Source organism: Georgenia wangjunii, from assembly GCF_036421975.1.
Lineage (GTDB): Bacteria > Actinomycetota > Actinomycetes > Actinomycetales > Actinomycetaceae > Georgenia_A > Georgenia_A wangjunii.
Map to the genome: position 1 here is coordinate 1 of NZ_JAZGON010000011.1, position 56,402 is coordinate 56,402.

Here is a 56,402-nt window from a genome sequence, read left to right on the forward strand (position 1 = left end):
CCCCGAAGGGAACCCAGCCTCGATCTGGCACGACACCCACCCCAGGACGGGGCCCGAGATGAGCATCAACCAAAAACAAAACATAAGCCCCGACGCACCCGAACCACCCACCCGAAGGGCAAGCAGACCCAAGCAACGCCAGGACATTTGGCATCAAAAACTTGGCACACTGTTGAGTTCTCAAGGAACAGACGCACACCGCCCAGACCCAGCACAACCGCGCCAGACCCGATCCGGGGCAACTTCTCTACCTTACCTGTCCCGCTCGGCCGGAGTCAAATCCGCAGTTTCTCGCGGATCTTCCTCCCAGGCTCGCGGTCCGGGCTCCCGGCACACCGATCAGCCGGCGTTCTCACGCCGTCATCTGGGTGTCGGGGCCACTCCCGGGAACCGGCCATCCGCTCTTGCGAGCTCCTGTCCGTGTCTCCCTGTTGGGGCGGCGAGGTGAAACATTACGGGGCCCGGCTCACCTCGTCAAACCCGCGGCAGCGTGCCGGTGCCGGCGGTCGAACCCACCCCTGACCTGGGGTTTTACGTCCTAGCGGCGCCGGAGGCCCGGCGCGGCGCCGCCGTGACCTCGTTCACACGTCGGGCAGCGCGGCGTCGACGACGGCGAGGTTGCGGCGCCCGCGCCGGAGCAGCGCCCATCGGCCGGCGAGGAGGTCCTCCGCGCGCAGGACGTGGTCCTCCTCCGTCACCTTGACGTTGTTGAGGTACGCACCGCCCTCGGCGATGGTCCGCCGTGCGGCCGAGCGCCCCGCCGCGAGGCCGGTGGCGATGAGGAGGTCGACGACGGTGTCGGTGCCGACCTGCCCCGTCCCACGGGGCAGCTCCGCGACGGCGTCACCGAGCGTGCCGCCGTCCAGCGCGTCGAGGTCGTCCCGGCCGAAGAGCGCGCGCGAGGCCCGCTCGACCCGCTGCGTCGCCTCCCCGCCGTGGACGAGGGTGGTCACGTCGGCGGCGAGGACGCGCTGCGCCTCACGCGCCTGCGGCCGGTCCGCCACGGCCGCGGCCAGCTCCTCGATCTCCTCCCGCGTGCGGAAGGTGAATACCTTGAGGTAGCGCACGACGTCGGCGTCGTCCGTGTTGAGCCAGAACTGGTAGAAGGCGTACGGACTCATCATATCCGGGGCGAGCCACACGGCCCCGCCCTCGGTCTTGCCGAACTTCGTGCCGTCCGCCTTCGTGATGAGGGGCGTCGTCATGACGTGGACGACCCTGCCCTCCGCCTTGCGGATGAGCTCCGCGCCCGAGAGCAGGTTGCCCCACTGGTCGTTGCCGCCGGTCTGCAGGGTGCAGCCGTAGCGGCGGTTGAGCTCGAGGTAGTCCATGCCCTGGAGGATCTGGTAGCTGAACTCCGTGAACGAGATGCCCTCGTCGCTCGCGAGGCGCCGCGCCACGGTGTCCTTGGCGAGCATCGTCCCGAGCCGGTAGTGCTTGCCGACGTCCCGGAGGAAGTCGATCGCGCTGAGCGGCGCCGTCCACTCGAGGTTGTTGACCATCCGCGCCGGGTTCGACCCCTCGAAGTCGAGGAAGCGCGAGATCTGGGCGTGGAGCCGGTCGGTCCACCCGGCGACCGTGTCCCGGTCGTTGAGGGTGCGCTCACCGGACATGCGCGGGTCCCCGATGAGGCCGGTCGCCCCGCCCACGAGCGCCAGGGCGTGGTGGCCGGCGAGCTGGAGGTGGCGCAGGAGCACGAGCTGGACGAGGTGGCCGTGGTGCAGGCTCGGCCCGGTGGGGTCGAAGCCGCAGTAGTACGTGAGCGGCCCCTGAGCCATCGCCGCGCGCACCGCGTCGCGGTCGGTGGACTGGGCGAGGAGCCCGCGCCACTCCAGCTCGTCAAGGATGTCGTTGCTCACGCCTGTGCCTCTCGCTCGGGGAACGGTGTCCGGGGACCAGTGTGCCGCGTCCGCGTCCGCGGCTGCGCCGCCCGGTACGTCGAGACGCTCGGCTCACCCGCGAGCCAGAAGCGCCACGGGTACTGCCCGGCGTCCCCACCCGGTCCCGCGACGCCGACGCGCGGCCCCTGACGGACGGTGCCTGGGTCCGGCGGGGGCGCCAGGGCGATCTCGGCCCGACCGCCCGGGGTGAGGACGACGTCGTTGTCGTCCCGGGCGAGGCCGAGGGCCTGGGCGAGCCGCGCCGGGCCACGGGCGAGGTCGAGGTCGCGGCGTGCCGCGACGCGCCGCTCCCGGGCGAGGTCGCGCCCCGCGACCACCTCCCCCGCACGCAGCAGGACCGCCGACGCGGTCCCCTCCGGCCCGCACACGACGTTCGCGCACCAGTGCATGCCGTACGTGAAGTACACGTACAGCCGCCCGCCGGCGCCGAACATCGGCGCCGTCCGGGCGGAGCGCCCCCGGTAGGCGTGCGAGCCGGGGTCCCCCTCCCCCTCGTACGCCTCGACCTCCGTCAGCCGGACGGTCACCGCGCCCCGCTCGGGGTCGCGGACCGTGACGAGCGCCCCGAGGAGCGTCGGGGCGACCTCGAGCGCCCGGCGCTCGAACGGCCCGTTCACTCGTCCGCGGGTGCCGCCGGGCTCGCCCACGCGCGCAGCTCCGCGCACCGCTGACCGGCGCGCGCAAGCTGCTCGGCGACGCGCACCGGCGCGGTCCCGCCCTGACCGTCACGCGAGGCGATCGACCCCTCGACCGTGAGCACCTCCCGCACGCGCGGGGTGAGGTGGCCCGAGATCGCGGCGAGCTCCGGGTCGGTGAGGTCCCACAGCTCCTTGCCGGCGCCCTCGCAGGTGCGCACGCAGGCCCCGGCGATCTCGTGGGCGTCGCGGAACGGCACGCCCTCGCGCACGAGCCACTCGGCGATGTCCGTCGCGAGGGAGAACCCCTGCGGCGCGAGCTCGGCCATCCGCGCCGTGTGGAACGTCAGCGTCGCGACCATGCCGGCGACGGCCGGCAGGAGCACCTCGAGGGTGTCGACCCCGTCGAACACCGGCTCCTTGTCCTCCTGGAGGTCGCGGTTGTAGGCCAGCGGCAGCCCCTTGAGGGTGGCGAGCAGCCCGGTGAGGTTGCCGAGCAGCCGGCCGGCCTTGCCGCGCGCGAGCTCGGCGACGTCGGGGTTCTTCTTCTGCGGCATGATGCTCGAGCCGGTCGAGAACGCGTCGTCGAGGGTGACGAAGCCGAACTCCTTCGTCGCCCACAGGATGATCTCCTCGCTCATGCGCGAGAGGTCCACCCCCGTCATGGCGACGACGAACGCGAACTCCGCGACGACGTCGCGCGCGGCGGTGCCGTCGATCGAGTTCTCCACGGCGCCGTTGAAGCCGAGGTCCGCGGCCACGGCCGACGGGTCGAGCCCGAGCGAGGACCCGGCGAGCGCGCCGGAGCCGTAGGGCGAGATCGCGGCCCGGGAGTCCCAGTCCGCCCACCGCTCGACGTCGCGCAGCAGCGGCCACGCGTGGGCGAGGAGGTGGTGCCCGAGGAGCACGGGCTGGGCGTGCTGGAGGTGGGTGCGCCCGGGCATGACGGCGTCCGGGTGGGCGCCGGCCTGGTCGAGGAGCGCCTCGACGACGTCGAGCACCCCGCCGGCGAGCAGCCGCGCCTGCTCCCGCAGGTACATCCGCACGAGCGTGGCGATCTGGTCGTTGCGCGAGCGGCCCGCCCGCAGCTTGCCGCCCAGCTCGCCGCCGGCGCGCTCGATGAGGCCCCGCTCGAGGGCCGTGTGGACGTCCTCGTCGCCGGGCTCGGGCGCGAACGCGCCGGAGACGACGTCACGCTCGAGCGCGTCGAGCGCGTCGAGCATGCCCGCGAGCTCGGGCCCGTCGAGGAGCCCGGCGCCCCAGAGCGCCCGGGCGTGGGCGCGCGAGCCGGCGATGTCGTGGCGAGCGAGGCGCCAGTCGAAGTGCGTCGAGCGGGACAGCTCGGCGAGCGCGTCCGCCGGTCCCCCGGCGAACCGCCCTCCCCACAGGCTCAGGGGCTCGCTCACTGGCCGCCGCCGAGGGTGCCCTGGCCGAGATCGACGCCCGCGCCGAAGCGCTCGTCGCGCGCCGCCGCCAGCTTCGTCGTCATGCCGTAGATCTCGATGAAGCCCTTGGCCTGGGACTGGTCGTAGGCGTCGCCCGCGTCGTACGTGGCGAGGTTGAAGTCGTAGAGGCTCGTCTCGCTCCGGCGCCCGGTGACGACGGCGCGGCCCCCGTGGAGGAGCAGGCGGACGTCGCCCGAGACGTAGCGCTGCGTGTCCTCGATGAAGACGTCGAGGGAGCGCTTGAGCGGGGAGAACCACTGGCCGTCGTAGACGAGCTCGCCCCAGCGCTGGTCGACCGTCTTCTTGAAGCGGGCCTGCTCGCGCTCGACGGTGACGTTCTCGAGCTCGGCATGGGCCGTGATGAGGGCGATGGCGCCGGGCGCCTCGTAGACCTCGCGGGACTTGATGCCGACGAGGCGGTCCTCGACGATGTCGATGCGCCCCACGCCCTGGGCGCCGGCACGGCGGTTGAGCTCGGTGATCGCCTGGAGGGGCGTGACGGGCACGCCGTCGAGCGCGACGGGGATGCCCTGCGCGAACGTGATGACGACCTCGTCCGCGACGGGCGGGAACGTCGGGTCGTCGGTGTAGGAGTAGACGTCCTTCGTCGGGGCGTTCCAGATGTCCTCGAGGAAGCCCGTCTCGATCGCGCGGCCCCAGACGTTCTGGTCGATCGAGAAGGGGTTGTGCTTCGTCGTCTCGATCGGCAGGTCGTGCCTCGTCGCGTACTCGATGGCGACGTCGCGGGTGAGGGCGAGGTCGCGCACGGGGGCGATGCAGCGCAGGTCAGGCGCGAGGGAGGTGATGCCGACCTCGAAGCGCACCTGGTCGTTGCCCTTGCCGGTGCAGCCGTGGGCGACGGTCGTCGCGCCGAACTGCCGCGCAGCCCGGACGAGGTGCTTGACGATGACGGGCCGGGACAGGGCCGAGACGAGCGGGTAGCGGTCCTGGTAGAGGGCGTTGGCCCGCAGCGCCGGCATGCAGTACTCGGCGGCGAACTCGTCGCGGGCGTCCGCGACGTAGGCCTCGACAGCGCCGCAGTCGAGCGCGCGCTGGCGGATGACCTCGAGGTCCTCCCCGCCCTGGCCGACGTCGACGGCGACGGCGACGACCTCGGCTCCGGTCTGCTCCCCGATCCAGCCGATGGCCACCGACGTGTCGAGCCCGCCCGAGTAGGCGAGGACGACGCGCTCCTTGCCGGACGTCGGTGCTGCGGTGGACGTGCTCTGCTCAGTCATTCTGTCGTGTCTCCAGTGCGTTGTGCGGAAAGGTCTGCGGCGCTCCCACCGGGAGCCGCGAGGTCGAGGAGGTGCGTGGCCATCGCCGTGGCCGCCGAGGCGTCCCGGGTGATGACGAGGACGGTGTCGTCCCCGGCGATCGTGCCCAGGACGGTCTCGAGGACCTGCTGGTCGAGCGCGGAGGCGAGGAACTGCGCGGCACCCGCCGGCGTGCGCAGGACGAGGAGCGGTCCGGAGGTCTCGGCGGTGACGAGGAGCTCGTTGCACCACCGGGCGAGCCGGGACGAGCGCTGGTGCGGGTCCGGTGCCGTCGGGGCGGCGAGGGCCCCGGCGACGCCCTCCAGCGGCAGCGCGTAGACGTGCGAGCCGTCGGCGGAGCGCACCTTGAGGGCGCGCAGCTCGAGGAGGTCGCGCGAGAGCGTGGCCTGGGTCGCGTGGACGCCGTGGTCGGCGAGCTCGGCGCTCAGCTCCGCCTGCGACCGCACGCGCGAGTGCGTGAGGATCCGCTCGATGAGCGCGTGCCGGGCGGCCTTCGTCGCCGGGATGCTCGGGCTGCTCACGGCAGGTCCTGCGCGAGGAGGTGGACGAGGAGCGCCTTCTGGGCGTGGAGCCGGTTCTCGGCCTCGTCCCACACGACGGAGGCGGGGCCGTCGATGACGTCGGCGCTGACCTCGGCGCCCCGGTAGGCGGGCAGGCAGTGGAGGAAGATCCCGTCGGCCGTGCCTGCCATGACGCGGGCGTCGACCTGGTAGGGCACGAACGGCGCCTCCCGGTCGGCCGCCTCGCCCTCCTGGCCCATCGAGACCCACGTGTCCGTCGCGACGGCGTCCACCCCCGCCACGGCGGCGTCGACGTCCCGCGTCACCGTGACGCTCCCGCCGGTGGCGGCGGCGATCTCCCGCGCCCGGGCGACGACGTCGGGTCGCGGCTCGTACCCGGCCGGGCAGCCGATACGCACGTCGAGGCCGGCCGTCGCGCCGCCGAGGAGGTAGGAGTGCGCCATGTTGTTGGCCCCGTCGCCGAGGTAGGCGAGGGAGCGGCCGGCCAGCGCGGGGCCGGAGGCGGCGAGCCCGCCCCGGTGCTCGGCGAGCGTCTGGAGGTCGGCGAGGATCTGGCACGGGTGCAGGTCGTCGGTGAGGGCGTTGACGACCGGGACCCGGGAGACGGCGGCGGCGCGCTCGAGGTTGGTCTGGGCGAACGTGCGCCACACGATCGCGGCGACCTGGCGGTCGAGCACGCGGACGGTGTCCTCGACCGGCTCGCCGCGGCCCACCTGCGTGCCCTGGGCGTCGAGGACGAGCGGGACGCCGCCGAGCTCGGTGATGCCGACGGAGAAGGAGACGCGCGTCCGGGTCGAGGCCTTGTCGAACAGGACGGCGACGCTGCGCCCGGCGAGTGGGCGGACCACCTCGCCGGCCTTGAGGCGCAGAGCCGTCGCGAGGACCGCGCGCTGCGCGTCGACGCCGAGGTCGTCGTCGCGGAGGAAGTGGCGCATCAGGGCTCCTGGTTCTCGGAGTCGGCCGCCGCCGCGGCGGCGTCGAGCACCGCGGGCAGCGCCGCGAGGAAGGACTCCGCCTGCTCGGCGGAGAGGATGAGGGGCGGTGCGAGCCGGACGGCGTCCGGGGCGACCGCGTTGACGATGAAGCCCGCCTCGAGCGCGGCGGCGACGACGTGCGAGGCCAACGGCCGCGCCAGCTCGACGGCGACGAGGAGCCCCTCGCCGCGGGCGCCGGCGAGGAGCGGGTGCTCGATGGCCCGCGCGCCGCCGACGAGCTGGGCGCCGCGCTCACGGGCCGCGGCGAGGAGCCCGTCGCGCTCGATGACGTGGATGGTGGCGAGCGCGGCGGCGGACGCGACGGGGTTCCCGCCGAACGTCGAGCCGTGCTGGCCGGGCCCGAGGAGGTTCGCGGCCTCGGTGCCGAGGGCGACGAGCGCGCCGATCGGCAGGCCGCCGGCGAGCCCCTTGGCGAGCGCGACGGCGTCCGGGACCACCCCGCCGCCGATGTGGTCGTGGTGGTGCGCCATCCACGCGCCCGTGCGCCCCATGCCGGTCTGCACCTCGTCGAGGACGAGGAGCGCGCCGTGGCGCCGGGTGAGGTCGCGGGCGGCCGCGACGTAGCCGGGCGGCAGCACCCGCACGCCGGCCTCGCCCTGGACGGGCTCGAGGAACAGGGCGGCGACGTCGTCGCCCATGGCGGCCTCGAGCGCGGCGAGGTCGCCGAAGGGGACGTGCTCGACGCCTCCCGGGAGCGGCTCGAACGGCTCCCGGTAGGCGGGCTTGTGCGTGAGGGCGAGCGCCCCCATCGTCCGGCCGTGGAACGCCCCCTCGAGCGCGAGGACCCGGGGGCGGGCGGCGCCGCCGTGGCGGCGCACCAGCTTGAACGCGGCCTCGATCGCCTCGGCGCCCGAGTTGGCGAGGAACACCCGCGACCCCGTCGGGACGCTGCCGCCGGAGACGAGCTCGAGCAGCCGCTCGGCGAGGTGGACCTGGGCGGGCGTGGCGAAGAAGTTCGACACGTGGCCGAGCGTCCCGAGCTGCGCCGAGACGGCGGAGACGAGGGTCGGGTGGGCGTGGCCGAGGGCGTTGACGGCGATGCCGGCGAGGAGGTCGAGGTAGCGGCGCCCGTCGGCGTCCCACACGTACGCGCCCTCGCCGCGCACGAGGACGCGCTGCGGGGCGCCGAACGTGTTCATGAGGGCGGCGGAGTACCGCTCGGACCACCCCGCGGAGCCGAGCTCGCCGGCGCTCGTCGTGGCAAGGGCGTCGTTCACGGGGCCTCCTCGGCCTGGTCCGGCATGACGAGCGTGCCCACGCCCTCGTCGGTGAAGACCTCGAGGAGCATGGAGTGCGGCTGGCGGCCGTCGATGATGTGCGCCTGCGGCACGCCGCCGCGCACGGCCCGCAGGGCCGCCTCCATCTTCGGCACCATCCCGGCCTGGAGGTCCGGGAGCATGAGCGAGAGCTCGCTCACGGTGATCCGCCGGACGAGGGAGTCGCGGTCCGGCCATGCCCGGTACAGGCCCTCGACGTCGGTGAGGACGATGAGCTTGCGCGCACCGAGCGCCGTGGCCAGCGCCGCCGCGGCGGTGTCGGCGTTGACGTTGAGGACCTGGCCGGCGTCGTCGACGTCGGGCGCGATCGTCGAGACGACGGGGATGCGGCCGGCGGCGAGGAGGTCCTCGACGGCTCGCGCGTCGACCTCGACGACGTCCCCGACGAGCCCGACGTCGACGGGCTCGCCGTCGACGCTCGCGAAGCGGCGCTCGGCGCGGAAGAGGCCGCCGTCCTCGCCCGAGAGCCCGACGGCGTGGGGCACGCGCGCGTTGAGCAGCGAGACGAGGTCGCGCTGCACCTGCCCGGTGAGCACCATGCGGACGACCTCCATGACCTCCGGGGTCGTCACGCGCAGGCCGCCGCGGAACTCGCTCTCGAGCCCGAGCCGGTCGAGCATGGACGAGATCTGGGGGCCGCCGCCGTGGACGACGACGGGCTGGAGGCCCACCTGGTGGAGGAAGAGGATGTCCTGCGCGAAGGCGTGCTTGAGCTCGTCGTCGACCATGGCGTTGCCGCCGTACTTGACGACGACGCGCGTGCCGGAGAACTGCTCGAGCCAGGGCAGCGCCTGGATGAGGACCTCCGCCTTCTGGTAGGCGAAGAGGTCCGTCTCGGTGTTGAAGTAGAACTCGTCGTTCCCGCTCGTGGCGCTCATGTCGAGTACGCGCTGTTCTCGTGGACGTAGTCGTGCGTGAGGTCGTTCGTCCACACGGTGACGTCCGGTGCGGTGCCGGCGTGGAGGTCGATGTCGATGCGGACCTCGCGGTCCGACGCCATGTCGACCCGCGTCCGGTCCTCGCCCACGCCGCCGCCCCGGCACACCTGGACGCCGTTGATCGCCACGTCGAGCGCGTCCGCCTCGAACGGCGCGACGGCGGCCGGGACGGTCCCGACGGAGGCGATGATCCGGCCCCAGTTGGGGTCGTTGCCGAAGATCGCGGCCTTGACGAGGTTGGAGCGGGTGACGGCGCGGGCCACAGCGAGGGCGGCGTCCTCGCTCGTCGCGCCGCGGACGGTGACCGCGACGTCATGGCTCGCGCCCTCGGCGTCGGCGATGAGCGCGCGGGCGAGCTGCCCGCACGTTGCGGTGAGTGCCTCGACGAGCTCGGCGTGGGCGACGCGCACGCCGCTCGCGCCCGAGGCGAGGAGGACGACCGTGTCGTTCGTCGACATGCAGCCGTCGGAGTCGATGCGGTCGAGGGTCGCCCCGGTCGCCTCCCGCAGCGCCGTGCGCGCGGTCTCGGCGTCGACGACGGCGTCGGTCGTGAGGACGCACAGCATCGTCGCGAGCGCCGGGGCGAGCATGCCCGCGCCCTTGGCCATCCCGCCGACGGACCATGCCCCGTCGTCGGCGGTGCGCTCGACGAGCACCTCCTTCGCATGCGTGTCCGTCGTCATGATCGCGCTCGCCGCGTCGTGGCCGCCGTCGTCGCTCAGGACCGCGGCCGCGGCGTCGACCCCGCCGAGGAGGGCGGGCATGTCGAGCCGCTCGCCGATGAGCCCGGTCGAGCACACGACGACGTCCCCCGCGGAGACGTCGAGCCGGGCGGCGACGTGCTCGGCCGTGCGGTGGGTGTCACCGAAGCCGTCCGGGCCCGTGCAGGCGTTGGCCCCGCCGGAGTTGAGGACGACGGCGTGGGCGACGCCGTCCCCGACGACGGCCCGCGACCACACGACGGGCGCCGCGACGACGCGGTTGGCGGTGAAGACCGCGGCGACGACGTGGTCGGGACCGTCGTTGACGACGAGGGCGACGTCGGGGTTGCCGGAGGACTTGAGGCCGGCGGCGACCCCGGCGGCTCGGAACCCGCTGGGTGCGGTGATGCTCACGGTGCGACTCCAGTCGTCGGGAGGCCGAGGGTCTCGGGCAGACCGAGCGCGATGTTCATCGACTGGACGGCGGCGCCGCCGGTGCCCTTGCCGAGGTTGTCGAGGGCGCAGACGACGACGACGCGCCCGGCGCGCTCGTCGAGGGTCACCTGGACGAAGGCGTGGTTGGAGCCGGTCGTCGCGGCCGTCGTCGGCCACCGGCCCGCGGGCAGGAGGTGGACGAACGGCTCGTCGGCGTAGGCGGTCTCCCACGCGGCGCGGACGCGGTCGGCGGCCCCGGGCCCGGCGGCGGACGCGGCGAGCGGGGCGCTCACCGTCGCGAGGATCCCCCGGGACATCGGCACGAGCGTCGGGGTGAAGGACAGCCGGACGCGCGGGGCGCCGGCGACGGCGAGGTTCTGCTCGATCTCCGGGACGTGCCGGTGCCCGCCGCCCACGGCGTAGGGCACGGCCGAGCCGAGCCCCTCGCTCGCGAGGAGGTGCGCCTTGGCCGACTTCCCGGCCCCGGAGTACCCGTTGGCGAGGACGGCGACGACGTCGGCGGCGTCGACGACGCCCGCGGCGACGCCGGGCTGGAGCCCGAGGGTGACGGCGGTGACGTTGCAGCCGGGGACGGCGATGCGGCGCGCCCCGCGCAGCACCTCGCGCTGGGCGGTGGCGACACGCTCGCCGGCGTGCAGCAGCTCGGGCATGCCGTACGGCCATGCGCCGACGTAGTCACCGCCGTAGAAGGCCTCCCACGCGCCCGCGTCGACGAGGCGGTGGTCGGCGCCGCAGTCGAGGATGAGCGTGCCGGTCCCGGCCGCCTCGATGGCCGCCCCCACCTCCCCCGACGTCCCGTGCGGCAGCGCGAGCACGACGACGTCGTGCTCGGCGAGCCCGGCGGCGTCCGTCTCGGTGAAGACGCGGCCGGCGAGCGGCAGGAGGTGCGGGTGGTGGTCCCCGACGGGCTCACCGACGCTCGAGCGCGCGGTGAGGGCTCCGATCTCGACCTCGGGGTGGGCGAGGAGCAGCCGCAGGACCTCTCCCCCGGCGTACCCGCTCGCTCCCGCGACGGCAACAGTGACAGCCATGTGCATAACAATACACGAGACTGCATGAATGGTGCGGAACCGCCGCGAGGCGCGCGGTCAGAAGTCGACGACCCGCAGGCGGCGCGCCGGCGACGCCGGGTCCGGGTCGGGCCGCCGCGCCCGCAGCTCGTCCGCGGTGTCCGTGCCGGCCCGCAGGTAACGACCGGACAGGTGGTCGAGGTCGCCGCCCGCGAGGGCGACGACGATGTCGACGACCTCGGCGAGGTCCGTCCAGCTGGTGCGGCCCTCGTGCATGACCATGCCGTCGGTCATGTCCGTGCGCACGACGCCCGGGGCGAGCTCGAAGGCGCGCAGCCCCCGGTCGTACCCGGCCTCGTGGAGGCTGCCGCCGATGCGGAAGAGCGCGGTCTTGGAGACGTTGTAGGCCGTGGCCACGTCCATGTCGCGCGTGCCGGAGCCGGAGTTGAGGTCGATGACGCGCCCGCCCCCGCGCGCGAGCATCCCCGGCACGACGGCGCGGGCGAGGAGGAACGGCCCGCGCACGTTCGTCTCGACGACCGACCACCACTCCTCGGTGTCGGCCTCCCACAGCGGGACCTCGGCGTCGATGCGGCCGGCATTGTTGACGAGGAGGTCGAGCGAGCCGAGCGCCTCCTCGGCCGTCGCCACGGCGCGGGCGACGGCGCCGGGGTCGGCGACGTCGGCCGTCACGGCGACGGCGCGGCGCCCGAGCGCCTCGATCTCGGCCGCGACCTCGGCGAGCCTGCCGCCGTCGCGGGCGAGGACGGCGACGTCGAGCCCCGCGGCGGCGAGGCCGAGCGCGAGGCCGCGCCCGATGCCGCGCGAGGCGCCGGTGACGAGGGCCGTGCGGGCGGGCGGCACCGCGGCGGGAAGGTCCGGGCGCACCTGCGTCTCAGCCACGGAGCACCGCCCCGGTCCGCGCGGCGGCGAGGTCGACGACGCGCGTGCGCACGGCGGCGGTCTCCTCGGCGGTGAGCGTGCGGTCCGGTGCGCGCAGGCGCAGCGCGAACGCGAGGGACTTCTTGCCCTCACCGACCTGGCCGCCGGTGAAGACGTCGAAGAGGCGGACGTCCTCGGCGAGGTCGCCGGCGCCGTCGAGCACCGCGGCGAGGACGTCCGCGGCCGGGACCCCGGCGTCGACGACGAGCGCGATGTCCTCCTTGCTCGGCGGGTACGTCGAGACGGGCACCGGCGTCACCGGAGAGTCCGTCGCGGCGGCCGTGAGCGCGTCGAGGTCCACCTCGAACGCGACGGCGCCCGCGGGGAGGTCGAAGGCCGCGACGACGCGCGGGTGGAGCTCGCCGGCGTGGCCGACGACCTGCCCGCCGGCGTGCACGGCAGCGCACCGCCCGGGGTGCCACGGCGCCCGCTCGGCGGCCTCGACGGTGAGCGGGACGCCGACCGCCGAACCGACGGCGCGGACCGCGTCGAGCGCGTCCGCCCAGTCGGCGGCGCGGCCGGGGCCCCACACGCCGTCGGGGACGAGTCGGCCGGTGAGCACTCCGGCGACGTGCCGGGGCTGGTGCGGGACCGCCGCGTCGAGCGCGGCGATCTCGGCGTCCGTGGGGCGGGCGCCGACGCCGGGCGCGCCCGCCGCGGTGACGCCGGCCGGGCGCGTGACGAGCCCGCGCTCGAAGAGGCGGGTGTCGCTCAGCCCGCGGCTGACGTTGCGGCGGGCGACTGCGAGGAGGCTGTCGAGCAGCGACGTCCGCAGCCACGGCGCGTCGTCGGCCATGGGGTTGGCCAGGCGCAGCGCGAGGCGCCGCTCGTCGTCGGCGGGCAGGCCCTGGCGGTCGTGGGCGTCACCGACGAACGGGTAGGAGAGCACCTCGACGAGCCCGAGGTCGGCGAGCGCCCGCGCGACGTCGCGGCGCCGGCGCTGGCCGGTGGTGAGGCCGCGGCCGGCGGGCGCCGTCGGCAGGATCGAGGGGATGGCGTCGTACCCGGCGAGCCGGGCGACCTCCTCGACGAGGTGGGCGGGGCCGACGAGGTCCGGGCGCCACGTCGGCGGGGTCACGGTGACGACCCCGTCGTCCCCGGTGGGGCTCACGCTCGCACCGATCTCCTCGAGGAGGGCGACGACCTGCTCGCGCGGGTAGTCCACGCCGGTGAGCCGGCGGGGCTCGTCGAGCGGGAAGCGGACGGGGGTCGGGCTCGCGGCGCGGTCGAGGTCGCTCACGGCCGGGTCCGCGCTGCCGCCGCCGTGCGCGACGAGGAGGTCGACGACGCGCTGCGCGGCGACGGCGGGCAGCCGGGGGTCGACGCCGCGCTCGAAGCGCTTGGCCGCCTCGCTCGGGAGCTTGTGCCGGCGGGCGGTGCGCGCGACGGAGACCGGGTCGAAGTGCGCGGCCTCGACGAGGACGTCGCGCGTGCCGGGCCCGACCTCGGTCTCGGCCCCGCCCATGACGCCAGCAAGCCCGAGGATGCGCGCACCGCGCTCCCCGTCGGGCGAGTCGGTGATGAGGAGGTCCTCGGCATCGAGGGTGCGCTCCACGTCGTCGAGCGTCGTCAGCCGCTCGCCGGCGCGGGCGCGGCGCACGACGACGGGCGCGGCGAGGCTCGCGAGGTCGTAGGCGTGGAGCGGCTGGCCGAGGTCGAGCATGACGTAGTTCGTCACGTCGACCGGCAGCGAGATGGGACGCATGCCCGCCTGGGCGAGGCGCTCCTTCATCCACGCCGGGGTGGGCGCCGCGGGGTCGAGGTCGCGCACGACGCGCGTGACGAACCGGTCGCAGCCGGCGTTTCCGGCGACGAGGGCGTCGTCGTCGACCTCGACGGCGAAGCCGTCCGCCGTCGCCGGGGGCGGCGGGCCACCGGGCAGGTTCTCCGGCAGGCCCGGGTCGGTGAAGGCCGCGCCGGTGGAGTGGGCGTACTCGCGGGCGACGCCGCGCATGGCGAAGCAGTACCCGCGGTCCGGGGTGACGTTGATCTCGAGGACCTCCGCACCCAGACCGAGGAGCGCGACGGCGTCCGCGCCGGGCTCGGGCACGGCGTCCGCCCCGAGCATCTCCTCGAGCACGATGATCCCGGCAGCTGCAGCAGGGCCCTCGCCGATCCCCAGTTCCGTGGCCGAGCAGATCATCCCGTCGGAGACGTGGCCGTACGTCTTGCGGGCGGCGATGTGGAAGTCCCCGGGCAGCGTCGTGCCGGGCAGGGCCACGACGACGCGGTCACCGACGGCGAAGTTGTGCGCGCCGCAGACGATGCCGCGGGAGGGCACGTCGGCGGGCTCGCTGCCCGTGCCGGGGGCGTCGTTGTGCGCACCGACGTCGACGCGGCAGTAGTTGATCGTCTTGCCGTTCTTGTGCTCCTCGGCCACGAGCGAGAGGACCCGCCCGACGACGAGCGGGCCCGTGACGGCGGCGGGGACGATGTCCTCCTCCTCGAGGCCGACGCGGACGAGGGCGGCGGCGAGGTCGGCGGCGGTCGTTCCCGGCGCGACGGTGACGTGCTCGGCGAGCCAGGACAGCGGGACGTACGGCATGTCAGTTCCCCTTTCCGGTGGTGCCGAACTGGCTCGAGAAGCGCATGTCGCCCTCGACGATGTCGTGCATGTCGGAGATGCCGTGGCGGAGCATGAGCGTGCGCTCGATCCCCATGCCGAAGGCGAAGCCGGTGTAGACGTCGGGGTCGATGCCGGCGGAGCGCAGGACGGTGGGGTTGACCATGCCGCAGCCGCCCCACTCGATCCAGCCCGGTCCGCCCTTCTTCTGCGGGAACCACAGGTCCATCTCGGCGCTCGGCTCGGTGAACGGGAAGAACGAGGGCCGCAGGCGGGTGCGGGCCTCGGGCCCGAACATCGCGCGGGCGAAGTGGTCGAGGGTGCCCTTGAGGTGCGCCATCGTCAGCCCCCTGTCGACGGCGAGCCCCTCGACCTGGTGGAAGACCGGCGTGTGGGTGGCGTCGAGGGCGTCGTTGCGGAAGACCTTGCCGGGGCACGCGATGTAGATGGGCAGGTCGCGCGTGAGCATGGTGCGGGCCTGGACCGGCGAGGTGTGCGTGCGCAGGACGAGGCCCGGCGTCGCCGCCTCCGCGGTGCCCTCGACGTAGAGGGTGTCCGCCATCTGCCGGGCCGGGTGGTCAGGCCCGTGGTTGAGGGCGTCGAAGTTGAGCCACTCGTGCTCGACCTCGGGGCCCTCGGCGATCTCCCAGCCCATGGCGACGAAGAAGTCGCCGATGTCCTCGGCCAGGAGCTCGAGCGGGTGGCGCGCCCCGGCCGGGCGCCGGTCGGTCGGCAGCGTGACGTCGACAGTCTCGGTGCGCAGTGCCCGGGCCTCGTGCTCGGCCTCGAGCTCGGCCTGCCGCGCGGCGACGGCCTTGGTGAGGCGGCCGCGGGCCTGGCCGAGGATCTTGCCGGCGCGCGCCTTGTCCGCCGGGTCGAGGCGGCCGATCTCACGGTTGGCGAGGGTGAGGGGGCTGCGGTCGCCGGTGTGGGCGAGGCGCGCCTCCTTGAGCCCGGCGAGGTCGGTGGCCGCCGCGAGGGCCGCGAGGGCCGCGTCGACCGCCGCGTCGACCGCCGAGGCGTCGAGCGGGGACAGGGGGGTGGGATCGGGGGTGGTCATCCGTACCTTCCGGGCGCGTGTGCATGGACGAGGTCCAGCCGAGGACTCTAGTCGTCGTGCCCGCCCCCGCCGAGCGGCACCCGCTCGAGGACGTCGTGCAGCGGGCCTCCCCCGCGGCCCTTGCCGAGCTCGGAGGCGACGAGCTCGATCTCGGTCGCCGTCCACGCGGGTCCGACGTACACCGACAGCGCGTGGACGACCGCACCGAGGTCGACGTCGCGCGAGCGGGCGCTCACCCGGGCGAGCGTGAGGTGGGCACGGCGCCGGTCCCGGGGCGCGTGGGTGGTGGCCGCCGCGGGACCGCGCAGGCCGACCCCGGCCGCCTCGCACGCGGCCATGAGGTCGACGAGCGCCGCCGGGTCGGTACCCCCGGCGGCGCGGACCCCGGCCCACAGCGTCCGGCGCGTGAAGGACCCGGCCCCCGCGAGCTCGAGCCTGAGGGGCGGGACGCCGGCCGCGACGTCGGCGAGGTCAGCGGCGAGCGAGGCGAGCACCCCGTCCGGGACGTCGCCGTAGAACGCGAGGGTGACGTGACGCTGCTCCGGCGCCGTCCAGCGCAGGGCGGGCGGCCCTCCCCCGCCGACGAGGGCCCGGAACCCGGCGGTCGCGGCGTCGAGGTGGTCGAGGACCGCGGCCGGCGGGCGGATCGCGACGAAGAGCCTCATGCCCCCATGCTCGCACCCGTGACCCACGTCACACCCGGTGCTACGGTCGGCCTCATGCGCATCTCCGAGGTCCTCCGCCGCAAGGGCGACGCCGTCGTCACCGTGCGCAGCGACATGTCGCTGGGCGAGCTCGTCGAGCTCCTGTGCGAGCACCGCATCGGTGCGGCCGTCGTCTCCGACGGCGGGGGCGCCGTCACGGGGATCGTGAGCGAGCGCGACGTCGTCGCCGCGCTGCGGGGCTCGGACGGACGCCCGCCCGAGGCGGCCACGGTGGGCGAGATCATGAGCACCGACGTCCTCACCTGCTCCCCGTCGGACGAGACGGAGCAGCTCGCACGGACGATGACGGAGCGACGGGTCCGGCACATGCCCGTCGTCGTGGACGGGCGGCTCGCGGGGATCGTCAGCATCGGCGACATCGTCAAGCAGCGCCTCGACGAGCTCCAGGCCGAGCGGGACCGGCTCATCGACTACGTCCAGAGCTGACGCTCAGCGCCGCTGGGCGCGTGCGGAGGCGTAGAGGCACACGGTCGCGGCGGTGGCGAGGTTGAGCGACTCGGCGTGCCCGTGGATCGGCACCCGGACCGAGGTGTCGGCGGCCCGGACCTGCTCGGGGGTGAGCCCGTGCGCCTCGTTCCCGAACAGCCAGGCGGTCGGCGCGGCGAGGGCCGGTGCGCCCGGGGGCCAGCCCTCACCCGCGCCCGCGGCGGGCCGGCCGGCGAGGTCGGCCAGCTCGTCGAGGTCCCACCGGCCCGCGCCGTCGGCGGCGAGGACGGCGAGCCCGTGGCTCCGCAGGGCGGCGAGGGTCTCGTCCAGGTCCGGCGCAGAGAGGACGGGGAGGTGGAAGAGCGAGCCCGCGCTCGAGCGGACCACCTTGGGGTTGAGCAGGTCGACGCTGCCGGGACCGAGGACGACGGCGTCCGCACCGGCGGCGTCAGCGGCACGCACGAGGGTGCCGGCGTTGCCCGGGTCGCTCACCTGGGCGAGCACCGCGACGAGGCGGGGGCCCTCCCCGGAGCGCAGGGCCAGGACGTCGGCGAGGGTCGCCGTCGTCGTCGGGCCCTCGCTCCGCACGACGGCGAGGACGCCCTGGGCGTCCGGGCTCATCGCGGTGAGCACGTCGGGGGTGGCGCGGTGGAGGTAGAGCCCGGCCGCGCGCGCGTCGGCGACGATCTCGGGGTAGCGGTCGGCGGCGGCGGCCGTGACGTAGACGTCACGGACCTGACCCGCGGCGTGGCGGACGGCCTCCCGGACCCCCTGGGGGCCCTCGACGAGGAACTGGCCGTGGCGCCGACGCGCCGAACGCCCGGCCAGCCCCGCGACCATCCGCACCCGCTCGGCGCGGGGGTTGGTCAGCTCGGGGCTGTCCGGGCGTCCGGTCACGGCGTGAGCGAGGCTCAGGCCGCGGGGGCGTTGACGTCCTCGGGAAGGTTGGCCTTGGCCACCTCGACGAGTGCGTTGAACGCGGCCGGGTCGTTGACCGCGAGCTCGGCGAGCATGCGGCGGTCGACCTCGACCTCAGCGGCCTTGAGGCCCTGGATGAAGCGGTTGTACGTCATCCCCTGCGCGCGGACCGCAGCGTTGATGCGCTGGATCCACAGGCGGCGGAAGTCGCCCTTGCGAGCCTTGCGGTCGCGGTAGTTGTAGGTCAGGGAGTGGGTGACCTGCTCCTTGGCCTTGCGGTACAGCCTCGAGCGCTGGCCGCGGTAACCGCTGGCGCGCTCGAGGGTCGTGCGGCGCTTCTTATGGGCGTTGACCGCCCGCTTGACGCGTGCCACGTCGTTCTCCTAAAGGGTAGGGCGGAAAATCACTTACCGAGCAGCTTCTTGACCTTCTTGACGTCGGCGGGGGCGACCGCCTTGTCCATCGCCAGGCGGCGGGTGCGCCTGCTCGACTTGCTCTCGAAGAGGTGCCGGCGGTTGGCCTGCTCGCGCAGCACCTTGCCGCTCCCGGTGATCCGGAAACGCTTCTTCGCACCGGAGTGCGTCTTGTTCTTCGGCATCGTCTTCCTCGGGTAGGCCCGTGCGACGGCACGGGTACGGACTCACCGGCTCGTCGAGCCGGTCGCTGATCGGTGGAGGCTAGGCCTCGGTGGCCGGGGAGGCCTCGGCGGCCTCGGCGGCGGTCTGGTCCGCCGCCTTCTGCTCACGCTCGCGGCGCTGCTCGTTGCGCGCCTCGGCCTTCTTCTTGTGCGGCCCGATGACCATGGTCATGTTGCGGCCGTCGAGGCGCGGGGTGCTCTCGACGAAGCCGAGCTCGGACACGTCCTCGGCGAGACGCTGGAGGAGGCGCATGCCCATCTCGGGGCGCGACTGCTCGCGACCGCGGAACATGATCATGACCTTGACCTTGTCGCCACCCTTGAGGAACCGGACGACGTGACCCTTCTTGGTCTCGTAGTCGTGCGGGTCGATCTTGAGGCGGAAACGGATCTCCTTGAGGACCGTGTTCGCCTGGTTGCGCCGGGCGTCACGCTCCTTCATGGCCGACTCGTACTTGAACTTGCCGTAGTCCATGAGCTTGCACACCGGCGGCCGTGCGTCCGGCGCGACCTCGACAAGGTCGAGGTCGGCCTCTTCGGCCAGTCGGAGTGCGTCCTCGACGCGGACCACACCCACCTGCTCGCCGGCTGGTCCAACCAGCCGGACCTCCGGGACGCGGATCCGCTCGTTGATGCGGGGCTCGCTGATGTGCTGCTCCTTCACGCTGTCGTCGATGCCGCGGACGGAGAAGGCCTCCGGCGCGGGTGCGCACGGAGGCCTCAAGGTCGACGCGCGCCGAAGCGTGCGCTGAGGGCATACGCCCTCAGGACCAGGACCATGCCTCTGTCGTCACACCCAGGTGCGGCGGGACGGTCGAGACGAGGTGGGAGGAACTCCGCTTGCACACCGAGGGCGTACACCCTCGGTCGGTCAGTCTGAGAGACTACCACGCATGACCACGGACCCGCACGAGCGCCAGGAGACGGCGGCGCCGCCGTCTGCCGGCGCGCACGCCCAGGTCTACGACCCGGCGCGGTACGGATCCTACGACCCCGCCGCGCCGGCGGGGGCTGCGGACGCGGACGGGACCGCCGCTTCGCCGGCCCCCACGGCCGCGGGCGCCACCGAGGACGCCCCGCCCGACGGGCCGGTCACCGGGCGCGCCCGGCGCCGGTGGCCCGTCGTCGTCCTCGCGGTCCTCCTCGTGCTCGCCCTCGGGACCGGTGCCTACCTCCTCGTCCTCGCGCGGGAGTGGTCCGAGCGGGCGGGCGAGCTCGACTCCGTCGCACAGGGGCTGGGCGCGGAGCTCGTCCAGGTCAAGGCCGACCTCGCCGAGTCCGCGAACGCCCTGACGACGACGCAGGACCAGCTGACCAACGCCCAGGAGCGGATCGCCGAGCTCGCGGACGCGGTCGCGCAGACGGGCGACGACCGGGAGGTCCAGCGGCAGGTCGCGGCCTACCAGGCACGGATCTCCGCGGCGGCGGCCACCGTGGCCCGGGCGATGGAGGACTGCGTCCAGGGCCAGGAGCAGCTCATCGTCTACCTCGACGACCGCGAGTCCTACGACCCGGCCCAGCTCGCCGAGTACCGCACCCAGGTGTCGAGCTTCTGCGCGGCGGCCATCGAGGCGAACGACGAGCTCCAGCGGCAGGTCGAGGAGTGAGGCGCCGCCCCGTCGCCCCGCTCGCCGCCTCGGCCGCCGCGCTCGCGCTCCTCGCAGGCTGCGGCGTCGTGCCGGAGCGGCCCGGGGACATGCCGACGAGCTTCCTCCCCTCGGCCGAGGCGCCGCACGTCGCGGACCCGGGCAGCCTCTCCCCCGACGGTGTCGACGCCGCCGAGCGCATGGCGGTGCGGGTGCGCAACGTCGGGTGCGGCCAGCTCTCCACGGGTTCCGGCTTCGCGCTCGACGAGCGGACGATCATCACGAACCGCCACGTCGCGGCCGACTCGGCGCGGCTGCAGATCACGACGTACGACGGCCGGGAGATCGACGCGGTCTCCGCCGGAGCCACCGACGTCGCCGACCTCGCCCTCGTGCGCACGGAGGAGCCGCTGGCGAGCGTGCCCGGCCTCGCGGAGATCGACGCGGCGGCGGGTGAGGAGGTGACCGTCGTCGGCTACCCCCAGGGCGGCCGGCTGACGACGACGACCGGCACCGTCCTCGGGTACGAGCCCGACCCGCTCGGCTCCGACCTGGGGATGGTGGGGCGGACGAACGCCGAGGTGGACCACGGCTCGTCCGGCAGCGCCGTCCTCAACGCCGACGGCGAGGTCGTCGGCGTCGTCTACGCCATGGACATGTGGGGCAACAGCTACATCGTGCCGGTGAGCACGCTGCACGACCTCCTGGCGGAGGAGGCCTTCACCCCGCTCACGCCGTGCGACTCGGCGGGACCCGCCACCCCGACCGCTCCCGCGACGTCCCCGGACGACGACGGTGCCGCCGACCCGACCGGCACGCCCACCCCCGGCACGCCCAGCCGCGGTGCCCCGGGGCCCGGCCCGCTCGAGCCGCTGACGCCGCTGCCGACGACGGCCCCGCCGGAGACCCCGGCGCCGACGCCCACCCCGACGCCCTAGGTCCCGACGACGGGGTAGAGCTCGAGGGAGTCGACCCGGTCGGTGAGGACGGGGTCCGCGCCGAGCGCCTCGCTCGCGCGCGCGACGGCAGCCTCGGCCTGCGCACGGGTGAGGTCGGCGCCCACGGCGAGGACGGCCCGCAGCTCCGCCTTGCGACCTCGCTCGAGCCGCACGCCGAGGAGCTCGGGGATCCCGCGCAGCGCCTGGGCGGCGACGCCGGGCAGCTCGGGGTCCGCCCACGAGGGCACCCACTCCCGCTGCTGGGCCAGGGCCCACACGGCCGGGCGGCCGAGCAGGGCCGGAACGGGCCCGCCGGGGTCGAGGACGAGGAGGCTGTCGGCGTCGGAGACCGCGGCGAGCGCGGCGCGCGGCGCCTCGACGGGCACCGGGCGCGCCCCGGCGTTCCACGCCGTCATCGTCGCGACCGAGCTGAAGACGGGCAGCGCGGCCCGGCCGTCGGGGGTACGGACGGAGACCATCGCGGCCGAGGCGCACGCGTCCGCGGCGGGGTCGCCCGAGCCGTGCTTCGTGTGCCCGGCGACGTCCCCGCCGTCGTCCTGGCCGGGGTGCGCGTGGGCGACGACCGGCACGATGACGCGGGCGGCGGCGAGCGCGCGGGCCACGGCACGGAGCCGTTCGCCGTCGTCGTCGACCGCGAGGGCCGCGGCGACGGCCGGGTCGGCGCTGCCGTCGTCACCGGCGAAGGGGTTGGGCCGCAGGACCCGCCCCGCCCAGGGCTGGCCGGCGGAGTCCGCGGCGCCCCCGGGCGCGCCGCGGCCGGTGCTCACGGGCGGCCCGCGACGTCGAGCGCCTCGGGCAGGGTGAACGCCCCCGCGTAGAGGGCCTTGCCGACGATGGCGCCCTCGACGCCGATGCCGGAGAGGGTACGCAGGGCCGCGATGTCCTCGAGGCTCGAGACGCCGCCCGAGGCGACGACCGGCGCGTCGGTGCGCGCGCACACCGCGCGCAGGAGCTCGATGTTCGGCCCGCGCAGCGTGCCGTCCTTCGTCACGTCCGTGAGGACGTACCGGGTGCAGCCGTCGCGGTCGAGCCGCTCGAGGACCTCCCACAGGTCCCCGCCCTCGCGCGTCCAGCCGCGGGCCGCCAGCGTCGTGCCACGCACGTCGAGGCCGACGGCGATGCGGTCGCCGTGCTCGCCGATGACCCGCGCCGTCCACTCCGGGTCCTCGAGGGCGGCGGTGCCGAGGTTGACGCGCCGGGCGCCGGTCGCGAGCGCCCGCGCCAGGCTCTCGTCGTCGCGGATGCCGCCGGAGAGCTCGACGGCGACGTCGAGGGAGCGCACGAGCCCGGCAAGGAGCTCGGCGTTGGACCCGCGCCCGAAGGCGGCGTCGAGGTCGACGAGGTGGATCCACTCCGCGCCCTGGTCGACCCAGGCGCGGGCCGCGGCGGCGGGGTCGCCGTAGGAGGTCTCGGACCCGGCCTCCCCCTGGACGAGCCGGACGGCCTGCCCGTCGACGACGTCGACCGCAGGCAGGAGCTCGAGACGGGGCGTGGGCATGGGTTCTCCTTCGTCGCGCGCCGGAGGCGCGTGTGTGCGGGGCGCGCCTCAGCGCAGGGACGTGACCCAGTTGCGCAGGAGCTGCGCGCCGGCGTCACCGGACTTCTCGGGGTGGAACTGGGTCGCGGCGAGGGGCCCGTTCTCGACGGCGGCGACGAAGCGGCCGCCGTGGTCGGCCCACGTGACGAGCGGCGTGGCGAGCGGGGAGGAGGCGTCGAAGTCCGCGGTCGGGTCGGTCTGCACGCCGTAGGAGTGGACGAAGTAGAAGCGCTCGTCGGCGATGCCGTCGAAGAGGCGCGAGCCCTCGGGGGCGCTCACGGGTGCCCATCCCATGTGCGGCACGACGTCCGCCTCGAGGCGCTCGACGGTGCCGGGCCACTGGTCGAGGCCCCGGGCGGGGACGCCGTGCTCGCGGCCCTCCGTGAAGAGGACCTGCATGCCGACGCAGATGCCGAGGACGGGGCGGCCGCCCGCGAGGCGACGCTCGATGAGGCGCGGGCCGCTGACGGCGCGCAGCTGCTCCATGACGGCGGCGAAGGCGCCCACCCCGGGGACGACGAGCCCGTCCGCCTCGGCGACGGCGTCGGGCGCGGCCGTGAGGGTGACGTCCGCCCCGGCGCGCTCGAGGGCGCGGACGGCGGAGCGGATATTGCCGGACCCGTGGTCGAGGACGACGACGCTCGGCTTGGTGCTCACGCCACTCAGGTTACAAGGAGCGCGCAGGTGCGTGCGCCTCAGGGCCGACGACGGCGCAAGCCCTTGGCGAACATCTGGGCCGCCTTCCAGCGGGGCAGCGTGCCCGAGCGCTCGTGGCCCCGGACGTCCTCGACGCGGCAGCGCCCGAGGATGAGGTCCTCGACCACCTCGTCGGCCCCGGCGAGGATGAGCCCGGGAGGGACCTCCTCCCCCGGCTCGCCCTCGCTGTAGCGCCGGGCCGAGAGCTGCCCGGACAGGCCCGGCTCGAGACCGGCGTCGGTCGCGAGCGTCGCGGTGAGGAGGACGACGCCGGACTTCGACAGGCGCGAGAGGGTCCGGGCCAGCTCGTCGGCGGCGGGCGGGACGCCGTCGCCGACCTCGGGGCCGAGGAGCTCGGAGATGTCCCAGTCGATGCCCGTCCCGGCGTCGTCCGCCGTGCCGGGGAGCACGGACGCGTCGGTGGGCGTAGCTGCGTCGTCGCCGGGCGCGGCCGCGTCGGCTGCGGCTGGCGTGGCCGCGGGGGCGGCGCCGTCCGCCGTGGTGAGGTCCGCGCCGTCGCCCGCCGGGACGTCCGTCCCGGGCGGCGTCGGCGCGGCACCGACCGCTGCGTCGCCCTGGGCCGAGAGCGCCGCACCCGACGACGTCAGCTCGAGGACGGCGACCGCGCCGCCGCGGGAGGGCACGACGTGGACGTCGAGGCCCGTCATCGAGCACAGGCCCGCGAGCGCGGCCGCCGAGGCGACCGGCGTGAGGACGAGCGCGACGGGAACCGGTTCCTCGCTCACAGCGCCCCCTTGGTCGACGGCACGCCGCTCACCCGCGGGTCGCGGGCGACGGCGGAGCGCAGCGCACGGGCGAGCGCCTTGAACTGCGCCTCGACGATGTGGTGCGGGTCGCGCCCGCCGAGGACGCGCACGTGGAGGCAGATGCCCGCGTGGTGGGCGATCGACTCGAAGACGTGGCGCGTGAGGGAGCCGGTGAAGTGCCCGCCGATGAGGTGGTACTCCTGGCCGGCGGGCTCGCCGGAGTGGACGAGGTAGGGGCGGCCGGAGACGTCGACGACGGCCTGGGCCAGCGCCTCGTCGAGCGGGACGAGCGCGTCGCCGAAGCGCGAGATGCCTGCCTTGTCGCCGAGCGCTTCGCGCAGGGCCTCGCCGATGGAGATGGCGACGTCCTCGACCGTGTGGTGCGCGTCGATCTCGGTGTCGCCCGTCGCGCGGACCGTGAGGTCGATGAGCGAGTGCTTGCCGAGCGCGGTGAGCATGTGGTCGTAGAAGGGGACCGACGTCGAGATGTCGGTGGCGCCCGTGCCGTCGAGGTCGAGCTCGACGAGGACGCTCGACTCAGACGTGCTGCGCTCGATACGGGCGGTCCGGGGACCGGCCGTGCCTGCGCGCTCCTTGCGTGCCATCACCACCCGAGCACCTCCTCCAGGGCCGCCCGGAAGGCAGCCATCTCCTCGCGGGTCCCGATCGAGACCCGCAGCCAGCCGGGCGGTCCGACCACCCGGATGAGCACCCCACGCTCCAGCAGACCTTCCCACACCTGCTCCCGGTTCTGGAAAGGACCGAAGAGGACGAAGTTCGCGTCGGAGTCGGCGACCGTGAGGGCGTGGTCGCGCAGCCAGACGACGAGCGCGTCCCGCTCGGCCCGCAGCGTGGCGACCTGGCCCATGAGCGCGTCGCGGTGGCGCAGCGCCGCCCGGGCGACCGCCTGCGTCACGGCGGACAGGTGGTAGGGCAGGCGCACCACCCGCAGGACGTCGACGAGCGCCGGGGCGGCGGCGAGGTAGCCGACGCGGGCACCGGCCATGCCGAACGCCTTCGACATCGTCCGCGAGACGGCGAGGTGGGGGTAGCGCTCGAGGAGCGTGAGCGCGCTCGGCGTTCCTTCGCGGCGGAACTCGGCGTAGGCCTCGTCGACGACGACGACGCTCGCCGTCGGCGCACCGTCGGGCCCCACGGGCCCGGCGGTCGCGGCGGCCTCGGCGATCGCCTCGACGGTGGCGAGCGGCAGCGCCGTGCCCGTCGGGTTGTTCGGGCTCGCGAGGAGGACGACGGCGGGCCGGTGCTCGGTGAGCTGGTCGAGGGCGTGGGCGACGTCGATGGTGAAGTCGTCCTCGCGCCGGCCGGCGACCCACCCCGTGAGGGTGTCGCGCGCGTACTCGGGGTACATCGAGTACGTCGGGGCGAAGGACAGGACGCAACGCCCTGGGCCGCCGAAGGCCTGGAGCAGGTGCAGCATGATCTCGTTCGAGCCGTTCGCCGCCCACAGGTTCTCGGCGGCGAGTCCAACGACGCCCGACTCGACCCGGAGGTAGTCGGCGAGCTCGGCGCGGAGGTCGAGGAAGTCCCGGTCCGGGTACCGGTTGAGCCCGGCGGCGGCGGCACGCACGGCGTCGGCGATGTCCGCGATGACGTCCGGCGCCGGGGCGTGCGGGTTCTCGTTGACGTTGAGCAGGACCGGCACGTCGAGCTGCGGCGCGCCGTAGGGCTCCATGCCCTCGAGGCCGGGCCGCACCGGGAGCGGGGCGATGGTCAGGGAGGGTTCGGGCCGGTCGGCCGACGTGCTGGTCACGGGCCTGAGTCTAGGCAGGCGCGCGGGCCGGGCCGAAGCCGGGCGCCCTGCTCCCAGGAGAACCGTTCCGGTTGACGGCGGATCTCGGTGAGAACGCATCTCGATAGACGTTCCCGCGGGAACGTCCCCGGGGCGTGGTCGTCACGCCGTCGGCCGCCCTGCGGAGTGGCGAACGAGGCGGCGGCAGCGGGCGGCGCCTTCACCGTCACGTCGCCCGTCACTAGGGTTTCGCCATGGCCGATCCCGTCGCCGAGCTGCCGTACATGCCGGACTACGGCGTCCGGGCCGAGACGTGGCGCCCGCTCCCGTGGAGCTGGGCGGCGACGAGGCTCTCCGGGGGCCGGAACTATTGGCTCGTCACCGTCTCGGCCGCCGGCCGGCCGCACGCGCTGCCGGTGTGGGGCGTGTGGGACGAGGAGGACAGGCGCTTCGCGTTCTCGTGCGGCCCGCGGTCCCGCAAGGCCCGCAACGTCGCGGTCAACCCGCAGGTCGTCGTCGCCACCGACGACACGGTCGAGTGCGTCTCCCTCGAGGGGCGCGCCGAGGTCGTCACCGACGACGCGTGCCGCGAGCAGTGGGCGCACCGGTACGTCGCGAAGTACCGGCCGCTGTCCCCGGAGATCAGTGCGGACTTCGTCCTCGCGCACGTCGTCGTCGAGGTGACGCCCGAGCGCGTGCTCTCCGTCATCGAGCGTGACGACGACTTCGCGACCCGCCCCACGCGCTGGCGGTTCACGGCAGGGCCGTCAGACGACTGAGCGGCGTGACGTCGTCGAGCCGGCGCACGCGCTGCCCCCGCAGCATCGGTGCCTCGCGGCCGACGGCGGCACGGCCGCTCGTCGTCGTGGCAGCATCCAGCAGGTGCTGGGAACGCTTCTCAGTAGACGTTCCCGCGGGAACGTCTACGGTGGCGCTCACACAGCTGGGAGACGTGCCGGGCGATCGCGGCGGACGAGGCGGCGCGAGCCGCGCGGTCGACGGCCACGCCGGCGCCCTGTCCACCGCCGGGCGACCCCGGTGCCGACCCTGGCGCCGGACGTGGCACCGTGGACCCCCAGCCCACCCTGGAGGAACCGTGAGCGACCACCCCGCAGCCGGCATCGAGCTCGACGACGCGATCCCGGACGCACGTGCGGCCGGGAACGCTGCCGCCACCGCTCCCGACCGCACCGGTACCGCCGCCGGCCCCGGCACCACTCCCGGCGGGGGTGCCGGACCCGATGGCCTGCGCGTCGAGGCGGAGGCCGCTCTGCGGTCGCTCGTCGGCTCGCCCGACGCGCGCCTGCGCGAGGACCAGTGGACGGCGATCGAGGCGCTCGTCTCCCACCGTCGCCGGGCGCTCGTCGTCCAGCGCACCGGGTGGGGCAAGTCCGCCGTCTACTTCGTCGCCACCGCCCTCCTGCGTGCCCGTGGCAGCGGCCCCACGGTCATCGTCTCCCCGCTCCTCGCGCTCATGCGGGACCAGGTCTCGGCCGCCTCCCGCGCGGGGATCCGCGCCGTGACGATCAACTCGGCGAACGTCACCGAGTGGGAGGGCGTCCACGCCGCGATCGCCGCGGGCGAGGTCGACGTCCTGCTGTGCTCACCGGAGCGGCTCAACAACCCCGCCTTCCGCGACGAGGTGCTCCCCCGCCTCGCCGCGAGCGCCGGCCTCGTCGTCATCGACGAGGCGCACTGCATCTCCGACTGGGGGCACGACTTCCGCCCCGACTACCGCCGCATCCGCACCCTCATCGGTGACCTCCCCGCCGGCATCCCCGTGCTCGCCACGACGGCGACGGCGAACGCCCGGGTGAGCTCCGACGTCGCCGAGCAGCTCGGCGTGCAGGCCGCCGGCCGCGCCGAGCGCGACGTCCTCGTCCTCCGCGGCTCCCTCGACCGCCCTTCTCTGCACCTCGGGGTGCTGCGGCTGCCGGACCAGGCGACGCGCATCGCGTGGCTCGCCGAGAACCTCCCCCGCTACGACGGCTCGGGCATCGTCTACGCCCTCACGGTCTCCGCGGCCCAGCAGGTGACGGAGCAGCTGCGTGCCGCCGGGCTCGAGGTCCGTTCCTACACCGGGCAGACCGACCCGGCCGAGCGTGAGCAGCTCGAGAGCGACCTCAAGGAGAACCGCGTCAAGGCGCTCGTGGCGACCTCCGCGCTCGGCATGGGCTTCGACAAGCCGGACCTCGCGTTCGTCATCCACCTCGGCGCCCCGTCCTCCCCCATCGCGTACTACCAGCAGGTCGGGCGCGCCGGCCGCGGGGTGGACCGGGCGGACGTCGTCCTCCTGCCCGGGCGCGAGGACGCGGACATCTGGGCCTGGTTCGGGTCCATGGCCTTCCCCCCCGAGGCATCCGTGCGGCAGTCGCTCGCAGCGCTCGAGGCGGGCGGCGTCATGTCGACGGCGCGGCTCGAGACCCACGTCGACCTCCGGCGCAACCGGCTCGAGATGATGCTCAAGGTCCTCGACGTCGACGGCGCGCTCCGCCGCGTCAAGGGCGGGTGGGAGACCACCGGGCAGGCGTGGGAGTACGACCGCGAGCGCTACGCACGGGTCGAGGAGGCCCGCGCCCGGGAGCAGGCCGCGATGCTCGCCTACGAGCGGCTGGGGGACGACGCCGCGACCGGCCTTCCCGGCGACGGCGCCGCGCCCCGCTCCACCGGCGACGAGCCGGCCCTCTCCACCGGCGACGACGGCGCCACCGCGCCCGCCGGTGCCGCCGACGCCTGCCGCATGGCGTTCCTGCGTGCGCAGCTCGACGACCCGGACCTCGCGCCCGGGTGGCGGTGCGGCCGCTGCGACCTCTGCGGTGGGCTCGACCTCCCGGCGGCGCCCGGCGCCGAGTCGGTGTCGCGCACCCGGACCGGCCTCGACCGCCCCGGCATCGAGGTCACCGCACGACGCCAGTGGCCGACGGGGATGGACGCCCTCGGGATCGAGCTGCGCGGCAAGATCGGCGACGACGAGCGCGCCGAGACCGGGCGCGCCGTCGGCCGCCTCGACGGCCTCGGCTGGTCCGTCGCCCTCCGCGAGCTCTTCGACCTCAACCCCACAGCGGAGCGACCCGAGGGCGGCCCCCGCGACGGCGAGCTGCCGCCCGTCCTGCGCGGCCCCGTCCAGCAGGTCCTCGAGGACTGGCTGGCGAGCGGTGCGCGTGCGGGCACCGGGCTCGGGGGCGCCGGGAGCACCGGCGGGGCGGGACCCGTCGAGGGGGTCGTCCTCGTCGAGTCGGCGAGCCGGCCCAGCCTCGTGCGCCACCTCGCGGCGGGCGTCGCGCACATCCTCGGGGTGAAGGTCGTCGGTTCGGTCGCGCCTGCGCCGCACGTCGAGGCCGGACGGCACGACATCAACTCGGCGCAGCGCCTCGCCGGTGTCCACCGCAGGCTCCATCTCGACCTGCCCGAGGCGACGGCCGCCGCGCTGCCCAGGCGCCACCTCGTCCTCGTCGACGACTACACCGACTCCGGCTGGACGATCACCGTCGCGGCACGGCTCCTGCGCCAGGCCGGCGCGGCCGCGGTCTCGCCGTTCGTCCTCGCGCAGCGGTAGGCCGCCTGTGGCACGGCGTCGCCGGCGGGCACGGTCACTCAGCGGGCACGGTCACTCAGCGGGCGGGCAGCGTGCAGCGGAGCGGTGCCAGCCCGGCGAACCCGGACAGGCCGCGCAGCCCCGACGCTCGCTCGAGTGCGCCGGCGCGACGACACGCCCTACTCGAACCGGGCGTTGACCGCCTCGGCGTGGGCGGGAAGGTCCTCCGACGTCGCGAGCGCCGTGAGCGGGGCGGCGAGCTCCTTGAGGGCGGTCTCCCCGTACTCGATGACCTGGACGCCCTTGAGGAAGGCCATGACGCTCAGGCCCGAGGCGAACGCCGCCGTCCCGCCCGTGGGCAGGACGTGGTTCGAGCCGGCGAGGTAGTCCCCGAGCGGCACCGGCGAGTACGTCCCGACGAAGATCGCGCCCGCGTTGCGGATGCGCGCGGCGACCGCGGCCGCGTCGGCCGTGTGAATCTCGAGGTGCTCGGCGGCGTACGCGTCGCACACGGCGATGCCCTGCTCGACGTCGGCGACGAGGACGGTCCCGGACTGCGGCCCCGTCAGCGCCGTGCGCACCCGCTCGGCGTGCTTGGTACGCGCGGCCCGGACGGCGATCTCGGCGTCGACGGCGTCGGCGAGCTCGGGCGAGTCGGTGACGAGGACGGAGGCGGCGGCGGGATCGTGCTCGGCCTGGGAGATGAGGTCGACCGCCACCGCGGCGGCGTTCGCCCCGGCGTCCGCGAGGACGGCGATCTCCGTCGTCCCGGCCTCGGCGTCGATGCCGACGGTGCCCATGACCGCGCGCTTGGCCGCCGCGACGTAGATGTTGCCCGGCCCGGTGACGACGTCGACCGGCTCGCACAGGCGCTCGGGGTCCGCGGTGCCCGCCTCACCGGCTGCGCCGTAGGCGAACATCGCCACCGCCTGCGCCCCCCCGACGGCGTAGACCTCCGCGACGCCGAGCAGCGCGCACGCGGCGAGGACGACGGGATGCGGCAGGCCACCGAAGGCCTTCTGCGGCGGGCTCGCGATGGCGAGCTCGTCCACGCCGGCCACCTGCGCGGCGACAGCGTTCATGACGACGCTCGAGGGGTAGACGGCCAGCCCGCCGGGCACGTACAGCCCGACCCGGCGCACGGGTACCCAGCGCTGGCGGACGAACCCGCCCGGCACGATCTCGGTGCTCCGCTCGACGGGCAGCTGCGCCGCGTGGCCCGCGCGGTTGTGGGCGATCGAGAGCTCGAGCCCCTCCCGGACGGCCGGGTCGAGCTGGTCGAGCGCCTGCTCGAGCGCGGAGGCCGGCACGCGCAGGTGCTCCGGGCGCACGCCGTCGAACCGCTCGGAGGTGTCGCGGAGGGCAGCGGCGCCCCGCGCCTTGACGTCGGCGAGCACGGGCGCGATCTGCGCCATGGCTCCCTCGACGTCGAGGGCCGCGCGCGGCAGCACCGCGGCGAGCTCGCTGGGAGAGAGGGACGATCCGCGAAGGTCGATACGCCTGAGCATGTCCCCGATGGTAGGTCCGTCGAGCGCCCGGCCGTCGCCGCGTCCAGGTCGCCGCCCCGCCGCGTCCGTCACCTGGCAGGATCGACCCATGAGCGCCGACGACGTCCCCACCGTCCCCGTCACCGACGGGACCATCCGCCTGGGCCAGTTCCTCAAGCTCGCGAACCTCGTCGACTCCGGGGCGGACGCCCGCGACCTCATCGCCGAGGGCGAGGTCCGCGTCGACGGCGAGGTCGAGACCCGCCGCGGCCGTCAGCTCTCCGCGGGGATGCTCGTCGAGGTCGACCAGCCCACCGGCGCGGTCGGCGCCCGCGTCGGCTGACGGCACGGCCCCGGGTCAGGAACCCACCGGATGACGTCCCCCGTCATGCCGGGATCGCACAGCGCCGCCTCGGCGTTCTTGTGCGTGCCCGCACCCGGCGGCGCCCCCGCCGTCGCTACCGTGAACGCATGACGATCACCACTGCCGGTCCCGCCGTCCTCGCCGACCTCATCCCCGCGAGCCGCGTCCGCGACGTCGCCCTCGTCACCGGCGGCGCCGTCCTCACCGGCGTCCTCGGGCAGGTCGCGGTGCCGCTGCCGTTCACCCCGGTGCCCCTCTCGCTCGGCACCTTCGCCGTCCTGCTCGTGGGCGCGACCCTCGGGCCCGTCCGTGGCGCGGCGAGCATGGGGCTCTTCGCCCTCGCCGGCATCGCGGGCGTGCCGTGGTTCGCCGGGGCGGCCTCGGGCTGGCACATGGCCTCGTTCGGCTACGTCCTCGGCTACGTCCTCGCCGCCGCCCTCGTCGGGGCGCTCGCCCGGCGCGGCGCGGACCGGCGCCCCCTCGGCGCGTGGACCGCCACCGCGCTCGGCGCCCTCGCCGTCTACGCCGGTGGCGTCCCGTGGCTCATGGCCTTCCTCGACGTCGGGCTCGGCGAGGCGCTCGCGCTCGGCGTCGTCCCGTTCCTCGTCGGCGACGCCATCAAGGCTGCGCTGGCCGCCGCCCTGCTCCCCACGACGTGGCGGCTCCTGGGCACGGGCGACCGCCGCCCCTGAGGCGCGCCGGGCCGCCTCAGGTCGTGAGGCAGCTCGGGCCGAGCAGCGCCTTGAGGTCCCCGAAGAGCGCCGACGACGGCTCCACCCGGAAGCTGTCCTCGAGCCGCATGACCGTCGCGCGCCCCGGGCTCGTCAGGCGCAGGCGCACCTCGGACCCGCCCGGGTGGTCGGTGAGGATCCCCTTGAGCCGCTCGACGATGGGCGTGGTGCAGCGGTTCGCCGCGAGGGTGACCTGGATCGGCCCGTCCGTCGAGGACGTGATGTCCGGCAGGGTGATCTCGGAGGCGTTGATCGTCGGGATGTCGTCGCGCCGGTTGAGCCGGCCCTTGACCGTGATGATCGTGTCCTCGGCGAGCACGGTCGAGACCGTCGCGTAGGTCTGCGGGAAGAAGAGCACCTCGATCGATCCCTCGAGGTCCTCGACCGTCGCGATCGCCCACGGGTTGCCGTTCTTCGTCATCTTGCGCTGCAGCGAGGTGATGAGCCCGGCGATCGTCACCATCGTGCCGTCGGGGCGCCCCTCGTCGGTGAGCAGCGAGGCGACGGAGGTGTCCGCGGCCCGCTGGAGCACGTGCTCGAGTCCGAAGAGCGGGTGGTCGGAGACGTAGAGGCCGAGCATCTGCCGCTCGAACGCCAGCTTCTCGCGCTTGTCCCACTCGGGCAGGTCGGGGATCTCCTCGGTGAACCCGCTGCCCGCGCCGTCGTCGTCACCGAAGACCGAGGCGAAGAGGTCGAACTGCCCCTCGGCCTCCTTGCGCTTGACGCCGATGACCGAGTCGATCGCCCGCTCGTGACTGGCGACGAGCGCCCGGCGCGAGTGGCCAAGCGTGTCGAACGCGCCGGCCTTGATGAGCGACTCGACCGTGCGCTTGTTGCACACGACGGCCGGCACCTTGTCGAGGAAGTCCTGGAAGGAGGTGAACTCCCCCTTCTCCGTCCGCGTCGCGATGATCGCGTCGACGACGTGCCCGCCGACGTTTCGGATCGCCGCGAGGCCGAACCGGATCTGCGTGCCGACGGGCGTGAAGCTCGCCGCCGAGGTGTTGACGTCGGGCGGCAGGACCGTGATGCCCATGTGCCGCGCCTCGCCGAGGTAGAGCCCCAGGCGGTCCTTGTTGTCCTGCGTCGACGTGAGCAGGGCCGCCATGTACTCGGTCGGGTAGTTGGCCTTGAGGAAGGCGGTCCAGTACGAGACCATCCCGTACGCCGCGGAGTGCGCCTTGTTGAACGCGTAGTCCGAGAACGGCAGGAGGATGTCCCACAGCGTCTTGACGGCGGCGGGCGAGTACCCGCGCTCGAGCATGCCGGCCTCGAAGCTGGCGAACTGCTTGTCCAGCTCGGACTTCTTCTTCTTGCCCATGGCGCGACGCAGCAGGTCGGCCTGGCCGAGGCTGTACCCGGCGACCTTCTGCGCGATCGCCATGACCTGCTCCTGGTACACGATGAGGCCGTGCGTGGTCCCGAGGATCTCCGCGAGGGGCTCGGCGAGCTCGGGGTGGATCGGGTCGATCGGCTGCTGGCCGTTCTTGCGCAGCGCGTAGTTCGTGTGGGAGTTCGCGCCCATGGGGCCCGGCCGGTAGAGCGCGCCGACGGCGGAGATGTCCTCGAAGTTGTCGGGGCGCATGAGCCGCAGGAGGGTGCGCATGCCGGAGCCGTCGAGCTGGAACACGCCGAGGGTGTCCCCGCGGCCGAGAAGCTCGTACGTCGCCGGGTCGTCGAGCGTGAGCCGCTCGAGGTCGACCGGCTCCTTGCCGTTGACGACGATGTTGACGAGGGCGTCGTCGAGGACGGTGAGGTTGCGCAGCCCGAGGAAGTCCATCTTGAGCAGCCCGAGGCTCTCGCACGTCGGGTAGTCGAACTGCGTGATGATCGCGCCGTCCTGGGGACGGCGCATGACGGGGATGACGTCCTGGAGCGGGACGGAGGACATGATGACGGCGCACGCGTGCACGCCCCACTGCCGCTTGATCCCCTCGAGGCCCTGCGCCGTCTCGACGACCGCCTGCGCGTCCGGGTCTGTCGCGTGGAGCTGGCGGAACTCCTCCGCCTCGGCGTAGCGCTTGTCCCGCGGGTCGAAGATGCCGGTGAGGGTGATGTCCTTGCCCATGACCGACGGCGGCATCGCCTTCGTCAGCTTCTCCCCCATCTGGAACGGGAAGCCGAGCACGCGGGCGGAGTCCTTGAGGGCCTGCTTCGCCTTGATCGTGCCGTACGTGACGACCTGGGCGACGCGGTCGTCGCCGTACTTCTCGGTGACGTAACGGATGACCTCGCCGCGCCGGCGCTCGTCGAAGTCGACGTCGAAGTCGGGCATCGAGACGCGGTCGGGGTTGAGGAACCGCTCGAAGATGAGGCCGTGGACGAGCGGGTCGAGGTCGGTGATGCGCAGCGCGTACGCCACCATCGAGCCGGCGCCGGACCCACGGCCGGGCCCCACCCGGATCCCGTTGTCCTTCGCCCAGTTGATGAAGTCGGCGACCACGAGGAAGTACGCCGGGAAGCCCATCTGGGTGATGACGCCGACCTCGTACTCCGCCTGCTTGCGCACGTGGTCGGGCACGCCGGCCGGGTACCGGTAGGCGAGCCCCTTCTCGACCTCCTTGACGAACCACGAGTGCTCGTCCTCGCCCGCCGGGACCTCGAAGCGCGGCATGTAGTTCGCGCCCTCGGCGGTCGTGCGGAAAGTGACGTCGCACTGGTCGGCGACGACGAGGGTGTTGTCGCACGCCTCGGGCAGCTCGCGCCACAGGTCGCGCATCTCCGCGCCCGGGCGCAGGTAGTACGTGTCGCCGTTGAACCGGAACCGGTCCGGGTCGGCGAGCGTCGAGCCCGACTGGAGGCAGAGCATCGCCTCGTGCATCTTCGCGTCCTCGGGACGCGTGTAGTGCGAGTCGTTCGTCGCGAGCAGCGGCGCGCCGATGTCCTTGGACAGGCGCAGCAGGTCCTTGATGACCCGCCGCTCGATGTCGAGGCCGTGGTCCATGAGCTCGACGTAGAAGTTCTCCGCGCCGAAGATGTCCTGGAACTCGCCCGCCGCGCGCACCGCCTCGTCGTACTGCCCGAGCCGGATCCGGGTCTGGACCTCCCCGGAGGGGCAGCCCGTCGTCGCGATGAGGCCGGCGCCGTAGGTGTTGAGCAGCTCGCGGTCCATGCGGGGCCACTTGCCCATCTGGCCGTCGAGGGAGGCCTGCGACCCGAGCCGGAAGAGGTTGTTCATCCCCTCGGTCGTGCGGGCGAGCATCGTCATGTGGGTGTACGCCCCGCGCGCCGAGACGTCGTCGGAGGCCTGGGACTCGTCGCCCCAGCGCACGCGCGTCTTGTCGAAGCGCGACGTGCCGGGCGTGAGGTAGGCCTCGATCCCGATGATCGGCTTGATGCCGTGGCGCTTCGCCGCGGACCAGAAGTCGTAGGCCCCGAAGAGGTACCCGTGGTCCGTCATCGCCACGGCTTTCTGGCCGATCCGCGTCGCCTCGGTGAAGAGGTCGTCCAGGCGGGCGGCGCCGTCGAGCATCGAGTACTCGGTGTGCACGTGGAGGTGGACGAAGTCGTCGGGTCGTCCAGCAGTCATGCGCTCCAGTCTAGGTCGCCCGGAGACGTCCTCGAGGCTGCCTGGGCGTGGCGCGCCGCACGCCCGGCCGGTGCCTCACGCCCGCACGTGGCGGGCCATGTCCTGGTGCCAGATGCCAGCGTCCAGGAAGCGCTCGCCGGTGACGACGGTGTAGCCGAGGCGTGCGTAGAAGCCCATGACGGACTCCTGCGCGGCCAGGACGACGCGCACCGTGAGGTCCCTGGCGCCGCCGTCGGCGCCGCCGTCCGGCGCCCCGGCGGCGACGCCGTGGTCGGCGAGGGCGATCGCCTCGAGCGCGGTGACGAGGCGGGCGCCCACGCCGCTCCCGCGGGCGGCCGCGCGCACCGCGAGGCGTCCGAGGTGGACCTCGCCGGCGTGGTCCGGGTCGCTGAGGAGGCGCCCGGTCCCGACGACGGCGTCGCCGGAGCGCGCGAGGACGTGGGTGGTGCTCGGCGCCGTGTCGGCGTCGTCGACCTCCTCCTCGAGGGGCACCCCCTGCTCGCGGACGAAGACCTCGAACCGGACCTCCCAGGCCTCCTCGAGCTCGGCGCGGGACGTCACCCGCTCGACCACGACGGCGTCGTTCATCGCGTTCCTCCCGCGCGCATCCGCTCCAGTGCACCGGCCAGGTCGGCCGGGTAGTCGCTGCTCACCTCGACCGGCGACCCGGTGGCGGGGTGGGCGAAGCCGAGCCGGACGGCGTGGAGCCACTGCCGCCCGAGCCCGAGGCGGGCCGCCAAAGACGGGTCCGCGCCGTAGGTGACGTCGCCGACGCACGGGTGGCGCACCGCGGAGGTGTGGACGCGGATCTGGTGGGTGCGGCCCGTCTCGAGGTGGATCTCGAGGAGCGACGCGCCCTGCATCGCCTCGAGCGTGGCGTAGTGGGTGATCGACGGCTTGCCGTCGGCGGTGACGGCGAAGCGGTAGTCGTGGCGCGGGTCGCGCCCGACGGGGGCGTCGATCGTGCCGGTCGAGGGGTCCATGTGCCCGTGGACGAGCGCGTGGTAGACCTTCGAGACCGTCCGCTCCTTGAACGCCCGCTTGAGGACGGAGTAGGCGTGCTCGGACTTCGCCACGACCATGAGCCCGGACGTGCCGACGTCGAGCCGGTGGACGATCCCCTGGCGCTCGGCGGCGCCGGACGTGGCGATGCGGTACCCGGCGGCGAGGAGCCCGCCGACGACGGTGGGCCCGGTCCAGCCCGGGCTCGGGTGGGCCGCGACGCCGACCGGCTTGTCGACGACGACGAGGTCGTCGTCCTCGAGGACGATCGTCATGCCGTCGACGGCCTGCGGAGCGACGGGCGCGGGGGCGTCGGGCATGGTCACCTCGAGCCAGCCGCCGGCGACGAGCCGGTCCGACTTGCCGAGGACGACGCCGTCGAGCACGACGTGGCCCGCAGCCGCGAGCTCGGCGGCGCGCGTCCGGGAGAAACCGAGGAGCCGGGCGAGGGCGGCGTCGACGCGCTCGCCCGCGAGGCCGTCGGGGACGGGGAGCGAGCGGGTCTCAGACATCGCGCCGGGACCGTGCCGTGCCGTTCGCGCCCTCGGGTGCGGCGAGCGGGGTGGCGTCGGCGTCAGCCGCCGTCGAGCCGCCCGCCGTCGAGCCGCCCGCCACGGCGGCGTCGCCGCGCTCCGGAGCAGCGTCGCCCGGGACGGCCGGGCCGTCAGCCCCCGGTCCGTCCGCCACCGGCGCGTCCCCGCGCGCGGGCCGTCCGGTCACCCACGCCGCGACGTCGACGTCCGCGTCGGCAGCGGTGTCGTCGTCGGCCGGCTCCTCGGCGGGCGCCGCGGCGACGACCGGCTCGTCGCCGGCGCGGCTGCCGTCGATCTCGATGCCGCGGATGGCGAGGATGGCGATGAGGACCGCCGCGGCGACGATCGCGATGTCCGCGACGTTGCCGACGAACCAGCCGTTGTAGTTGATGAAGTCGACGACGTGCCCGCGGGCGAAGCCGGGGTCACGCAGCAGCCGGTCGTACAGGTTGCCGAGGCACCCGCCGAGGAGCATGCCGAGCGCGATCGCCCAGCCGAGCGACCCGAGCTTGCGCGCGGCCCGCAGGACGACGACGACGACGACGACGGCGACGACCGTGAAGATCCACGTCATCCCCGTCGCGAGGGAGAACGCGGCCCCGGGGTTGTAGATGAGCTGGAGGCCGAGCACGTCGCCGAGGAGCGGGATGACGACGCCCGGCGTGAGGTTGGCCTCCGCGACGTACTTCGTCACCTGGTCGACGACGGCGAGGCCGACGGCGAGCACGATGAGCAGGACGAGCAGGCCGGTGCGGCCCCGTCTGCGGCGAACTTCGGTGGTGGTCATCGCGCTGCCTCCCTGGCACGCGACGACGGCGGCGGCCCCCACGGGGACCGCCGCCGTCGTCAGCTGCTCACTTGCGGAACTGCGGGGCCTCGGAGTCGTTGCGTCCCGAGACGTTGCCGCGGCCTTCGACGTCGCTCAGCAGCGACTCGAGGTAGCTCTTGAGGCGAGTGCGGTAGTCGCGCTCGAAGACCCGGAGCTCGTCGATCTTGCGCTCGAGGAGCGAGCGCTCCTGCTCGAGCTGGGCGAGGGTGCGGTTGTGCTTGTCCTCGGCCTCGCGGACGATCTTCTCCGCCTTCGTGCGGGCCTCGACGAGGATGCGGTCGCCCTCCTCCTGGCCGTTGCGCACGTACTCGTCGTGCAGGCGCTGCGCGAGGGCGAGCATGCCCGTCGCGGACTCCCGCTGCGTGGGCTCCTCGGGTGCGTCGGCCGCCGCGGGCACGGGGGTCTCCTGACGCGGCGCGAAGGCTGCTGCGGGCTCCGGCTCCGGCTCGGCCTCCGCCTGGGGCTCCGGCTCGGGCTGGGCCTCCGGCTCGGCGGTCGTGGCCTCGGCGGCGCCGCCGCTCGTCAGCTCGGCGATCCGACGCTCGGCGGCGGCGAGCTTGGCCTTGAGCTCCTCGTTCTCGCCCGTCACCGCACTCAGCGTGTTGACGACCTCGTCCAGGAAGTCGTCTACCTCGTCCTGGTCGTAGCCCTCGCGGAACTTGGTGGGCTGGAACTTCTTGTTGAGGACGTCGTCTGCTGTGAGCAGCGCCATTGTCGTCACCTCGATGTCTTGTTCGGTCATGATCGTGGGAAAGCCGCCACTCACCGCACCACGGTAGCCCAATGTGGGCGCCGGACGTGCCGAGGCTCGCGCGCGGGGCTCACAGCCTGACCGCCAGCTGGGCCACGAACTGCATCGCGAGGCTGACAGCGAGGAAGAGGATGATGAACCCGAGGTCGAGCGCGATGCCGCCGAGCCGCAGCGGCGGGATGAGCCGGCGCAGCGCACGCAGCGGCGGGTCCGTCAGGGTGTAGACGACCTCCGCGAGGATGAGGACGATCCCACGGGGCCGCCAGTCCCGCGCGAAGACCTGCACCCAGCTGAGGACGAGGCGCGCGACGAGCACGAGCATGTAGAGCAGGAGGAGCAGGTAGAGGACGGAGAAGAGCGTTCCCACGTCAGCTCTGGTTGAACAGGCGCCCTCGCCCGCCCTCGCCCTCACCGCTGCCGGCCACCTCGACGGTGGCGGGCGAGAGGAGGAAGACGCGGTTCGTCACGCGCTCGATCGTGCCGTGGAGGCCGAACACGAGGCCGGCGGAGAAGTCGACCATGCGCTTGGCCTCGGTCTCGCTCATGCCGGTGAGGTTCATGATGACGGGCGTGCCGTCGCGGAACGCCTCGCCGATGACGCGGGCCTCGTTGTACGTCGTCGGGTGGACGGTGCTGATCCGGCGCAGGTCCGGCTCCGGCTCGGCGCGCACGACGCTCGCCCGGCTGATCGGGGTGACCTGAGCCGTGCGCTCGGTGTGCTGCTCGGGCTCGAGGACGGGCTCGTCGTACGCCTCGGCGCCGTCGAACTCGTCGATGTACTGCTGCTCACGCTCGTCCTCGGACAACCCGAGGTACGCCATCGTCTTGCGCAGCGCTCCGGCCATGGGGTGCTCCTCGTGCTTGGCTACCTGTGTGACGCGATCACGGGTCGTGTCCGCTCTACCCGTGACGCTAGACCAGCGAGGGCGCACGCCCCCGCACGTCCCTACGGCGTGTCGCCCGCGCGGACGACGCCGGCGCAGCGCCCGGTCACCCCGTCGCGGCGGAAGCTGTAGAAGCGCTCGTCCTCGCGGGTGCACGCGTCGTGGTGCTGCAGGCGCGTGACGCCGGCGCTGCGGAGCTGGGCGCGCACTCCGGCGGCGATGTCGAGGGACGGCGTCCCCCACGCCGTGCGGGTCGCCGTGCCGGGGACGAGCGCGTCGACCTCGTCCCGCAGGCCCGCGGGCACCTCGTAGCAGCGCCCGCAGATGCTCGGGCCGATGCTCGCGTACAGGTCGGCGGCCGGGGCGCCGCGCGCGGCGAGGGCGTCGAGCGCCGCCGCCACGGCGCCGCGCACGAGCCCCCCGCGCCCGACGTGGACGGCGGCGGCGACGCGGCCGTCGCGCCCGGCGAGGAGGAGGGGGACGCAGTCGGCGACCATGACGGCCACGGCGAGCGGGTCGGCCGAGGCCCGCGCGTCGGCGACGACGACGTCGGCCGTGCCCAGCGACGTCCGCCCGGCGCCCATGACGCGGTCGACTACGCGCACGCCCGCCCCGTGCCGCTGGCTCACCCAGGCGACGCGCGCACCGAGCGCCCGGCCGAGGATGTCCCGGTTGGCCATGACGCGGTCGGGGTCGTCGTCGGTGTGGAAGGCGAGGTTGAGCCCGCCGGAACCGTCCGCCGCGGCCCAGGGCGGGGCGGAGACGCCACCGGCGCGCGTGGTGAGCCCACCACATCAGCTGTGGGGGACCTACCCTTCGTACGTCTCTCCCCCCCCCCCCCCCCCCCGGGGCCGAGCTCAGCGACGAGGAGCTCGAGGGTCATGCCCGACTACCGCAGGAAGTCGGGGATGTCGAGGTCCTCCTCGCGGCGGGCCCGGACGGGCTCCTCGTCGAAGACCCGCGGCACCTCGAACGAGCGCGTCCGCGCCGGCTCCCCGTCCTCCCCGAGGAAGGCCGGGACCTGCGCACCGTTGCCCCCGGCGTGCTGGGGCTGCTCGTGCACCGGCTCCGGGGACGGGGCCACGGCAGGGGCCTGCGCAGGCGCCTGCGCCGGGCTCGCCGTGACGGGCGCCGCGGCGGGCTGCGCCGCGGGCGCCGGGGGGAGCGCACCCGCACGGGTGGACGAGGAGACCTGGCCCACCCCCCGGGCGCCGGACGGCTGGACGTTGTTGTTCCCGTCGAAGCCGGCCGCGATGACCGTGACCCGGACCTCGTCGCCGAGGGCGTCGTCGATGACCGCACCGAAGATGATGTTCGCCTCCGGGTGCGCGGCCTCCTGGACGAGCCGGGCCGCCTCGTGGATCTCGAAGAGACCGAGGTCGGACCCGCCCTGGATCGACAGGAGCACGCCGTGCGCCCCGTCGATGCTCGCCTCGAGGAGCGGCGAGGAGATCGCCAGCTCGGACGCCTGGACGGCCCGGTCCTCCCCGCGGGAGGAGCCGATGCCCATGAGCGCGCTGCCCGCCCCCTGCATGACCGACTTGACGTCGGCGAAGTCGAGGTTGATGAGGCCCGGCGTCGTGATGAGGTCCGTGATGCCCTGGACGCCGGAGAGGAGCACCTGGTCCGCCGAGCGGAACGCGTCGAGCACCGAGACGCCGCGGTCGCTGATGGACAGCAGCCGGTCGTTCGGGATGACGATGAGCGTGTCGACCTCGGCGCGCAGCGCGTCGATGCCGGACTCCGCCTGCGTCGAGCGCCGGCGACCCTCGAACGTGAACGGCCGCGTGACGACGCCGATGGTCAGCGCGCCCAGCGAGCGGGCGATCCGCGCGACGACGGGTGCGCCGCCGGTGCCGGTGCCGCCGCCCTCGCCCGCGGTGACGAAGACCATGTCCGCGCCGCGCAGGACCTCTTCGATCTCCTCGGCGTGGTCCTCCGCCGCCTTCTTGCCGACCTCCGGGTCTGCCCCGGCCCCCAGCCCACGCGTGAGCTCACGGCCGACGTCGAGCTTGACGTCGGCGTCGCTCATGAGCAGTGCCTGGGCGTCGGTGTTGACGGCGATGAACTCGACGCCCTTGAGCCCGACCTCGATCATCCGGTTGACGGCGTTCACGCCGCCGCCACCGATACCCACCACCTTGATGACCGCCAGGTAGTTCTGCGGTGCCGCCACGTCGGCCCCTCTCGCTCGTTCGCGTTGCCAAACCCTCAACCTGTACCTGAGGGTGAGACTTATGTCATTTTCTGGCACCGGAGACGCTAGGTGCGCACCTGCCTCCCGGCAACGACATCGCGGGGTGTGTCGCGCGCGTGTCCCCCGCCACACCCGCGGTCGCCACGGCCCCGCTCAGGAGACGGTCGTCGGGGAGCGCGGGACCGTGAGGTCGTAGACGCGCGCGGGCTGCCCGCGCAGCACCTCGAGCACCGCCGCCTTGAGCTCCGTCTCGTCCGCGCTCCCCCACCGGACCTCCGCACCGTCCGCGAGGACGAGGGTGACCGAGCGGGGCGTCGGGGCGCCGGCGGTCGCGACCTCGGCGAGCTGCTCCGGGGACAGGCCCGCGAGCACGGTGAGGACCGCCGCGAGCGAGGCGGCCGTGTCCGGGGAGTCGAGGGGGACGGTGACGAGCGGGAGCCCCGCGGGGGCGTCCGCGGCCGCACCGATGCTCACGCCGTCGCGGTCGAGGAGCGTGAAGCCGTCCGGGCTCGCCGCGGCTGCCACCGGCTCCCGCGGCTCGACGACGACCTCGAGCCCGCGCGGCCACGCCCGCGTCACCTCGGCGGTGCGGACGGTCGTGAGGTCCTCGAGGCCCGCGCGCACCCCGGTGACGTCGACGCGCGGGAGCGGGACCCCCACCTGCGGCTCGACGACGGCGAGCACGTCCTCGGCCGCCACGGTCGTGCCCGTGCCCGCGACGCTCACCTGCTCCGGGTCGAGGGCGAGGAGGGGAGAGACGAGGAGCGCCCAGCCGATCGCGGCGAGGGCGGCGACGACGGCGAGCGTGAGGAGCAGGCGGCGCAGGACCAGCCGGCGCCGTGCGGACTCGCGCTCGGCCTGGCGCTCGGCGAGCCCCGTCGCGACGGCGGGGCGGGTGAGCGTCGCGAGCGCGACGGCGCTCCCCGGCGCGTCGTCGGCACCGGTGCTCGGCATGTCGACGGCGGCGCGCCCGCGGGCGGACCGTGCGGCGGTCCACGCGGGCTGCGCCGGCCGCATCGGGGCGTGCTCGCCGGGCTCGTCGTGGCCGGGCTCGGCCTGGGCGGGCTCGGCCGGGCGACCGCCGTCGCGGGCGGCGAGGGCCGGCGGCGGGGCGTCCCGCGCGGGGCGGCGGGGCTGCGGGGGCGGCCTCATGGCGTCTGCGCGTCCTGGGCGACCTCGGCGAGGACGACCGGGCCGAGCTCGGTGACGTCACCGGCACCGATCGTCAGGACGAGGTCCCCAGGGCGGGCCCGGCGGGCGACGGCGCGGGCCGCGTCGAACCGGTCCCCGACGACGCGGGCGTCCGGGTGGTCGGCCATGGCGTCGGTGATGAGGGAGCTGTCCACACCGGGCACCGGGTCCTCGCGCGCGGCGTAGACGTCGGTGACGACGACGACGTCGGCGGCGGAGAGCGCCTGGGCGAACTCCGCGGCGAAGGTGCGGGTGCGCGAGTACAGGTGCGGCTGGAAGAGGGCGAGGACGCGCCCCTGCCCGGCGGCGAGCCGGGCGGTGCGCAGGGTCGCGCTGACCTCGGTGGGATGGTGGGCGTAGTCGTCGACGACGCGCACCCCGCCGGCCTCGCCCCGCGCCTCGAAGCGCCGCCCCGTGCCGGTGAAGCGTCCCAGCGCCCGGGCCATCGCGGCCGGCTCCGCGCCGAGCGCGACGCCCGCGCACCACGCGCCGGCCGCGTTACGGAGGTTGTGCAGGCCGCCGACGGCGAGCTCGAGGGTGACCGTCCCGGTCCCGCTCACGAGCTCGGCGCGGGCGGAGGACCCGTCCGACGTCGCCCCGACGAGGCGCACGTGCTCGCGCCCCGGCGACGGCGCGGGCCCGGTCCCGTACGTGACGGTCCGCACGGCGCCCGCGGTGTCCTCGACGAGGGCGAGGGCACCGGCGTCGTCGGCGCACGCGACGAGGGTGCCGCCCGGCACGATCCGGGCGACGAAGTCGCGGAAGGCCTGCTCGAAGGCCCCGCGCGAGCCGTAGTGGTCGAGGTGGTCCGGCTCGATGTTCGTCACGAGCGCGAGCGCCGGGGAGTACGCGAGGAAGGAGCCGTCGGACTCGTCCGCCTCGGCGACGAAGGCGCGGCCCGTGCCGAGGTGGGCGCCCGCGCCGAGGGCGAGGACCTTCCCGCCGATGGCGTAGCTCGGGTCGAGCCCGAGGTCGGTGAGGGCGACGGCGAGCATGGCCGACGTCGTCGTCTTCCCGTGGGCGCCGGCGACGGCGACGAAGTCCTGGCCGTCGGCGACGAGCGCGAGGGCCTCGCTGCGGTGGAGGACGTCGAGGCCTCGCTCCCGCGCGGCGACGAGCTCGGGGTTGTCGGGGCGCACGGCGGTCGAGACGACGACGCGAGCGCCGTCGGGGACGTGCGCGGCGTCGTGGCCGGCGCGGGCGTCCACCCCGAGGGTCCGTAGCCGCTCGAGCGCGACGCTCTCGCGCGCGTCGGAGCCGGAGACCTGCCAGCCACGGGCGGCGAGGAGCTCGGCGACGGGCGCCATGCCGGCGCCGCCGATGCCGATGAGGTGCGCGCGGCCCGGAGCCCGGGCCCCGGCCGGCGCGCCCGTCCCGCTCGCCGCGCTCATGCCGCGCCCCGTCCCGCCGCGGCGAGGACGAGGTCACCGAGGCGGGCCGCGCCGTCGCGCACGCCCGCGGCGGCGGCCGCCTCGCCCATGGCGGTGAGGCGGGCCCGGTCCGCGAGGAGGGGCACGACGTGGGAGCGCACGAGCGCCGCGGTGAGGTCGGCGTCCTCGACGAGGAGGCCGCCGCCCGCGTCGACGACGCCGGTGGCGTTGAGCCGCTGCTCGCCGTTGCCGATGGGCAGCGGGACGTACACCGCCGCGATGCCGAGCGCCGCGAGCTCGCTCACGGTGCCGGCGCCCGAGCGGGCGAGGACGAGGTCGGCGCACGCGTAGGCGTGCTCCATCGCGTCGAGGTAGGGGCGCACGTGGTAGTGCTCCCCCGCGCCCGCCGCGGCGACGGCGTCGGCCACGGCGGCGTCCTTCCCGGCCCCCGTGAGGTGGAGCACCTGGACGCCGGCGCCGACGAGGTCGCCGGCGCACGCGCTCGCCGCCTCGTTGACCCGCTGCGCGCCGAGCGACCCGCCGGTGACGAGCAGCGTCGTGCGGGCCGGGTCGAGCCCGAGGGCGGCGGCACCGGCGCGGCGGCGCGCGGCCGCGAGCTCGGGCGTGGCGCGCTCGGCGAGGAGGGCGGCGATCCCGGCGCGCAGGGGCATGCCGGTGAGCTGGCCACCGGGCAGCGGGGTGCCCGGGAACGTCACGGCCACGGCACGCGCCCAGCGAGCACCGAGGCGGTTGGCGAGCCCGGGGCGCGCGTTCTGCTCGTGGACGACGACGGGCACGCCCGCGGCGCGGGCGGCGAGGTAGGCGGGGGTCGAGACGTAGCCGCCGAACCCGACGACGACCTCGGCCCCGGACTCGGTGATCGCTGCCCGCGCGGCGCGCACGGCCGCCGTCAGGCGGGTGGGCAGGCGCAGGAGGTCCGGCGAGGGGCGGCGCGGGAGCGGGACGCGCGGGACGATCCGCAGCGGCAGGCCGGCGGCGGGGACGAGCCGCGCCTCGAGCCCGGCCTCGGTGCCGAGCACGGTGATGGTCGCACCGCCCGGCCGGGCGGCGAGGTCGGTGGCGGTGGCGAGGAGCGGGTTGACGTGCCCGGCGGAGCCTCCGCCGGCGAGGAGCACCCGCAGGGGCGCCGGCTCAGCCACGCCGTCCCCCCTGTCCGACGACGGCGAGGGAGCGCCGGACCGTCCCGCGGCGGGCGCGCAGGGCGTCGCCGGCGCCGGGCTCGGAGCGGGCGAACGCGAGGACGACACCCATGGCGAGCAGCGTCGCGATGAGCGCCGAGCCACCTGCGGAGACGAGCGGGAGCGGCACGCCGATGACGGGCAGGAGGCCGATGACGACGCCGATGTTGATGACGGCCTGCGTGAGGATCCACGTGGCGATCCCTCCGGTCGCGATCTTGACGAACGGGTCGGGGTGGCGCCGGATGATCCGGTGGAGCCCGACGGCGAGCGCCGCGAAGAGGCCGAGGACGAGGAGGGTGCCGAGCAGGCCGAGCTCCTCCCCGAGGATGGCGAAGATGAAGTCGTTGTGCGCCTCGGGCAGGTAGGACCACTTCTCGCGGGAGGCGCCGAGGCCGACGCCGGAGATGCCGCCCGTGCCGAGGCCGTAGAGGCCGTGGAGGGTCTGGTAGCAGGCGACCGTCTCGTCGCAGTCGCCGCCGAAGACGGCCATGATCCGCTGCATGCGGTTGGCCGAGGCGACGACGAGGAACGCGACGCCGCCCGCGGCGACGGCGCCGGCGGCGGCGAACCAGCGCATCGGCACGCCGGCGACGAACATCGCCCCCGCGACGACCGCGGCGACGACGAGCGCCGTGCCGAGGTCCTTGCCGCCGAGGACGAGGCCGATCGCGGCGACGGCGACGACGAGCCCGGGGACGAGGACGTGCTGCCACTGGCCCAGCAGTCGCCCCTTGCGGGCGAGGACGAGCCCGAGCCAGAGCGCGAGGGCGAGCTTGAGGAACTCCGAGGGCTGGATCGACTGGCCGACGCCCGGGATCCAGATCCAGTTCGTGTTGCCCTTCTCCCCGCGGGCGAGCGGCGTGAAGATGAGCGCCTGGAGTCCGAGCCCGAGGGCGAGGCCCGGCCACGCGAGCCTGCGGTACCAGCTGACGGGGACCCGGCTCGCGACGAGCATGATCGGCACCCCGATGAGCGCGAACTTCGCCTGGTCGAGGAAGTAGCCGTACGGGTTGCCGTCGTTCTCGCGGATCGAGGTGATCGAGGACGCGGAGAGGACCATGACGACGCCGATGGCGAGGAGGAGGAGCGTGGCCCCGCCGACGAGGTAGTAGCTGAGCGCCGCGGGGTCGCGGCGTGGGGCCGCCGTCGTGCCCGTGCGCGTGCCCTGGTCCAGCGTCGTCATGAGACCCCCAACTCGCGCACCGCGCGCGCGAACGCCGCCCCCCGCTCGCCGTAGCCGGCGAACTGGTCCATCGATGCGCACGCCGGGGCGAGCAGCACCGTGTCCCCCGGGCGGGCGAGACGGGCGGCGTGGGCCACGGCGCGTGACATCACGTCCCCAGTCTCACCAGCGTCGACCTCGACGAGCGGGACCTCGCCCGCGTGTCGTGCCAGCGCGTCGCGCAACGGCTCCCGGTCGAGGCCGATGAGGACGACGGCGTGGAGCCGGTCACGGACGGAGGCGACGAGCTCGTCGAAGCGGGCGCCCTTGGCGAGCCCGCCCGCGATCCAGACGACGCGCCCGGTCTCCTGCGCGGCGAGGCTCGCCGCGGCGGCGTGGGCGTTCGTGGCCTTGGAGTCGTCGACCCAGCTGACGCCGCCGCGGGTGGCGACGAGCTCGATCCGGTGGGCACCGGCGGTGTAGGCGCGCAGCCCGTCGCGCACGTGGGCCGGGCTCAGCCCGTGGGCGCGCGCGAGCGCCGCCGCGGCGAGCGCGTCGGCCGCGACGTGGGCGGGCACGGGGGACCCGGCGGGGGCGAGGTGGGCGAGGTCGGTGAGGTCGCCGAGGGCCTCGGCGTGGGTCTGGCGGCGCGGGCCGAACGCCCGGTCGCACAGGACACCCTCGACGACGCCGAGCTCGCCGACGCCCGGCACCTCGAGGGTCGTGCCGATCGCCCGCGCGCCCTCGGCCACGTCGGCGTCCTCGACCATGCGCCGGGTCTGGGGGTCGGCGACGTTGTAGACGCACGCCCGGCGCGTGCGGGCGTAGACGCGGGCCTTGTCCGCGACGTACGCCTCGTACGAGCCGTGCCAGTCGATGTGGTCGGGGGCGACGTTGAGGCACGCGCTCGCCTCGGGCGCGACGGTGTGCGTGAGGTGGAGCTGGAAGCTCGACAGCTCGACGGCGAGGACGTCCGCGGCGCCCTCGGCGACGGCGCGCACGATCGGCGTGCCGACGTTGCCGACCGCGGGTGCCCGCTCCCCCGCCGCCGTGAGCATGGAGGCGAGCATGCCGACCGTCGTCGTCTTGCCGTTCGTGCCGGTGAGGGTCAGCCACGGGGTGGTGGCGCCCGCGGCGACCTGGAGGCGCCACGCCAGCTCGACCTCGCTCCACAGCTCGAGGCCCGCCGCGGTGGCGGCGCGCAGGAGCGGGGACGTCGCGGGGACGCCGGGTGAGACGACGACGACGTCCGGCTCGGCCGCGAGGACGTCCCGCGCGAGGCCCTCGGGCCCGCCGCTCGCGCGCAGCTCGACCCCGGCCGGGACCTCGCCGCTCGCGCGCGCGGCCTCGACGGCGGCCTCGGCGGCGTCGATCCCGACCGGGCGGGCGCCCGTCGTCGCGAGGACGTCGAGCGCGGCCCGGCCCGACGTCCCGAGGCCGACGACGACGACGCGGGCGCCCGCGAGCTCCTCAGCCACCGGCCGCCACCCACTCGGCGTAGAAGATGCCGAGGCCCACGGCCACGCACAGCCCGGCGATGAGCCAGAAGCGGATGACGATCGTCACCTCTCCCCAGCCCTTGAGCTCGAAGTGGTGGTGGAGCGGCGCCATCCGGAACACCCGTCTCCCCGTCATCTTGAAGAACCCGATCTGGATGACGTCGGACATGACGATGAGGACGAAGAGGCCGCCGATGATCGCCGTGAGGACCTCGGTTCGGGTGAGGATCGAGAAGCCGGCGAGCGCCCCGCCGAGGGCGAGGGAGCCCGTGTCGCCCATGAAGATCTGCGCCGGGGAGGCGTTCCACCACAGGAAGCCGAAGCAGGCGCCGACGAGGGCGGCGGCGATGAGCGAGAGGTCGCGCGGGTCGCGCACCTCGTAGCACGCGGCCGTCGGGTCGACGAGGTACTGGCAGTTCTGGTTCGACTGCCACATCGCGATGACGGTGTAGGCCGCGAAGACCATGGCCGAGGCACCTGTCGCGAGGCCGTCGAGGCCGTCGGTGAGGTTGACGGCGTTCGACCACGCCGTGATGAGGAAGTTCGACCAGATGACGAAGAGGACGACGCCGGCGATGACGCCGGCGAAGGCGAGGTCGAGCCCGGTGTCCCGGACGAACGAGATGCGCGTCGAGGCGGGCGTGCGGTAGTTCTCGTTGGGGAACTGCAGGACGAGCACGGAGAACGCGATGCCCACCCCGGCCTGGCCGATGATCTTCCACCGGGCGCGCAGCCCGAGGGACCGTTGCCGGCTGATCTTGATGTAGTCGTCGAGGAACCCGATGACCCCGAGCCCGACCATGAGGAAGAGCAGGAGGAGGCCCGAGGCGTTCGGCAGCCGCCCGGCGGAGATGTTGGCGACGGCGTAGCCGAGCAGCGTGGCGACGATGATGACGACACCGCCCATCGTCGGGGTCCCGCGCTTGGTGTAGTGCGCCGTCGGCCCGTCCTGGCGGATGAACTGCCCGTAGTTGCGCTTGACGAGGAAGCGGATGAACAGCGGGGTGCCGAGGAGGGAGAGGAGCAGGGCGACCGCGCCGGAGATGAGGACGGTGATCACGGGGTCGTCGCCTCCCCCGCGCCGGGGAGGAGCCGGTCGGCCAGGCGCCACAGCCCCGACCCGTTGGAGCCCTTGAGCAGGACGACGTCACCCGCGCGCAGGTCGGCACCGAGGAGCGCCTCGGCCTCGGCGACGTCCGCCACGACGGCGACCTCCGGGGCGGGCCCCTCGCCGCGCCCGGCCGCGGCCGCACCCACCCGCACGTCCTCGCCGTGGGCGCCGACGGCGATGAGCCGGTCGGTCCCCAGACGCGCCGCGAGGGCGCCGACGGCGGCGTGGTCGGCGGCGGCCGAGTCACCGAGCTCGAGCATGTCGCCGAGGACGGCGACGCGACGCCCGGCCGGCATCGCGGCGAGCGTGCGCAGGGCGGCGGCCATCGAGTCCGGGTTCGCGTTGTAGGAGTCGTCGATGACCCGCACGCCGTCGGCGCGCTCGGTCACGGCCATGCGGTGCGCGCTGACGGCGCCGGCATGGGCGAGCGCGGCGGCCACCGCACCGGCGTCGAGGCCGAGCGCGAGGCACGCGGCCGCGGAGGCGAGCGCGTTGTGGACCTGGTGCTCGCCGACGAGGCGCAGGTGCACCCGGTGGGAGGACCGGACGCCCGCGGCGTCGGTCTCGAGGTCGAACGAGGCGCGCCCGTCGGGGTCGCAGGCGACGCCGGTGGCGCGGACCTGGGCGCCCTCGCCGCGCCCGAAGGTGAGGACGTGCCCCGGGGCGCCGGCAGCCATGGCGGCCACGCGCGCGTCGTCGGCGTTGAGCACGGCGACGCCGTCGGGACGGAGCCCTGCGACGATCTCCGCCTTGGCGCGGGCGACACCCTCGATCGAGCCGAAGCCGCCCATGTGGGCGTGCCCGACGACGAGGACGACGGCGACGTCGAGCGGCGCGATGCGCGTGAGGTAGTCGATGTGCCCGGGGCCGCTCGCCCCCATCTCGAGGACGAGGAAGCGCGTCTCGGCGGTTGCCGTGAGGACGGTGAGCGGCAGGCCGATCTCGTTGTTGAACGACTCGCGCGGGGCGACCGTGGGCCCGGCGGCGCCGAGCACCTGGCCGAGGAGGTCCTTCGTCGTCGTCTTGCCCACCGAGCCGGTGAGCCCGACGACGCGCAGCGTCCCGGCGGCGTGGAGCCGTTCGAGGACGACGCGCGCGAGCTCGCCGAGGGCGACGACGGAGTCGGCGACACGGACGTGCGGGACGTCGAGCGCGCGCTCGGCGATCGTGAGGACGGCCCCGGCGGCGTGGGCGGCCCCGGCGTGCGCGTGCCCGTCGGTGCGCTCCCCGGCGACGGCGACGAAGAGCGAGCCCTCCTGGGCGAGGCGCGAGTCCGTGACGACGGTGCCGTCGACGAGGAGGTCCCGGGGGGCACCGACGAGATCGCCGCCGACGGCGGCGGCGACGTCCGCCGCCCGCAGGGCGATCACAGCGCACCCCAGCGGCGCTCGAGCGCGTCCCGCAGCACGGGCACGTCGTTGTAGGGGTGGAACACCCCGGCGATCTCCTGGTGCGGCTCGTGGCCCTTGCCCGTGATGATGATCGTGTCCTCCTCGCGCGCGAGCCCGACGGCGCGCTCGATCGCTGCGGCGCGGGTCTGCGCCTCCTCCACGTCGGGCATCGCGTCGCCACGGACCTCTCGCACGCCGTCGAGGACGGCGCGCCGAACAGTCGCCGGGTCCTCCGAGCGCGGGTTCTCGTCGGTGATGACGAGCACGTCGGCGAGCCGCGCGCCGACGGCCCCGAGCATGGGCCGCTTGCCCTGGTCGCGGTCGCCGTCGGACCCGAACACGGCGATGAGCCGACCGGGGGTGATGGGGCGCACGGCCCGCAGCGCGAGGTCGAGCGCCTCCGGCGTGTGCGCGAAGTCGACGATGGCGAGCGGGCGCCCGCCGCCGCGCTGCCCCACCCGCTGCATGCGGCCCGGGATCTCGTGCGCGCCGGCGACCGCCTCGACCGCCACCTCGAGCGGGACGCCGGAGCGCACGCCCATGACGATCGCGAGGGCGGCGTTCTGGACGTTGACCCGCCCGGGCAGCGGGCACGAGGCGAGGGCCTCCTCCCCGTCCGGCCCGCGCAGGGTGAACGTCGAGGCGACGCCGTCGAGGCCGATGTGGGCGTCGTGGACGGTCCAGTCCGCCTCGGCGTCGCCGTCGTAGGCGCGCACGCGGTCGACGGGCAGCGGCGTGCTCACCGCGAGCCGCGCACCCCACTCGTCGTCGACGCAGACGACGGCGTGGCGGGCGTGCTCGGGGGTGAAGAGGACCGCTTTGTCCGCGAGGTAGGCCTCCATCGTGCCGTGGAAGTCGAGGTGGTCGCGCTGGAGGTTGGTGAACCCCGCGACGTCGGCGACGATCCCGTCGACCCGGTGGAGGGCGAGGGCGTGGGAGGAGGCCTCGAGGCTGGCGGCCGCCACGCCCTCCTCGACGGCGAGGGCGAGCAGCCGGTGGAGCACCGGCGCCTCGACGGTCGTGCGCGGGCTCGGGACGGTCCGAGTCCCCACCCGGAGCTCGACGGTGCCGAGCACGGCGCTCGTGCCCTCGTGGTGGCGCGCGATGGCGTCGAGGAAGTACGACGTCGTCGTCTTGCCGTTCGTCCCCGTCACCATGCGCACGCGCATGCGCTCGGCGGGGTGGCCGTAGACCTCGGCGCTCAGCGGACCGGCGAGCGCGCGGGGGTCCGTGGTGAGGAGCACCGGGACGCCGCGCTCGGCGCAGGTCGCGGCGCACGTGGCGGCGCCGTCGGCGTCCGTGACGACGGCGACGGCCCCGGCGGCGAGGGCCTGGGACGCGTAGGCCGCGCCGTGCGCGCGGGCGCCGGGCACGGCGATGAAGATCTCACCGGGGGCGGTGTCGGAGCTCGCCACGCTCGCCCCGATGACGCGGACTCCCGCGGGGTCGGCGCCACCGGCGGCCGGGGTGAGGTGGAAGCGGCGGGCGAGATCGCCCAGGTCGGTGGGCTCGATCCGGGCCGGCCGCAGGTCGTCGTCAGTCACGTCTCGACAACCTATCGGCCCGGCACTCATTCCGCCCGCAGCGGGTAGAGCTCGGGCTCGGTACCCGACGGCGGGACGCCGAGGTGGCGCAGCGCGAACGCGGCCACGTCCTTGAAGACCGGCGCCGCGATGATCGAGGAGGGCCGCTGGTTGCTCGGGTGGTAGAGGACCACTCCGACGGCGATGCGCGGGGCGTCCGCGGGCGCGACGCCGATGAAGTTGACGACCGTCTGGTTGAGGTTGCCGTTGGCGTCCGGCACCTGGGCGGTGCCCGTCTTGCCCGCGGCGCGGTACCCGTCGACGGCGCCGAGGATGCCGGTGCCCTCGCGCGCGACGACGCCCTCCATCATCGTGAGCATCTCGGCCGCCGTCTCGGGGCTGACGACCTGCGTGCCCTCCTCGGCGGTGCTCGGGACGAACTGGCCCTCGGCGTCGGTGAAGCCGTCGACGAGCCGCGGGGTGAGGCGGACCCCCGCGTTGCCGATCGTCGCCGCGACGGCCGTGTTCTGGATGAGGTTGACCGCCATGCCCTGGCCGAACATCGTCGTGTAGCGCTGGCGCCCGTCCCAGCTCTCCGGCGGGGCGAGGATGCCGGCCGTCTCCCCCGGCAGGCCGATCCCCGTCGCCTGGCCGAAGCCGAACGCACGGAGGTAGTCGTACCGCTCCTCGTCGCTCATGAGGTCGCCGATCTGCACCGTGCCGGTGTTCGAGGACGTCGCGAGGATGCCCGCGACCGTCATGTCCTCGGTCGCGTGCGGGTCCGCGTCGGAGAAGGTCTGGCCCGACGGCGTCGTGAACCGGTCCGGGGTGGTGAAGACCGTCGTCGGCTCGACGACCCCGGTCTCGAGCGCGCTCGCGAAGGTCGGGACCTTCCCCGTCGAGCCGGGCTCGTAGGCGGCCTGCACGGCGCGTGAGCCGCGCGCCTCCGGTGCGGTGGCCTGGTAGTTGTTCGGGTCGACGGCGCCGGAGTCGGCGAGGGCGATGATCCGCCCGGTCGCGATCTCCTGGACGACGACGGCACCCCAGGCGGCGCCGTACGTCGCCGTGGACTCGTCGATGACCTGCTGGGCCCGGAATTGGATGTCGCGGTCGATCGTCGTGTGGATCGTCTGCCCGGCCTGGCTCGGCGTCATCGAGCGCTGGCCGGCGGGGATGCGCTGACCGTGCAGGCCGATCTCGACGACGCTGCTGCCCTCGACGCCCTCGAGCTCGTCCTCGAACGCGAGCTCGAGCCCCGCGAGACCCTCACCGTCCCGCCCGACGAAGCCGACGACGTTCCCCGCGGTGTTGCCGTTGGGGTAGATCCGCTCGGTCGTCGCCTCGGGCTCGATCCCCGGGATCCCGAGCGCCCTGACCTCCCGCCACTGGTCCGGCGTGAGGCCCTTCGCGAGGTAGACGAACGTGGAGTCGCCCACCATCTGCGCGCCCAGCTCAGCGGCGTCGCGGCCGAGGAGCGGGGCGAGGAGCGCTGCGGCGGCCACGGCCCCGGTCTTCTGCTCGCCGTCGACCTCGGTGGTGAAGTCGCGGATCATCCGCTGGTTGACGCCGACGTTGTACCGCTGGACCGAGGTGGCGAGGATCTCGCCGTTCGCGTCGAGGATGTCACCGCGCGGGGCCTGCAGGGTCGAGTACGACAGCCGCTTGTCGAGCGCCTCCTCGGCCAGCTGGGGCCCCTCGACCGCCTGGACGTAGACGAGCCGCCCGCCGAACACCATCATGATCGCGAGGACGGCGACGAGGACGAGGTTCTGGCGGCGGGCGAGGCCCGCACCGGCGGTCACTCGGCGGCCCCGGCCGGGACCGGGTCACCGAGGACGGAGCCGTCGGCGAGGCGGATGAACCCGATCGAGTCGGCGGGCACCATGCCGAGCTCCTCGGCGGAGCGCTGCAGCGTGGCCGGCGAGCCCGCCACCTCCACCTGCTGGCGCAGCGACGCCTCCGTCTCGACGAGGCGGTTGAGCTCGCGCTGGGAGTCGTGGAGCTCGTAGGCGCCGACGGCCATCTGGGTGTTGAGCAGCAGGGCGCCCACGAGCGAGCCGAGGAGGATCGCCGCGCACAGGAGGAAGTACGGCATGAGCGAGCGCGCCGGGGCGGGGTTGCGCACGACGCGCAGCCTCGGCTGCCACGTGCGCCACGTCTCGGTGCTCGCTGTGCGGGCCGGCATCGCACTCATGCGGCTCTCCTTCGACGGTTGGTCGTGGCCTTGAGGTGGTCAGGGGTGGGGCGAAGCCGCTCGGCGGCGCGCAGGCGGACGGACGTCGCCCGCGGGTTGCGCTCCCGCTCGTCGGCGTCGGCCTCCTCGGCGCCCCGGGTGAGGAGGCGCAGGTAGGGCCGGTGCGAGGGAGGTTCGACGGGCATGTCCGGCGGGGCGGAGGACGTCGCCCCCCGCGCGAGGACGGTCTTGACGGCCCGGTCCTCGAGCGAGTGGTAGGCGAGGACGACGAGCCGCCCGCCCACGGCGAGCGCCTCGACCGCCCGCGGGAGCGCCGTCTCGAGGGCGCCGAGCTCGTCGTTGACGGCGATCCGCAGGGCCTGGAACGTCCGCTTGGCGGGGTGCCCGCCAGTCCGGCGGGTGGCGGCGGGGATGGCGTCGCGGACGAGCTCGGCGAGCTCGCCGGTGCGCAGGAGGGGCGCCTCGGCGCGGCGCCGGACGATGGCGGCCGCGACCCGGCCCGCGAAGCGCTCCTCGCCGTAGACGTGGAGGATGCGCCGCAGCTCGGACTCAGGGGCGGCGGCGAGGAGGTCGGCGGCGGACTCCCCCGTCGTCGGGTCCATCCGCATGTCGAGGGGCGCGTCCTGGGAGTAGGCGAAGCCGCGCTCCGTCTCGTCGAGCTGGAGCGAGGAGACGCCGAGGTCCATGAGGACCCCCTGGACCACCCCGCCGGCGTGGGCGGCGACGACGTCGTCGATGGCGTCGTACACGGCGTGGACGGGCGTGAACCGCGGGCCGAACGGCGCGAGCCGGGCCGAGGCGAGCGTCAGGGCCTGCGGGTCGCGGTCGATGCCGATGACCCGCGCCGCGGGGAACCGTGCCAGCACGAGCTCGGAGTGCCCGCCCATCCCGAGGGTGGCGTCGACGAGCACCGCCCCCGGCTCGGTGAGCGCGGGGGCGAGCAGCTCGAGGCAGCGCTCGGCGAGCACAGGGACGTGGCGCTCGTGCGTGGGACGGGACTCGCTCATGTGCTCACCCCTTTCGAAGGTGGTCGGGGGCCCTCCACCGCCCGACCAGGACTCTCTCCGCCTGCTCTGGCGCCGGGGAAGTGCGTCAGAGTCGCGGTGAGAGACCTCGCCGTGCGGGGTCGGGACCGGGTGTCCGTTACGGGTGGTGCGTGGTGCAGTGGGTGGTGCGGGTGCTGGTCAGAAGAGGCCCGGGACCACCTCCTCCGCCGTGTCGGCGAACGCCGCCTCGGACTCGGCCAGGTAGCTCTCCCAGGCGGGCGCCGCCCAGATCTCGACGCGCGAGCCGGCGCCGATGACCGCCAGGTCCTTCTCGAGCCCGGCGTACTGGCGCAGGGTCGTCGGGATCGTGATGCGGCCCTGCTTGTCGGGTACCTCGTCCGCGGCGCCGGAGAGGAAGACACGCAGGTAGTCGCGCGCCTGCCTGCTGGTCACCGGCGCCTGGCGGAGCTGGTCGTGCATGTGCTCGAACTCCGCGACGGGAAAGACGTAGAGGCACCGCTCCTGCCCGCGCGTGAGCACGAGCCCGGAGGCGAGCTGGTCGCGAAACTTCGCCGGCAGGATGAGCCGGCCCTTGTCGTCCAGGCGCGGCGCGTGGGTGCCGAGGAACACGGGCACACCCCCTTCGCCGACCACTCCGCCACCAGTGCGCACCACATTACTCCACTTTGCTCCCCCGGCAAGGCCCGGGGAGTCGGATGTCGGGTGGGATGCGGACGAAAGCGCAGGTCACGGCCCGTGGTGCGGAGTGGAGGACAAGTCGGCGCACCTGCGTCCGCGGCGCGGCGCGCGCGGCGCACCGCGCGCCTGGACGGCCCGGACTTCCGCGCCCCCGCGCGCCCCGGCGCAGGCCGGTACGGGCCAGGACGGCGACGAGGGCCGGGCGTGGAGCGATGTGGAGGGGGCCGCGGGAACGACGGCGCGCGGCGGGGAGCGTCGTGGAGGACCGCTCACGGCGGGGCGCGTCGTGGAGGAGCGGCGCGGCGCACGGGTGACACGGGAGCTCGCCGTGCATCGGCGCGGGAGGACCGCCCGCGCCCGGAGCGCACCAGGCGGTGGCGCCCGCGCGGCGGTGGAGGGAGGCCGGCGGCGGCGGGAGCGCGGCCCGGGAGGGAAGGAGAGGGAGCGGTCATGCCCGGGTCGGCGGGCACGCCAGCCCGTCAGCGCGGACCGGTCAGTCGCGCGGCGTCA

General features: G+C 74.7%; 52 protein-coding genes and 1 pseudogene. 7 read left to right on the plus strand and 46 right to left on the minus strand.

What is annotated here, in order from left to right:
* Positions 1 to 581 precede the first annotated feature (581 nt).
* The 14 genes from tyrS to thpR are packed head-to-tail and all read right to left on the minus strand — an operon-like array spanning position 582 to position 16,386.
* Positions 582 to 1,859 carry a tyrosine--tRNA ligase gene (tyrS, locus tag V2J63_RS13885; protein ID WP_331231583.1) on the minus strand — a complete coding sequence of 426 codons (1,278 nt, stop codon included), beginning with the start codon at positions 1,857 to 1,859 and terminating at the stop codon, positions 582 to 584.
* A complete protein-coding gene (locus V2J63_RS13890) occupies positions 1,856 to 2,518 on the minus strand; it encodes a DNA-3-methyladenine glycosylase (protein WP_331231584.1) in 663 nt (220 codons plus the stop codon). Before V2J63_RS13890 ends, tyrS begins: the two co-directional genes overlap by 4 nt.
* Positions 2,515 to 3,942, minus strand: a complete 1,428-nt coding sequence (gene argH, locus V2J63_RS13895) for an argininosuccinate lyase (protein WP_331231585.1) — start codon at positions 3,940 to 3,942, stop codon at positions 2,515 to 2,517. The genes V2J63_RS13890 and argH overlap by 4 nt, the downstream gene beginning before the upstream one ends.
* Positions 3,939 to 5,219 carry an argininosuccinate synthase gene (locus tag V2J63_RS13900; protein WP_331231586.1) on the minus strand — a complete coding sequence of 427 codons (1,281 nt, stop codon included), beginning with the start codon at positions 5,217 to 5,219 and terminating at the stop codon, positions 3,939 to 3,941. Before V2J63_RS13900 ends, argH begins: the two co-directional genes overlap by 4 nt.
* Entirely contained in the window at positions 5,216 to 5,779 is a 564-nt protein-coding gene (gene argR / locus V2J63_RS13905; RefSeq protein ID WP_331231587.1) for an arginine repressor, read from the minus strand. The genes V2J63_RS13900 and argR overlap by 4 nt, the downstream gene beginning before the upstream one ends.
* Positions 5,776 to 6,717, minus strand: a complete 942-nt coding sequence (gene argF / locus V2J63_RS13910; protein ID WP_331231664.1) for an ornithine carbamoyltransferase — start codon at positions 6,715 to 6,717, stop codon at positions 5,776 to 5,778. Before argF ends, argR begins: the two co-directional genes overlap by 4 nt.
* A complete protein-coding gene (locus tag V2J63_RS13915) occupies positions 6,714 to 7,991 on the minus strand; it encodes an acetylornithine transaminase (protein WP_331231588.1) in 1,278 nt (425 codons plus the stop codon). Before V2J63_RS13915 ends, argF begins: the two co-directional genes overlap by 4 nt.
* Complete coding sequence (gene argB / locus V2J63_RS13920; protein ID WP_331231589.1) at positions 7,988 to 8,929, minus strand: acetylglutamate kinase; 942 nt, start codon at positions 8,927 to 8,929, stop codon at positions 7,988 to 7,990. The genes V2J63_RS13915 and argB overlap by 4 nt, the downstream gene beginning before the upstream one ends.
* Positions 8,926 to 10,104, minus strand: a complete 1,179-nt coding sequence (gene argJ, locus V2J63_RS13925; protein ID WP_331231590.1) for a bifunctional glutamate N-acetyltransferase/amino-acid acetyltransferase ArgJ — start codon at positions 10,102 to 10,104, stop codon at positions 8,926 to 8,928. The genes argB and argJ overlap by 4 nt, the downstream gene beginning before the upstream one ends.
* Entirely contained in the window at positions 10,101 to 11,177 is a 1,077-nt protein-coding gene (gene argC, locus V2J63_RS13930) for an N-acetyl-gamma-glutamyl-phosphate reductase (protein ID WP_331231591.1), read from the minus strand. The genes argJ and argC overlap by 4 nt, the downstream gene beginning before the upstream one ends.
* A 57-nt stretch (positions 11,178 to 11,234) precedes the next feature.
* Entirely contained in the window at positions 11,235 to 12,059 is an 825-nt protein-coding gene (locus V2J63_RS13935) for an SDR family NAD(P)-dependent oxidoreductase (protein WP_331231592.1), read from the minus strand.
* Positions 12,052 to 14,643, minus strand: coding sequence for a phenylalanine--tRNA ligase subunit beta (pheT, locus tag V2J63_RS13940; RefSeq protein WP_331231593.1), 2,592 nt, complete (start codon positions 14,641 to 14,643; stop codon positions 12,052 to 12,054). The genes V2J63_RS13935 and pheT overlap by 8 nt, the downstream gene beginning before the upstream one ends.
* Before the next feature lies 1 nt (position 14,644).
* Positions 14,645 to 15,721, minus strand: a complete 1,077-nt coding sequence (pheS, locus tag V2J63_RS13945) for a phenylalanine--tRNA ligase subunit alpha (RefSeq protein WP_331231594.1) — start codon at positions 15,719 to 15,721, stop codon at positions 14,645 to 14,647.
* A gap of 47 nt (positions 15,722 to 15,768) precedes the next feature.
* On the minus strand, positions 15,769 to 16,386 hold the full coding sequence (gene thpR / locus V2J63_RS13950) for an RNA 2',3'-cyclic phosphodiesterase (RefSeq protein WP_331231595.1): 618 nt from the start codon (positions 16,384 to 16,386) through the stop codon (positions 15,769 to 15,771).
* Between the two features lie 54 nt (positions 16,387 to 16,440).
* Between thpR and V2J63_RS13955 the strand changes: the two genes are divergently transcribed.
* A complete protein-coding gene (locus tag V2J63_RS13955) occupies positions 16,441 to 16,872 on the plus strand; it encodes a CBS domain-containing protein (protein WP_331231596.1) in 432 nt (143 codons plus the stop codon).
* A 3-nt stretch (positions 16,873 to 16,875) separates the two neighbouring features.
* Here the strand turns inward: V2J63_RS13955 and V2J63_RS13960 are convergent, their stop codons facing one another.
* The 4 genes from V2J63_RS13960 to infC form a co-directional block, all read right to left on the minus strand.
* Positions 16,876 to 17,712: a TrmH family RNA methyltransferase gene (locus tag V2J63_RS13960; protein WP_331231665.1), complete on the minus strand. Its 837-nt coding sequence runs from the start codon at positions 17,710 to 17,712 to the stop codon at positions 16,876 to 16,878.
* A gap of 71 nt (positions 17,713 to 17,783) precedes the next feature.
* Positions 17,784 to 18,164 (minus strand): 50S ribosomal protein L20, encoded by a 381-nt coding sequence (rplT, locus tag V2J63_RS13965; RefSeq protein ID WP_331231597.1) that lies wholly within the window; start codon positions 18,162 to 18,164, stop codon positions 17,784 to 17,786.
* A gap of 29 nt (positions 18,165 to 18,193) precedes the next feature.
* Entirely contained in the window at positions 18,194 to 18,388 is a 195-nt protein-coding gene (rpmI, locus tag V2J63_RS13970) for a 50S ribosomal protein L35 (protein ID WP_331231598.1), read from the minus strand.
* Positions 18,389 to 18,467: 79 nt separating this feature from the next.
* Positions 18,468 to 19,091 (minus strand): translation initiation factor IF-3, encoded by a 624-nt coding sequence (infC, locus tag V2J63_RS13975; protein WP_331231599.1) that lies wholly within the window; start codon positions 19,089 to 19,091, stop codon positions 18,468 to 18,470.
* A 229-nt stretch (positions 19,092 to 19,320) separates the two neighbouring features.
* Between infC and V2J63_RS13980 the strand changes: the two genes are divergently transcribed.
* Together V2J63_RS13980 and V2J63_RS13985 are read left to right on the plus strand one after the other, a co-directional pair.
* On the plus strand, positions 19,321 to 20,034 hold the full coding sequence (locus V2J63_RS13980) for a hypothetical protein (RefSeq protein WP_331231600.1): 714 nt from the start codon (positions 19,321 to 19,323) through the stop codon (positions 20,032 to 20,034).
* Entirely contained in the window at positions 20,031 to 20,951 is a 921-nt protein-coding gene (locus tag V2J63_RS13985) for a S1 family peptidase (protein ID WP_331231601.1), read from the plus strand. Before V2J63_RS13980 ends, V2J63_RS13985 begins: the two co-directional genes overlap by 4 nt.
* On the opposite strand, the gene V2J63_RS13990 is transcribed toward V2J63_RS13985, so the two are convergent.
* From V2J63_RS13990 to V2J63_RS14015, 6 genes are read right to left on the minus strand one after another with little or no spacing between them, the layout of a single operon-like run.
* Positions 20,948 to 21,739 carry an SseB family protein gene (locus V2J63_RS13990; RefSeq protein ID WP_331231602.1) on the minus strand — a complete coding sequence of 264 codons (792 nt, stop codon included), beginning with the start codon at positions 21,737 to 21,739 and terminating at the stop codon, positions 20,948 to 20,950. The genes V2J63_RS13985 and V2J63_RS13990 overlap by 4 nt on opposite strands.
* Positions 21,736 to 22,470 carry a bifunctional 1-(5-phosphoribosyl)-5-((5-phosphoribosylamino)methylideneamino)imidazole-4-carboxamide isomerase/phosphoribosylanthranilate isomerase PriA gene (gene priA / locus V2J63_RS13995; RefSeq protein WP_331231603.1) on the minus strand — a complete coding sequence of 245 codons (735 nt, stop codon included), beginning with the start codon at positions 22,468 to 22,470 and terminating at the stop codon, positions 21,736 to 21,738. Before priA ends, V2J63_RS13990 begins: the two co-directional genes overlap by 4 nt.
* A 48-nt stretch (positions 22,471 to 22,518) precedes the next feature.
* Entirely contained in the window at positions 22,519 to 23,166 is a 648-nt protein-coding gene (gene hisH / locus V2J63_RS14000; protein WP_331231604.1) for an imidazole glycerol phosphate synthase subunit HisH, read from the minus strand.
* 38 nt (positions 23,167 to 23,204) lie between these two features.
* The gene (locus V2J63_RS14005) at positions 23,205 to 23,951 is read right to left on the minus strand and encodes a hypothetical protein (protein ID WP_331231605.1); all 747 of its coding nucleotides are present in this window, start codon (positions 23,949 to 23,951) and stop codon (positions 23,205 to 23,207) included.
* On the minus strand, positions 23,948 to 24,577 hold the full coding sequence (gene hisB, locus V2J63_RS14010) for an imidazoleglycerol-phosphate dehydratase HisB (RefSeq protein ID WP_331231606.1): 630 nt from the start codon (positions 24,575 to 24,577) through the stop codon (positions 23,948 to 23,950). Before hisB ends, V2J63_RS14005 begins: the two co-directional genes overlap by 4 nt.
* Entirely contained in the window at positions 24,577 to 25,743 is a 1,167-nt protein-coding gene (locus V2J63_RS14015; protein WP_331231607.1) for a histidinol-phosphate transaminase, read from the minus strand. Before V2J63_RS14015 ends, hisB begins: the two co-directional genes overlap by 1 nt.
* A 233-nt stretch (positions 25,744 to 25,976) precedes the next feature.
* On the opposite strand from V2J63_RS14015, the gene V2J63_RS14020 reads away from it, so the two are divergent.
* On the plus strand, positions 25,977 to 26,501 hold the full coding sequence (locus V2J63_RS14020) for a pyridoxamine 5'-phosphate oxidase family protein (RefSeq protein WP_331231608.1): 525 nt from the start codon (positions 25,977 to 25,979) through the stop codon (positions 26,499 to 26,501).
* Positions 26,502 to 26,968: 467 nt separating this feature from the next.
* Complete coding sequence (locus tag V2J63_RS14025; protein ID WP_331231666.1) at positions 26,969 to 29,278, plus strand: RecQ family ATP-dependent DNA helicase; 2,310 nt, start codon at positions 26,969 to 26,971, stop codon at positions 29,276 to 29,278.
* 158 nt (positions 29,279 to 29,436) lie between these two features.
* On the opposite strand, the gene hisD is transcribed toward V2J63_RS14025, so the two are convergent.
* Positions 29,437 to 30,765: a histidinol dehydrogenase gene (gene hisD / locus V2J63_RS14030; RefSeq protein ID WP_331231609.1), complete on the minus strand. Its 1,329-nt coding sequence runs from the start codon at positions 30,763 to 30,765 to the stop codon at positions 29,437 to 29,439.
* Positions 30,766 to 30,853: 88 nt separating this feature from the next.
* Between hisD and V2J63_RS14035 the strand changes: the two genes are divergently transcribed.
* Positions 30,854 to 31,087, plus strand: a complete 234-nt coding sequence (locus V2J63_RS14035; RefSeq protein ID WP_331231610.1) for an RNA-binding S4 domain-containing protein — start codon at positions 30,854 to 30,856, stop codon at positions 31,085 to 31,087.
* 128 nt (positions 31,088 to 31,215) lie between these two features.
* Positions 31,216 to 31,800 carry a biotin transporter BioY gene (locus tag V2J63_RS14040; protein WP_331231611.1) on the plus strand — a complete coding sequence of 195 codons (585 nt, stop codon included), beginning with the start codon at positions 31,216 to 31,218 and terminating at the stop codon, positions 31,798 to 31,800.
* Positions 31,801 to 31,816: 16 nt separating this feature from the next.
* Here V2J63_RS14040 and dnaE read toward each other — a convergent pair whose 3' ends face one another.
* The 21 genes and pseudogenes from dnaE to mraZ all read right to left on the minus strand — a co-directional run bounded on the left by dnaE (position 31,817) and on the right by mraZ (position 55,823).
* Positions 31,817 to 35,368, minus strand: coding sequence for a DNA polymerase III subunit alpha (gene dnaE / locus V2J63_RS14045; RefSeq protein WP_331231612.1), 3,552 nt, complete (start codon positions 35,366 to 35,368; stop codon positions 31,817 to 31,819).
* 75 nt (positions 35,369 to 35,443) lie between these two features.
* On the minus strand, positions 35,444 to 35,956 hold the full coding sequence (locus V2J63_RS14050; RefSeq protein WP_331231613.1) for a GNAT family N-acetyltransferase: 513 nt from the start codon (positions 35,954 to 35,956) through the stop codon (positions 35,444 to 35,446).
* Complete coding sequence (locus V2J63_RS14055; RefSeq protein WP_331231614.1) at positions 35,953 to 36,882, minus strand: RluA family pseudouridine synthase; 930 nt, start codon at positions 36,880 to 36,882, stop codon at positions 35,953 to 35,955. The genes V2J63_RS14050 and V2J63_RS14055 overlap by 4 nt, the downstream gene beginning before the upstream one ends.
* Positions 36,875 to 37,690 (minus strand): signal peptidase II, encoded by an 816-nt coding sequence (locus tag V2J63_RS14060; RefSeq protein ID WP_331231615.1) that lies wholly within the window; start codon positions 37,688 to 37,690, stop codon positions 36,875 to 36,877. Before V2J63_RS14060 ends, V2J63_RS14055 begins: the two co-directional genes overlap by 8 nt.
* A gap of 67 nt (positions 37,691 to 37,757) precedes the next feature.
* A complete protein-coding gene (locus tag V2J63_RS14065; protein WP_331231667.1) occupies positions 37,758 to 38,444 on the minus strand; it encodes a DivIVA domain-containing protein in 687 nt (228 codons plus the stop codon).
* A 109-nt stretch (positions 38,445 to 38,553) separates the two neighbouring features.
* Positions 38,554 to 38,850, minus strand: coding sequence for a YggT family protein (locus V2J63_RS14070; protein ID WP_331231616.1), 297 nt, complete (start codon positions 38,848 to 38,850; stop codon positions 38,554 to 38,556).
* A 1-nt stretch (position 38,851) separates the two neighbouring features.
* Positions 38,852 to 39,328 carry a cell division protein SepF gene (locus V2J63_RS14075; RefSeq protein WP_331231617.1) on the minus strand — a complete coding sequence of 159 codons (477 nt, stop codon included), beginning with the start codon at positions 39,326 to 39,328 and terminating at the stop codon, positions 38,852 to 38,854.
* A gap of 101 nt (positions 39,329 to 39,429) precedes the next feature.
* Positions 39,430 to 40,095, minus strand: a pseudogene (locus V2J63_RS14080) (purine nucleoside phosphorylase YfiH/LACC1 family protein); the annotation flags it as partial.
* Between the two features lie 161 nt (positions 40,096 to 40,256).
* Positions 40,257 to 41,543: a cell division protein FtsZ gene (ftsZ, locus tag V2J63_RS14085; RefSeq protein ID WP_331231618.1), complete on the minus strand. Its 1,287-nt coding sequence runs from the start codon at positions 41,541 to 41,543 to the stop codon at positions 40,257 to 40,259.
* 174 nt (positions 41,544 to 41,717) lie between these two features.
* Positions 41,718 to 42,716, minus strand: coding sequence for a cell division protein FtsQ/DivIB (locus tag V2J63_RS14090; protein WP_331231619.1), 999 nt, complete (start codon positions 42,714 to 42,716; stop codon positions 41,718 to 41,720).
* On the minus strand, positions 42,713 to 44,146 hold the full coding sequence (murC, locus tag V2J63_RS14095) for a UDP-N-acetylmuramate--L-alanine ligase (protein ID WP_331231620.1): 1,434 nt from the start codon (positions 44,144 to 44,146) through the stop codon (positions 42,713 to 42,715). Before murC ends, V2J63_RS14090 begins: the two co-directional genes overlap by 4 nt.
* On the minus strand, positions 44,143 to 45,285 hold the full coding sequence (murG, locus tag V2J63_RS14100; protein WP_331231621.1) for an undecaprenyldiphospho-muramoylpentapeptide beta-N-acetylglucosaminyltransferase: 1,143 nt from the start codon (positions 45,283 to 45,285) through the stop codon (positions 44,143 to 44,145). Before murG ends, murC begins: the two co-directional genes overlap by 4 nt.
* Positions 45,278 to 46,510 (minus strand): putative lipid II flippase FtsW, encoded by a 1,233-nt coding sequence (gene ftsW, locus V2J63_RS14105; protein WP_331231622.1) that lies wholly within the window; start codon positions 46,508 to 46,510, stop codon positions 45,278 to 45,280. The genes murG and ftsW overlap by 8 nt, the downstream gene beginning before the upstream one ends.
* Complete coding sequence (gene murD / locus V2J63_RS14110) at positions 46,507 to 47,967, minus strand: UDP-N-acetylmuramoyl-L-alanine--D-glutamate ligase (protein ID WP_331231623.1); 1,461 nt, start codon at positions 47,965 to 47,967, stop codon at positions 46,507 to 46,509. The genes ftsW and murD overlap by 4 nt, the downstream gene beginning before the upstream one ends.
* A complete protein-coding gene (gene mraY / locus V2J63_RS14115) occupies positions 47,960 to 49,048 on the minus strand; it encodes a phospho-N-acetylmuramoyl-pentapeptide-transferase (RefSeq protein WP_331231624.1) in 1,089 nt (362 codons plus the stop codon). The genes murD and mraY overlap by 8 nt, the downstream gene beginning before the upstream one ends.
* Positions 49,045 to 50,469 (minus strand): UDP-N-acetylmuramoyl-tripeptide--D-alanyl-D-alanine ligase, encoded by a 1,425-nt coding sequence (locus V2J63_RS14120; RefSeq protein WP_331231625.1) that lies wholly within the window; start codon positions 50,467 to 50,469, stop codon positions 49,045 to 49,047. Before V2J63_RS14120 ends, mraY begins: the two co-directional genes overlap by 4 nt.
* Positions 50,466 to 52,034 (minus strand): UDP-N-acetylmuramoyl-L-alanyl-D-glutamate--2,6-diaminopimelate ligase, encoded by a 1,569-nt coding sequence (locus V2J63_RS14125; protein WP_331231626.1) that lies wholly within the window; start codon positions 52,032 to 52,034, stop codon positions 50,466 to 50,468. Before V2J63_RS14125 ends, V2J63_RS14120 begins: the two co-directional genes overlap by 4 nt.
* Before the next feature lie 26 nt (positions 52,035 to 52,060).
* Complete coding sequence (locus V2J63_RS14130; protein ID WP_331231627.1) at positions 52,061 to 53,815, minus strand: peptidoglycan D,D-transpeptidase FtsI family protein; 1,755 nt, start codon at positions 53,813 to 53,815, stop codon at positions 52,061 to 52,063.
* Positions 53,812 to 54,207 carry a cell division protein FtsL gene (gene ftsL, locus V2J63_RS14135; protein ID WP_331231628.1) on the minus strand — a complete coding sequence of 132 codons (396 nt, stop codon included), beginning with the start codon at positions 54,205 to 54,207 and terminating at the stop codon, positions 53,812 to 53,814. The genes V2J63_RS14130 and ftsL overlap by 4 nt, the downstream gene beginning before the upstream one ends.
* A complete protein-coding gene (gene rsmH / locus V2J63_RS14140) occupies positions 54,204 to 55,214 on the minus strand; it encodes a 16S rRNA (cytosine(1402)-N(4))-methyltransferase RsmH (protein WP_331231629.1) in 1,011 nt (336 codons plus the stop codon). Before rsmH ends, ftsL begins: the two co-directional genes overlap by 4 nt.
* Positions 55,215 to 55,391: 177 nt before the next feature.
* On the minus strand, positions 55,392 to 55,823 hold the full coding sequence (gene mraZ, locus V2J63_RS14145) for a division/cell wall cluster transcriptional repressor MraZ (protein WP_331231630.1): 432 nt from the start codon (positions 55,821 to 55,823) through the stop codon (positions 55,392 to 55,394).
* Positions 55,824 to 56,402: the final 579 nt, after the last annotated feature.

Excerpts from the sequence above, each read along its gene's own strand:
- V2J63_RS14075 (WP_331231617.1), bottom strand. The coding sequence starts at position 39,328 with ATGGCCGGAGCGCTGCGCAAGACGATGGCGTACCTCGGGTTGTCCGAG.
- rsmH (WP_331231629.1), bottom strand. The coding sequence starts at position 55,214 with ATGAGCGAGTCCCGTCCCACGCACGAGCGCCACGTCCCTGTGCTCGCC.
- murC (WP_331231620.1), bottom strand. The coding sequence starts at position 44,146 with ATGAGCGCGGCGAGCGGGACGGGCGCGCCGGCCGGGGCCCGGGCTCCG.
- V2J63_RS13955 (WP_331231596.1), top strand. The coding sequence starts at position 16,441 with ATGCGCATCTCCGAGGTCCTCCGCCGCAAGGGCGACGCCGTCGTCACC.
- argC (WP_331231591.1), bottom strand. The coding sequence starts at position 11,177 with ATGGCTGTCACTGTTGCCGTCGCGGGAGCGAGCGGGTACGCCGGGGGA.
- ftsL (WP_331231628.1), bottom strand. The coding sequence starts at position 54,207 with ATGAGTGCGATGCCGGCCCGCACAGCGAGCACCGAGACGTGGCGCACG.
- V2J63_RS14035 (WP_331231610.1), top strand. The coding sequence starts at position 30,854 with ATGAGCGCCGACGACGTCCCCACCGTCCCCGTCACCGACGGGACCATC.
- rpmI (WP_331231598.1), bottom strand. The coding sequence starts at position 18,388 with ATGCCGAAGAACAAGACGCACTCCGGTGCGAAGAAGCGTTTCCGGATC.
- V2J63_RS14020 (WP_331231608.1), top strand. The coding sequence starts at position 25,977 with ATGGCCGATCCCGTCGCCGAGCTGCCGTACATGCCGGACTACGGCGTC.
- ftsW (WP_331231622.1), bottom strand. The coding sequence starts at position 46,510 with ATGACGACGCTGGACCAGGGCACGCGCACGGGCACGACGGCGGCCCCA.
- V2J63_RS14090 (WP_331231619.1), bottom strand. The coding sequence starts at position 42,716 with ATGAGGCCGCCCCCGCAGCCCCGCCGCCCCGCGCGGGACGCCCCGCCG.
- V2J63_RS14050 (WP_331231613.1), bottom strand. The coding sequence starts at position 35,956 with ATGAACGACGCCGTCGTGGTCGAGCGGGTGACGTCCCGCGCCGAGCTC.
- V2J63_RS14065 (WP_331231667.1), bottom strand. The coding sequence starts at position 38,444 with ATGGCGCTGCTCACAGCAGACGACGTCCTCAACAAGAAGTTCCAGCCC.
- pheS (WP_331231594.1), bottom strand. The coding sequence starts at position 15,721 with ATGACCACCCCCGATCCCACCCCCCTGTCCCCGCTCGACGCCTCGGCG.
- hisD (WP_331231609.1), bottom strand. The coding sequence starts at position 30,765 with ATGCTCAGGCGTATCGACCTTCGCGGATCGTCCCTCTCTCCCAGCGAG.
- dnaE (WP_331231612.1), bottom strand. The coding sequence starts at position 35,368 with ATGACTGCTGGACGACCCGACGACTTCGTCCACCTCCACGTGCACACC.
- V2J63_RS14055 (WP_331231614.1), bottom strand. The coding sequence starts at position 36,882 with ATGTCTGAGACCCGCTCGCTCCCCGTCCCCGACGGCCTCGCGGGCGAG.
- V2J63_RS14060 (WP_331231615.1), bottom strand. The coding sequence starts at position 37,690 with ATGACCACCACCGAAGTTCGCCGCAGACGGGGCCGCACCGGCCTGCTC.
- V2J63_RS13900 (WP_331231586.1), bottom strand. The coding sequence starts at position 5,219 with ATGACTGAGCAGAGCACGTCCACCGCAGCACCGACGTCCGGCAAGGAG.
- V2J63_RS13960 (WP_331231665.1), bottom strand. The coding sequence starts at position 17,712 with ATGGTCGCGGGGCTGGCCGGGCGTTCGGCGCGTCGGCGCCACGGCCAG.
- priA (WP_331231603.1), bottom strand. The coding sequence starts at position 22,470 with ATGCCCACGCCCCGTCTCGAGCTCCTGCCTGCGGTCGACGTCGTCGAC.
- pheT (WP_331231593.1), bottom strand. The coding sequence starts at position 14,643 with ATGCCGTACGTCCCGCTGTCCTGGCTCGCCGAGCACGTCACCGTCGCG.
- V2J63_RS14040 (WP_331231611.1), top strand. The coding sequence starts at position 31,216 with ATGACGATCACCACTGCCGGTCCCGCCGTCCTCGCCGACCTCATCCCC.
- thpR (WP_331231595.1), bottom strand. The coding sequence starts at position 16,386 with ATGAGGCTCTTCGTCGCGATCCGCCCGCCGGCCGCGGTCCTCGACCAC.
- argB (WP_331231589.1), bottom strand. The coding sequence starts at position 8,929 with ATGAGCGCCACGAGCGGGAACGACGAGTTCTACTTCAACACCGAGACG.
- V2J63_RS13980 (WP_331231600.1), top strand. The coding sequence starts at position 19,321 with ATGACCACGGACCCGCACGAGCGCCAGGAGACGGCGGCGCCGCCGTCT.
- hisB (WP_331231606.1), bottom strand. The coding sequence starts at position 24,577 with ATGGCACGCAAGGAGCGCGCAGGCACGGCCGGTCCCCGGACCGCCCGT.